Below are 55,966 nucleotides of genomic sequence, written 5' to 3' on the forward strand. Positions count from 1 at the left end.
GCGCCCACAGGAACAGCCACAGCTGCACCCCCAGCAGCGCCGAGGTGAGCAGCAGCCCCAGCAGGCGTTGCGGCCGTTGGCCGATCCCGACCAGCGTGTCGCTCACCCTGCGCCAATCGCCGGACAGCGCCATGAACAGCGTCAGGAACGGCAGCGTCAGCAGCGTGCGCCAGCCGTAGACCTGTTCGCCGTTCAGCGGGGTGAGGGTAGAGGTGAAGTAATACATCGCGCCGAACAAGATGGAGGCGACGACCGAAAGAGTGATGCCCTTAATCACACGCATTCCTGGTGAGTGATTGATTTTATGGCGGCTACTGTAGAGAAATTTGCCGCCAACGACAATGGCGTTGCCGGGCGCTGGACAATCGGCGGCGGCGGGTTACAATGACTACTGTGTATTCATACAGGATATGGCGATGACAATCGATCTTTTTGAAGACGCGCTGCCGCCGCCGTGGCGCGAAGAGATCGCCCCCGGCGCGGTGGTGATGCACGGTTTTGTGCGCGATCACGGGCCGGAGCTGCTGGCGGCGGTGCAGGGCGTGGTGGCCCAGGTGCCGTGGCAGCACTTGACCACGCCCGGCGGGCACGTGATGTCGGTGGCGATGAGCTGGTGCGGCAACGGCTGGACCAGCGACAGCCGCGGCTACCGCTATTCGGAACGCGATGCACGCAGCGGCAAACGCTGGCCGGCCATTCCGCCGATCCTGATGGCGCTGGCGGACGAAGCCGCGCAGCAGGCGGGCTTTGGCCCCTTCGTGCCGGATTCCTGTTTGATGAACCGTTACGATCCGGGCAGCAAGCTGTCGCTGCATCAGGATAAAGACGAACACGACTTCGGCGCGCCGATCGTCTCGGTGTCGCTCGGGCTGCCGGCGGTATTTCAGTTTGGCGGGCTGCAACGCAGCGACCGGGCGCGGCGCATTCCGCTGGCGCACGGCGATGTGGTGGTGTGGGGCGGCCCATCGAGGCTCTGTTTTCACGGCATCCTGCCGGTCAAGGAAGGCTACCACTCGCTGGTGGGGCCGCACCGCATCAACATCACGCTACGCAAGGCGCTTTAACTGCGGCTCCTGCGCCAGGCAGGCGACGAGATAGTCGATAAACACCCGCAGTTTGGGCGGCAGATACTGGTTGGGCGCGTAAAGCAACCACAGGCCGCCGTGATAGCTGCTGAGGAAATCCCATTCCGGCAACACCTGCACGGTCTCGCCGTCGTCGAGCGCCTGGCGGGCGGTAAAGTACGGCAGGCTGCCGATGCCGATATGCCGTTTCACCGCGTCCAGCCGCACGCCGGTGTGGTTGGCGGCGTAGCGGCCGCGCACGTTGACCGTCACCGTTTTGCCGCTGCGGCGGAACTTCCATTGCGCATCGCTCGGCGTCTCTCCCAGATAGATGCAGCTGTGCGCCGCCAGATCGTGCGGGTGCTGCGGCGTGCCGTGCTGCGCCAGGTAGTGCGGCGTGGCGCACAGCAGATGGTCTATTCTCATCAACTGGCGGCCGATCAACCCGGGCGACGGGCGATCGGTAATGCGCAGCGCCAGATCGACCCGATCGTCGATCAAATCCATGTAGCGATCTTCCAGCCGCAGCCTCACGTCCACCTTTGGGTAGCGGCGCAGGAACTCCGGCATGTGCGGATGCAGCACGAAGCGGCCCACCGCTTTGGGTACGCTGACGCTGACCAGCCCTTCGGGCTCCACGGCGCCGCGCCCGCCGATCGCCATGACCGCGTCGGCCGCCGCCAGCAGGGTGCGGCAGTGCGCAAACGCCTCTTCGCCGTTTTCGCTCAGCCGCAGTTTGCGGGTGGTGCGGTGCAGCAGCTGCAGCGCCAGCGCCTGCTCGAGCTTCGCCACGCTGCGGCTGACGGCGGAAGGCGAAGTGCCCAGCTTGCGGGCGGCGGCGGAAAAACTGCCGCTCTCTACCACCTGAACGAAAATGGCCATTTCGGGCAACAGCGCGTAAGAAAGATTTGTGCTCATGACGCAAAGGTCCATTGTGATGGCGGCGGATTATGCTCCGATTATGACATGAATATAATGGCTCTTCGAACCGAGGAGAAAAATGATGACCGAACGACGTTATTACTACAGCGACGATTTACAGGGCCAGGCACGGGTGTTGAGCTGCGCGCCGGCCGAGGCGGGCGCTTACGCCGTGGAGCTGGACGCCACGCTGTTCCACCCGCAGGGCGGCGGCCAGCCGTCCGATGTGGGAGCGTTAGACGGCGTCGCCGTGCTACGGGTGCAGCAGCAGGGGGATTCCGTGGTGCACTTTACCGCCGCGCCGCTGCCGATCGGGCCGGTCACGATGCAAATCGATGAAGCGCAGCGTCGGCTGCACGCCCGTTGGCACTCCGGCGGGCATCTGATCGGCTGGCTGGGCGAAACCCGGGGGTGGCGGCCGGTCAAGGCGCATCATTGGCCGGGGGAAGGGCGCATCACTTTCGCGCCGGGACCGGATGCACAGACGATAGAAGCGGACTTTTTGCAGGCGGAGCTGACGCGCTTGATTGCTGCCGATTTACCGCGCCGCCAGCAGGCGGTGGACGGTTTGCGCCAGATCGGTTTCGGCGAGCTGCCCGCCTACGGCTGTGGCGGCACCCATGTCGCCGCGCTGGGCGAGGTGGGCGCGATCGCGATCACCGGCATAAAGATGAAGAAAGGGCAGTTGAATGTGCAGTATGAGCTGGGTTGAATAAGGGAGAGCGGCTCAACGCCCGGCCTGCCGCAGCTGGGTGCAGAATGCGCATTGACATCCCGCTACCGGCACTGCCGCGCAGCTGCCGATGTTCACCGGCTGGGCGTCCATGGCGTGAAAGCCGTAAAACAGATTTTCGATGTTTTGTTCCGCCGCGCGCGCCTGTTCCGGGCGCGGTTCGGGCACTTTTGACTGAAACGCCGCGGCCTTGCCGGCCAACAGGCTGAGAAACAGCAGCGACAGCTGGATTTTCATCGTCGTCTTCCTTTGGCTGAGATTTTGATACTTTATAACAAAATGCATTCGCCGCCAAGCGACGCGTCTTGTGCGATTTACACCATTGGTTAGCGAAATTAGTTCGTTCAATTCCCCGCCGATTTGGTTTGTTATCTAACCCATAACTTTCAGAAATAATATGGGTGCGGCGCGAATGTTTAAGTTTTCTTTCAAGGTATTAACCGGTGGAATAGCGGTGGCGTTAGGAGGGGCGGCGGCGATGAGCCCGGCGTTGGCGGCGGTGCAGGGCGGCACGCTGATCTACCTTGAACAGCAGGCGCACACCAATCTTTATCCGCCTTCCGGTGGGTTTTACCCCAACGGCGGTATTCTCAATCAGATCACCGATAAGCTGACTTACCAGAACCCCAAGACGCTGGAAATTGAACCCTGGATCGCCGAGTCCTGGAGCAGCAACGCCGACAAAACCGAATATACCTTCAAGCTGCGCCCCGGCGTGACTTTCTCCGACGGCACGCCACTGGACGCCAACGCGGTGGCGAAGAACTTCGACACTTACGGGCTGGGCAACAAGGAGAAACGCCTGCCGGTTTCCGAGGTAATCAATAACTACCAGCGCAGCGAAGTGGTGGATCCGCTGACGGTTAAATTCTACTTCACGCGGTCGTCGCCGGGTTTCCTGCAGGGCACCGCCACTATTGGCTCCGGGCTGGTATCGCTCGGCACGTTGAACCGCAGCTACGACGAACTGGGCGATGCGCGCCATATCATCGGTTCCGGTCCGTTTGTGGTCAGCGGCGAAACGCTGGGGCGTGAGGTCGAGCTCAGCGCCCGCAAGGATTATGACTGGGGGCCGGCCAAATCGCCCCAACAAGGGCGAGCTAATCTGGACGGCATCAAGGTGATCGTCACCGGTGAGGACAGCGTGCGCATCGGTGCGCTGCAGGCCGGGCAGGCGGATTTTATCCGCCAGATCCAGGCCTATGACGAGAAGCAAACGCAGGATCAGGGCTTTATCATTTATGCCGCACCGACGCGCGGCGTCAACGACAGCATCGCTTTCCGGCCGGATAACCCGCTGGTGGCCGATCTGCGCGTGCGTCAGGCGCTGCTGCATGCCACCGACAGCAAACAGATCGTCGATACGCTGTTCTCCGCCAACTACCCGCAGGCCAAATCGGTGATCGCCTCCTCGGCCGCCGGCTTTGTCGATCTGTCCGACAAGCTGAAATTTGACCCGCAGCAGGCTAACCGGCTGTTGGATGAAGCGGGTTGGAAAAAGGGCGGCGACGGGCTGCGGGAAAAGGACGGCAAGAAGCTGGTGCTGACGGTGTATGAATCGTTGCCGCAGCCGCAGAACAAGGCGGTGTTGCAGCTGGTTTCGCAGCAGTGGGGGAAGGTCGGCGCGCGGCTGAACATTCTGGCGGGCGACGCCGGCAGCCGGGTGGCGGATAATCTCGACCCACAGAAAACCCCGGCGACGGTGGTGGAGGTGGGGCGCGCCGATCCGGACGTGATCAAAAGTCAGTTTTATCCAACCAATCGCGATGGGCTGCTGCAGAAGGGCGGTACCAGCAGCAACAGCAATTTTAGCGATGACAAGCTGAACGCCCTGCTGCTCGGCATTGCCTCCGAGGTTGACGCGCAAAAGCGCCTGCAGACAGCCGGTGAGGCGCAAAACTACCTGATTGACCAGGCCTACGTGATCCCGTTTTTTGAGGAGCCGCAGGTGTTCGCCGGCGCGCCTTATTTGAAGGGGGTGAGCTTCGAAGCGGTCGGCCGCCCGAGCTTCTACGGCGCCTGGTTAGAGAAACATTAAGGGGGCGCAATGAAGCGATATCTGGCGGGGCGCATCGGGCAGGCGGCATTGGTGCTGTGGGCGGCCTTTACCCTGTCGTTCCTCCTGCTGCAGGTGCTGCCGGGCGATGCGATCCTGATCAAATTCCAGAACCCGGACATGGGGCTGAGCCCGGCGCAGATCGCCGACATGCGCGCGGCCTATGGCGCGGATGTCCCCTTGTGGCGGCAGTATCTGCATACCCTGGGCAGCGTGCTGCATGGCGATTTGGGCTTCTCAATGCAGGCCGGGGTGCCGGTTACCGCGCTGCTGGCGGCTAATCTGCCCGCCACGCTGCAGTTGGCGGTACTGGGCTTTGCGGTGGCGTTGCTGCTGGCGCTGATTATCGCTTTTGCTTCCAACCTGACCGGCTTCGGCTGGCTGCGTTCGGCGCTGCAGATGCTGCCGTCGCTGTTCGTTTCAGTGCCCACCTTTTGGCTGGGCATTGTGCTGATTCAGCTCTTTTCGTTCCGCCTGAAGCTGATCCCGATCATTAACCCCGGCGAGTGGCAGGGGTTGATTTTGCCGATCGCGACGCTGGCGCTGCCGCTCTCTGCGCCGCTGGCGCAAATTCTGATCCGCAGCATCGATGCGGTGCAAACCCAGCCGTTCGTCGCGGTGGCGAGGGCCAAGGGCGCCAGCCGCAGCGGGGTGCTATGGCGGCATGTGGCGCGCAACGCCATGCTGCCGGCGCTGACCATCGCCGGCATGCTGTTCGGCGAACTGATCGCCGGGGCGCTGATCACCGAAACCGTGTTTGGCCGCAGCGGCCTGGGGCAATTGACCCAGCAAGCGGTGGTCAACCAGGACGTGGCGGTGCTGCAGGCGATAGTGCTGATCTCGGCCACCGCTTTCGTCATCATCAATTTGCTGGTGGATCTGCTGTTCCCACTGCTGGATCCGCGGCTGAAAACCCAGGCAGGAGCATCCCTATGAGCAGTATCTCCTTTGAAAAAGCCACGGTTCCGGAGCGCGATCTGTCCGGCGCTGAAAGTGAAGGCGCGCTGCCCGCCAGTCGTCCGAGCCGCCGCCGTGTCCCCCTGACGCTTTTGCTGGCCTGGGCGGTCATTGCGCTGGTGGTGCTGTGGGCGTTGGCGCCGCAGCTGTTTACCGCCTACAGCGGCACCGAAGGCATTGCCGGCGCGCAGCGGCTGGCGCCCGGCGGTGACCATTGGCTTGGCACCGATCAGCTGGGACGCGACCTGTATGCGCGCATGGTGTACGGCGCGTCGCAAACCCTGGCCGGCGCGGTAGTGGCGGTGGCGCTGGGGTTGGTGTTCGGCACCGCGCTCGGCCTGATCGCCGGTGCGTTGGGCGGCGTGGCGGACGACGCGGTGATGCGCGTCGTCGATGTGCTGTTGTCGATCCCCGGCCTGCTGCTGTCGCTGAGCATTATCATCCTGCTTGGTTTCGGTACGGTCAACGCCGCCATCGCGGTGGGTGTCACTTCAGTTGCCAACTTTGCCCGTCTGGCACGGGCGGAAGTGGTGCGAGTGCGGCACAGCGATTACGTTGAAGCGGCCTACGGCAGCGGCGGTAGCTTTTGGGCGGTGCTGTGGCGGCATATCCTGCCGAACTCGCTGACTTCGGTGATCGCCTTCTCGGCGCTGCAGTTCGGCAGCGCGATCCTGGCGATCGCCACCCTGAGTTTCCTCGGTTACGGCACTCCGCCGCCAACCCCGGAATGGGGGCTACTGATCGCCGAAGGGCGCAACTACATTTCCACCGCCTGGTGGCTGACCACCGTCCCGGGCATTGTGGTAGTGGCGGTAGTGTTGGCGGCTAACCACATCAGCCGTTCGCTGGGAGGAAAAGCGCGATGAGCATGCAAGCGGCATGGCAACGGGCGGCGCGGCCGCCGGTACTGGCGCTGGACAAGGTTTCCATCGCCTATGAGGGCAACGAAGGCAGGCGAAGGGTGGTGCATGAGGTGTCGTTCACGATTGAGCCGGGCGAGGTGGTGGCGCTGGTTGGCGAATCCGGTTCCGGCAAAACCACCACGGCGCAGGCGATCATCGGCTTGCTGGCCGACAACGGCCACCTTGAACAGGGCACCATCCGGCTGCACGGTACCGATATCGCCGGCTGGTCATCGCGGCGGCTGGATGCGGTGAGAGGGGCGCAAATCAGCCTGATCCCGCAAGATCCCGCCAGCTCGCTCAACCCGGTAAAAACCATCGGCGAGCAGGTGGCGGAGATCGTCAATATTCACCGCCGGTTGCCGCGCGCGCAGGTACAACAGCGGGTGACGGAACTGTTGACCCGCGTCGGGCTGACGCACCCGGAACTGCGGGCGCGCCAGTTTCCGCATCAACTTTCCGGCGGCATGAAGCAGCGGGTATTGATCGCCATCGCCATTGCGCTGCAGCCGGCGTTGATCATTGCCGACGAACCGAGCAGCGCGCTGGACGTGACGGTGCAAAAACGCATTCTCGATCTGATCGACGAGCTGCGGCGCGAATTTGGCACTGCAGTGTTGCTGGTGACGCACGATTTGGGCGTGGCGGCGGAACGCGCCGATCGACTGCTGGTGTTCCGCCACGGCCGGGTGCAGGAACAGGGGGCTACCGCCGAGGTGCTGCGCGCGCCTGCCAGCGCATACACCCGCAAACTGTTTGCCGATGTGCCTTCATTGAGCGGCGCCGTTGCGCCGCCGCCGAAACGCAGCGGGCAGCCGCCGGCGATCGTGGTTCAGGCGCTGGTGAAGGATTTTCGGCTGTCCGGCGGCCAGGGGTTCCGCGCGCTGGATAGTGTGTCGTTTAGCGTGCCGCGCGGCACCACCCATGCGTTGGTAGGAGAGTCCGGGTCGGGCAAAAGCACGCTGGCGCGTTGCCTGCTGGGCTTCGAGCGGCCGGATGCCGGGCAGATCCTGATCGACGGCGTCAACGTTATCGGTCTCAGGGGCGAAGCGCTGCGTCAGTTTCGGCAGCGCATTCAGCTGGTTTATCAGAATCCGTTCAGCTCGCTCGATCCCAAACAGACTCTCTATCGGGTGATTGAAGAACCGCTGCTGAATTTCGCGCCGATCGGCAAACCGGAGCGCGATCGGCGGGTGCGTGAGCTGTTCGAACGGGTTGCGCTGCCGCCCGATTTGCTGAACCGCAGGCCGCACGAGTTGTCCGGCGGCCAGCGTCAGCGGGTGGCGATTGCCCGCGCGCTGGTGCTGCAACCGCGAATATTGGTATTGGATGAGGCCACGTCGGCGCTCGACGTCACGGTGCAGGCGCAGATCCTGCATTTGTTGCAAGAGTTGCAGCAGGAGCGGGACCTGACCTACCTGTTTATTTCTCACGATCTGGCGACGGTGCGGCGGATTTCGCACAGCGTTTCGGTATTGCACCGCGGTGAACGGGTGGACGGCGGCGCCACCGCCGAGCTGTTCGCCATGCCGGGGAGCGATTACACCCGTCAATTGATCGCCGCCATTCCCGGCCGCGCATCGCATGCCGGACAGCCAAAATTCGAGGAGGCGATATGAGCGGAAAAAGACTCGGTTTCTTCACCCGATTGCTGGATCAGGGCAGCGCGCAGGAGCGCTACCGGCTGGCGATCGAACAGATCGTGCACGCCGAACGAGCCGGGTTCGACACCGCTTGGGTGGCGCAGCACCACTTTCATGCTGATGAGGGCGGTCTGCCATCACCGCTGGTGTTTTTGGCGCAGGCGGCGGCACGCACCCGCCGTATCCGGCTGGGCACCGGGGTGATCACGTTGCCGATGGAGTCGGCGCTGCGGGTGGCGGAAGACACTGCGGTGCTGGATCTGTTGTCCGACGGCAGACTGGAGGTGGGCGTGGCCGGCGGCGGCACGCCGTCTTCTTTCGCCGCTTTCGGTCTCGACGCCGGTCAGCGCAACACGGCATTCGCCGAGAATTTGCGCACGTTGCTGAGTGCCTGGCGCGCAGAGGCGTTGGGCGGCGAAGACAACCGGCTGTACCCGGCGGCGCCGCAGCTGGCGCAACGTGTCTGGCAGGCCACGTTCTCGGTGGAAGGGGGGGAACGGGCAGGCCGCGCCGGTGACGGCCTGATGCTGTCGCGCACGCAGCCGCGCCCCGCGGACGCGCCTGACCTGCCGCTGGACGAACTGCAGAATCCGATCATTGACGCTTATCTGGCGGCGCTGCCGCCAGGGGTGGCACCGCGCATCATGGGGTCGCGCACCGCGTTTGTCAGCGAGAACGGCCAGCAGGCGCGCGACTTCGCCACGGCCGGGTTGAGCCGTGGGCTGGAGCGTATGCGCGCCAGCGGCCACCGGTTGGCCGATACGTCGCTCGACGGCCTGATCCGCGCTTTCGACGTGCACTTGGGCACGCCAGATCAGGTGATAGCCTCGCTGCAACGGGACAGCGCGCTGGCGCGCGTCACCGATCTGGCGTTTCAGGTGCACTCTATCGATCCACCGCACGCCCATATTCTGCGTTCTATCGATCTTATCGCCCGCCACGTGGCCCCTGAACTGGGCTGGCGGCGCGGCACGCCTGCCGCTGCTTATGAATATCACGTTGAGGAAAAGCTATGACGACATTATCGCACCAGGTCGATCTGCTGGCCGAACTGGCCGAGATTGCACCGGATTCCACGCTGGCGCAGGCCAGAGCCACCCGTCAGGCGGCGACCGATGCCGTTCAGTCCAGCTATCTGGCGCTGTTTGCGCCTGCGGACGCCGGCGATTTTCCGCTGGCGCAGCGGCTGCGCTTGGCTCAGCGCATCAGTGAATGGCACGGCGAGCCGCGCTTGGCCGCGCACTACGCTGCTCTGCTGGAACGTCAGGGCGACGCGCCGGAAGACGAGCGGCTGCCGGTGGCGTTGGCGCATGCAGAACGTTTGGCGTTTCAACCGGCCAACGCCAACGCCCAGCACTTGCAGGCGCTGCGGCAGGCCGGCTGGTCGCTGGACGCCATCGTCACATTGTCGCAGTTAATCGCCTTTGTCAGTTTCCAAAGCCGCTTACTGCGGGGCTACCGGCTGTTGGGCGGCAAGACGGACGACGCTGCGGCGCATCAGCCGGTAACGGCCGGCCGCTGGCGTACGGAGCGCACGACGCGAGGCGGCCGTCACGCGCCGCCGGCGTTTACCCGGCAAGAACTGGGGTGGGAGCCGTGGATCGCCGCCAAACCGTTGGCGGAATTCGATGACGCCGGCCGGGCGTTGCTAGAGCGGTTTGGCCACGCCGATTCCGATTACTTCCGCCTGTTGGCGCGCAACCATCCGGTGCTGGAACAACGCACGCTGGCGGACCGGGCGATTTTTTATACCTCCGGCGGGTTGGCGCGGCAGGATCGCGAGCTGGCGGCAACGGTCGCCAGCAAGGTGAACGGCTGCATCTACTGTGCCTCGGTGCATGCGCGCAAGGCGGCGCAGCTGTCGAAGCGCGAAGCCGAGATAGATCGGTTGCTGGCGGTGGCGCCGGGCGGCGCGTTGAGCCAGGGGCAGGATGACGCCTGGCAAGCGCAGATAACCTTTGCCGCCGCACTATCCGCAACGCCGCCGCAGGCCGACGCCGGGCAGCTGGCGGCGTTGCGCGCTCAGGGCCTGGATGAGCTGGCGCTGTTGGATTTGGTGCAGGCGACGGCGTTTTTTGCCTGGGCCAACCGGTTGATGTTGACGCTGGGCGAACCTTATCTCTGATCCTCTTAACCGTTCAGGCGGCAGCGCCGTTGGCTGCCGCCTGAACGCGCTCGGGTATTGCCATTGACGTTATTGTTACGCGCTGTAACAGTTTCTCACCAGATTAACATTTTGACGCATCTTTTGCCGATACGCAGACAGATAATTCAAATTACAAAAATTGCCCGACTAAACGAATATTTAGATACTCGCTGGGCAGCCTGGCCAGTGCTGACACGTTTTTAAATTCTGAGCATACAGAAAGATGCCTCTGTAGGTATCGTCACGCACTCTGGACAGGACATCGCCACCATGGGCTCTTTTTTTAAGCAGATCTACCGCTATTCCCACGCGCGCCCTTATCGGCATAACGAAAACCTCTGGCCCTACGTGAAGATCGCGCGCGGCGAAGGCGGTGAAATCGCCGCCTTATGGTACAAGCACCGGGCGGTGCCGATCGTCCCGCTGAGCGAACTGCGCAGCAGTTGCCGGGGAGAGGTGCTGCTGACGGCTACCGGCCCGTCGGTGAAGGCGCTGCGCTTCGAAAATATTCCCGCCATGCCCGCCATCGGGGTCAACGGCGCCTATTTTCTGCATCGGCAGGTGGATTTTCGCTTCTACGTCATCGTGGACATGGGGTTTATCGACAGCCGCCCAGAGATCGTGCGCGACGTCATTCAACGGCCTGAGCTGACGCTGTTCACCACCGTGCACGGCGTGGCGCGCATTCTCGATCGCTTTGGCCCGGCGGCGATCGGTTGCCGATTGGCGATCGTCGAAGACGCGGCCTGCAAGATTTACCGCCCTCGGATCGACAGCGGCGCGCTGTGGGATCACTACTGCCGGGAAAACGGCGTGGTCTTTGCCGCCGAGAGCCGCATGCTCGGCTTTAGCCAGGATATCCGCTGCGGCATTTTCGATGCCGGCACCGTGGCCTATTGGGCGCTGCAAATCATCGCCTATCTCGGCTTCAGGCAGCTGTTTATCGCCGGACTGGACATGAACAACTTCCACCAGCCGCGCTTTTACGAAACCGAGCAGGATCGCTTGCCGACGTTCCTGGCGGACAAGGTGGCGTCGCTGGTGATCCCCGCTTTTCGACACGCCGGCGCGATCATGAAAAAGCAGCAGATCGCGATTAAAAACCTCTCCCTGCACAGCGCTATCGGCAGCGATATCTTCGAGAAGGTGGACGGCAATGTTTACTTTCAGCAAGCCTGAGCGGTGTTATCGCTTCGGCAGCGCGCTGTTTTTAGCCTTCGCGTTTTTCAGCGCGATCTTTTGCGGGCAGACCCGCGTCAACAACCTGTTTCATTTGGCGGCGCTGCTGTGGCTGGCCGCCGTGTTCACCTGGCCGCCGCTGCGGCGGCAGCTGTGGGCCAATCGTCAGGCGCGCTGGGGCGGCGGGCTGGCGCTGATGTTTTTGCTTTATTATTCCCTCAGTGCGCTGTGGGGCGAGACGCCGGGCGACATGCCGTCGGCCCTGACCCACAGCGCCTATATTCTGCTCTATCTCGCCTGGCTGGTGACGCTGCTCGACGGTGAGCGGCGTCATCAACTGCTGTGGGCGATGCTGGCCGGCATGACGGCGCTGTGCCTGTATCTGACGCTGGTAGACGCCCCGTCGATTTATCATCTGCGGGAAACCACCGCCCGCAATCCGGGGCCGAGCAACGTGATCGATCTGGCCGGTTACGCCGCCATCGCCATTTTGTTGAGCCTGATGATTTTCCGCGATACCGGGCAAAAAGCGGCGCTGTGCTTTATCCCGCCGCTGCTGGCATTCATGGTGCTGACGCAAAGCCGCGGCCCGCTGATCGCACTGGCGCTCGCGGTGGTAGTGGCGATGCCTTATCGACACCGGCCGGGACGGTGGCTGTGGTTTCTGTTGCCCGGTGTGCTGGCTGTGGTTCTTGTCGTCGTTTACAGCGCGATCGGCGAAATGTTGCTGACGCGTTTTGGCGAGCTGTATCAACAGAGCTTTGTTCGCATCAGCATCTGGCGCCACAGCCTGGCGCTGATCGGACAGGCGCCGTTCTTCGGCTACGGCTTTGATAAGCAGCTTAACTTTCTCAATTACACCGGCGAGCTGAACCACACCACGCACAGCCTGTACCTCGGCGCGTTGCTGAAGGGCGGCTGCGTGGGTTTCCTGCTGCTGCTGGCGCTGCTGGGATATGGCGCGCGGCTCGCCATCGCGCACTGGCGCGCAGGGCGGCGTTGGGAAGCGGCCATGTTTCTGTTTATGCTGGTGTTCTACAGTTCGCAGGGCATGTTTGTGATCGCCAATCCGGCGGAGTTTTGGTACCTGTTTTGGCTGCCGCTGGCGATGCTGCTGTCGCAGCCTAAGCGGTTGCCGATCAGGGGTGTACCGGCGGTAACGCCGCCAGGGTCTTCTCCAGCACCTGTTCCGCCGCGATGAGGCTGAGCGGTTGGCTGCGCTGGGCCGTATCCAGCGCGGCGCTATCAACCGGCACGTGCATCACCTGATGCCGCTCGCTGTCCTGATAGGGGCCGGTATGCCGCGGGTTAGCGGTGACGAACAGGCTGACGGTGGCGGTTTTCAACGCCACGGCGAGGTGAAGCGGGCCGGTATCGCCGGTCACCAGCACCTGCAGATTGGCGATGGTCGCCAGCAGTTGCGGTAACGTGGTCGCGCCGATATGGCTTACCACCCGCTGTTGCTGTTCCTCACTCAAACCCGCCATAAATTCCCGCTCGAGGCTGCGCTCCGCCTTGCTGCCAATCAACTCGATCTGGCAGTCGGGGGAGTGCGCCAGCAGCCGTTGCGCCAGCTGAACAAAGCGTTCGACCGGCCAACGACGCAGCGTTTCGGAGGCGCCCATCTGAAAGCCGATCGGGATCTTGCCCGTCGGTTTCGCCAGTGCGGGTAGGGCGACCGGGATGAACATGTCAGGATTGTCGGTACGGCATCCCAATTGCCCCACCATATCCAGCTTGCGCTGAATCAAATGGCCGCCGGTGCTGCGGCTGACGCCGGTCAGCCAGCGTTCCATGCCGCTCGGTTTGTTGCCATAAATGTCTTTGAACAGGTATTGGCAGCCGGCGGTGATGGCGACCAGCACGTCATAAGGCGCCTTCGAGTGCAGGATGACCGCCAGCTGCGGCCGGTTTTTTCGCAGGCGCCGGATAACGCCCAACATGTCTTTAGCCTTATGATCCCAGTAAATTACGTTATGAAAGCAGGGGCTGCCTTCGACCAGCTGCCGGTTTTTGTGGCTGGAGACCAACGTGATTTGCGCACCGGGATAGCGCTCACACAGTGCGCGGATGGCGGGCGTATTGAACATCAGATCGCCGAGGGCACTGGTGGAGAAAATCACGATGCGTTCAAAGGATTGCTGCGGATCGAAGCTCGCTGCGGGCCGGAAATTGCCCGCGATGCGGGTATAGAGACGCAAACCGGCGTTGGCCGCCGCTATTTTCCACTGTTTAGACATTGCCGTTCGCTTCCGCTTGAGTTCGGTGGCCACCGTCTGGCGCCGCGTCGTATCATACAAGCGCGGCCACGGCAGGCCAATGGCCCGCAACAGATTGCGACAGATGCTAACGTTATGCTTGCAATTGCCTTCGGGCGCCGCCGGTCAGGCGCGAAGAAAATCCTGCCAGCGTCGTACCAGATAGTTATGTTCATCCATCACGGAATTCCAGACGGCAATGTGACTCATGCGCTGCTCATAGCTGCCGCCATCGCGGATTTCCCCCTTAGCGATGAGCGGGTTGCCGTAAGCGTCCGGCAAATCTTCACTGGCGGCTTTGCCTGCATACCAGTAATCCCATTCGGCGGCAGACAGGTAAGGCCGGCTGCGCTGAGGATTGGAAATATAGTATCCCTGCCTGGCCATCACTGCGCCCGGCCATCCGGATTGCCACCAGTTAAGGTAAGCATAGGCGGCGTCGAGTGTTTTACCGGTGGCGCAGCGTGAAAGCGACAGACCGCCATACCAGGCGCGGTAGCCTTCACGCGGCGTCGCCAGCCGGTAATCTTTTTGCCGCGAGTGATGACGAAAATACGTTGGCGCCCACAGGCTTTGGATATTGACGCGCGGATCGTCAATCAATCGGCAGGCTTCGTCCTGGCTGGTCCAGAATGCGGCGAAGTGCCCCTGGCGATGCAGCAGGGACAGCGCGTCGGTCAGGCTGTCTATCTCCTCCAGACTGAGGTTGCCAACGTTGGCGAAACGCGCGAGCCCTGCGCCTTGCGCAGCCAGAGCCGCATCCAGTCCGCCCATCGCCGCATCGTCCTGCAGCGCCGACTGGCCGGAAAATGCCGGATGCAGCAACCATCCCCAGCTTTCTTCTTCTTCGTGCAGCGCGGGCGGCAAGCGAGCTTCATGATAGGCGAAGCTGTCGGCGTTATGCGTCAGCGGCAGCATGCTGATGTGATCGGTGGGCCGGCTGTTCAGACTACGGTCATGTTGCACATACAGGCGGTTTACCGGCACGCTGCCGTCACCCAACCGCCCACCGGGAAACAGGGCGCCGAGTTTAGGTAAATCGTTAATCTCGTCCCAGTAAGCCAACCTCTTAATCTCCAACGGCTGGATGGCTCGCGCCGGCCAGACAAAATCCACGTTGTGAAACCATTGGTCGTAGAGATCGTAACGCTCCGGGTGCATAACGGCGATACGCTGGGCGTCTTGCACATCGTGAATGTGATATTCGATATGCAATCCCAGATCCTGCTCTGCCCGTTGACGCAACAGTTCGAGCAAGGTCACCGAAGTACCCAATACCCGTAACGTGGGGCGACCGCGGGGTGAAGGTGTCGAGGTCATGAGGTGGCAGCTCCGTCAAAGGGGAGCCATCAGAAGGATGGCTGCGTAAAAGGGTGTAGAAAACGTTGAAAAGCGTTCTGCAGCCGCTTGGGGTCAAGGCCGCGCAGAATGAAGACCAACTGCGTGCGTCGCCGGCCGTCCGGCCAGGCGGCAAGATGTTCCGGGGGATGCAGACTGTGCTGCACGCCGTGGATCACCACCGGCGTATCGCTTTCCAGCACGTTCAGCATGCCTTTTATCCGCAGTATAGATTGTCCGTGGCAATGCAGCAGCATCGACAGCCAGACGGTGAAAGCCGACCAGTTTATCTGTTGCTCGAAGGTGATGATACAGGTCTCGGTGGTAGGGTGCGTCTGCTGCCCAGGCTTGCTGTAAGGTGTTGCCCCCTGTTTGGCCGGAACGGCCGGCCAACGCCGAAAACGCGTAGGCACCTGAGGGGAGCATGGGGTATCGAACAGGCTGAGATCGCTATTGGCCAATTGATGACTCATGGCGGTTTGCGCGAGCGGATTCAATTGCTGCAGGTACGCCAGTAACGCAGGCCCTTCGCCGGCCGGCACACGATCGGTCTTACTCAGCACCAGCCAGTCGGCGGCGCTGACCTGGGCCAACCATTCGGGATGATGGTTGGCTTGCTGCCAGGCATGTTCGCTGTCGATCAGCGTGACCATGGTACCGGGGGTGAAATGGTACTGTAACTGCCGGTCTTGCAGCAATGTGGCAAATATCGGTGCCGGATCCGCCAGGCCGGTGGTTTCCAGGATCACTTTGCTGAATGGCGGCACCTCGCCACGTTGACGGCGTTCATACAGCGCCAACAGCGCCTGTTTCAACTCGCCGCGGATCGCGCAGCAGACGCATCCTCCGGGCAACAGCACGGTGTCCGGTGCGATCTCCCCCAGCAGCAAATGGTCGATGCCGACCTCACCGAATTCGTTGACCAGCAGAGCGACATCATCCAGGTTCTGCCCTGCCAGCAAACGTTGAAGCAAGGTGGTTTTGCCGCTGCCCAGGAAACCGCTCAACACGTGTACCGGCAGTTTATCTTCTGGGCTCATGGCGCCTCCGCAGAGATGAGGGCGGTGAGATAGCGTTCATCGAGCGGGTCAATCGGCCGTTTCAGCAGCCGTTCGGCCTCTTGCCAAAGCTGATCCAGGCGGGTAACGATCGCCTGCTGTCCGGTAGCGCCGGCCAGTAGCCAACTGCTGCCGTGGATATCGCTTAGCGTCAGCTTTAAGGGGGCCAGAGCGCGATTCAGTATCGCCAGCTGTTGCAGCCGACGCTGGCGCATGGGCAAGTCAGAATGTCGCAACGGATCGCTCCATTGCGGCGTGTCGTTCAATAGTCCGCAGAGTCCGCACATCGTTCGGGGTTCTCCTATCAAGGCATCACATCGCCGGCGTTGGGCCCCAGCGTTTGGCCGACAAACAGGTTGCCGCCCGGCTCACTGGCCAGCAGCAGCGCCACCGGCGCGATTTCCTCGACCAGGCCGAACCGTCCCAGCGGCAGCTCATTTGCTTTGGCCTCTTTCCAGGCATCGCTGATGCCGGCCACCAACGGGGTCTTGATCGGGCCGGGTGCAATGGCGTTTACCAGCACATTGTTGCAGGCGACTTCAAGCGCCAGCGACTTGGTGAAGCCGATCACCCCGGCCTTGGCGGCGGCATAGTGGCTCAGTTCGGCGCCGCCTTTAATGCCCAATTGCGACGCGATATTGATGATGCGGCCCCAGCGTTGTCGGCGCATATAAGGCAGTGCGTGCTGCGAAGCGAGGAAAACGCTGCGCAGATCGACCGCCATCATCTCGTCCCACATCTCCAGCGTCAGTTCGCTGCAGGGCGCCTGGGTAAGCAGGCCGGCGTTATTAACCAGAATGTCGATACCGCCTAACCGTTGCAGGCAGGCCTCCACGCCCCGTCGGGCGCCGTCCGGTTTGCCGACGTCGGCGACAGTGCCATGGCAGGTTGCGCCCTCAGCCCGACAGCGTTCGACGATAACGTTCAGCCCGGTGCCGTCGCGGTCGCTCAGCATCAGCGCTGCCCCCTCCCTGGCAAACAACAGGGCAATCGCGGCGCCTATGCCGCTGGCGGCGCCGGTGATCGTTGCGCGGCGGTGTTTCAGCATCATATTTTCCTCCCCGCTCACTCTGGCCAGCGAACCGTCAGGCCGCCGTCGATAATCAGGCTTTGTCCGGTGATGTACGAGGCCTCGTCGCTGGTCAAGAAACGTATCAGGGCGGCGACCTCCTGCGGCCGTCCTACGCGTCCCAGCGGAATGCCTCGTGCGGCTTTGGCCAGGCCCGCCGGCCCCAGCGAGTGGGTTTCATCCAGCGACTGCGGCGTTTCAATCAAACCGGGGATCACCGCGTTGCAGCGAATGCCGCGTGGGGCCAATTCCACCGCCAGTGAACGACAGATGCCGGGGATGCCGGCTTTAGCGGCGGCGTAGTGAGCATGATCTTGCCAGCCGTAGACCCCACCGGCGATGGAAGATACCGCCACCAGGCTGCCGCCGCCGCGCATCTGGCCGATCGCCGCGCGAAACAGTCGCATCACGCCGCTGAGATCAACATTGAGCATTTCGTGCCACTGTTGGTCGCTCATCTCTTCCAGCGGTGAGCGGCGCAGCAGGCCGGCGTTGGCCACCGCATAATCGACGCGGCCGAAGTGTTCTGCCGCGCGCAGGGCAAAGGCTTCCACCGAGGCGGTGGAGGCCACGTCCAATTCCAGCCACAAGGCATCACCGCCGGCGTTGGCGACGCGCTCCGCCGCTTGCCGATAGTCGTGCGGATCCTGGGGAAAATAGCCGGCGGCGATCCTGATGCCACGGCGGGCATACTCTTCCGCCAGGGTCAATCCTATGCCACTGGCCGCACCGCTGATCAGCGCCACCGGTTGAGATGAAGATAATTTTTCAGTCATAAACGATTCCTCGAACATGAGGGGGCTCCCCCCCCTCGAGCACTTAGTGCACGCTGTGCGGCGCCACATGGCGGGCGAACAGCATGATGACGCCGGAAGCGAAGCAGGGTACGGCGCCGAACCACAGCGCGGCGGTTTGCCAGTGGCCGCCGTCGCTGAGTACGGTGGTGGTACCGATGCCGGCGATAATGGCGCCGATCGGCCCCATCGCGCCGATCAGCGCGCCGGCCGTGGCGCGGATGGCGGTAGGGAAGCTTTCGCTGATGAAAAACAGCGCCGCCGCATAGGGGCCGATCAGAAAGAACAAACCGATGCTGTACAGCGCGACGATCGTCGGGAGGTTGCTGGGGCAGAAAAGCATCACGGCGAATGACACCCCGCCGATCATCCAGCCGACGGCGATGGTATTGCGGCGACCGAAACGATCGCCCAACCAGCCGTGCGTCAGGTAGCCGCAATAGCCCACCAGGTTGGACAGCACCAGAATCAGCAGCGAGTTGGCGAAGGAGACGCTGTGCACTTTAGTAAGAACCGTAGTGCCGAGCACGCTGAAGATTTGGATAGCGAACCAGTTGATCAGCACGGCACCGCCCAGCACCAATGTGGCGCGCAGCGAAGCTCCGCGGAATGCGGCTGACAGCCCGGCCTGCTGATGAGCGTCATAATCGACCTGGTAATCGCGAGCGACCTGCCGAGCTTGCTCGATATCACCGAGATGGCGCAGTTGATGAATGTGCTGGTGGATTTGAAACTGCGGAGTCTCTTTCAGTTTCAACGCCAGCAACGCGATGATAAACGACGGCAGCGCGGCGAAAATAAAACTGCCTTGCCAGCCTATGATCGGCATCAGCAATGCCGTCAGCGCCGAAGCGACCAGCGCGCCGACCGGCCAGCCGCCCTGGACCAGACTGTAGATGAATCCCTTGCGGCGATTGAGGGCCGGATCGTCGAGAGCGGCGTAGATCTCGGTGAGGTAGGTGGCGTTAACGGTTTGTTCCGCGTAACCGAGCCCGGCTACGGAACGGATGCCGATCAGCGCGCCTTTCCCCCAGGCACCGCCGATCGCAGTCAGCAGCGAGCAAACGGCGGCTCCACCGACGGTAACGACGATGCCCAGCCGCCGGCCGAGTTTGTCGACCAACGGGCCGATAGCCAGCGCGATGATCGCGCCGCCTACCGCCACCCAGGTGGCCAGTTCGGCCTGTTCTACTTCGCTCCAGCCAAAGTGATCGCCGATTTCCGGCAGCAATGTGCCGAAAAGAATGAAATCATAGACGGCGAAGACCCAGGCGAAGAAAGCGATCCATGTTGCGAATTTGGCGTCCCTGATGGTTAATTGCTGGGGTTGCCAGCCGTTGACCGTTGTCTTTTTATAGAGGCTCATGTTTGCTGTCACTCATGCGGTGGAAAGCGGCAGTTTCAGACTTTGCGCGGTATGCGGCGCAGGTAGTCGTCGGCGATTTCATCAAAGGTCACGAAGCGAACCCCTTGATGGCTCTGGATGTGTTTGATCAAGCGTTCCAACATCAACAGCACCTGCGGGCGGCCGGAGACGTCGGGGTGGATGGTCATGGTGAAGACGGCGTAGTCGTGCTCGCGGTAGACCCAGTCGAACTGATCGCGCCACATCTCTTCGAGATGGCGAGGGTTGACGAAGCCGTGGCTGTTGGGGGATTTTTTGATGAACATCATGGGCGGCAAATCGTCCAGATACCAGTTGGCTGGGATCTCCACCAAATCGGTCTCTTCACCGCGCACCAGCGGTTTCATCCAGCTGTCGGGATGCTGGCTGTAGTTGATGCGGGTCCAGCTGTCGCCGACGCGGACATAATAAGGGTGGAAGTCGTTGTGCATCAGGCTGTGGTCATACTTGATGCCTTTCTTCAACAACAGTTCGTTAGTGACGTTGCTGAACTCCCACCAGGGCGCGACATAGCCGGTAGGGCGCTTGCCGGATAATTGTGTCACCAGCTCAATACAGCGATCGAGGATTGCCTCTTCTTGCGCCGGGGTCATGGCGATCGGGTTTTCGTGGCTGTAGCCATGCACGCCGATTTCATGCCCGGCATCTGCGACTGCTTTCATCTGTGCCGGGAAGGTTTCGATGGAGTGGCCGGGAATAAACCAGGTAGTGCGCAGGTTGTGATCGGCGAACAGCTTAAGCAAGCGCGGCGCACCTACCTCACCGGCAAACATACCGCGTGAAATATCGTCGGGTGAATCTTCGCCGCCGTAAGACCCCAGCCAACCGGCAACGGCGTCCACATCGACGCCGAATGCGCAAAGTATTTCTTTAGCCATGTTGTTATCTCCTGAGTGTGCGAACAATCGCGAGAGCCGGCCGCAACAGCAGCGGCCTGCGTGGGTTAATTCTGTTGCGTCAACCGATATTCGATACTGAGAGCCATCCGGAGCAGACGCTCATCGTCGCCGGCAGGCAGCGACAGCAGTACGCTGGTCGCCAGACCATCGCCATCATGGCCGGCAGGCATGGCAATCCCCGGCATGTCCAGCAGGCTGCCGGGCATGGTGAGCCGCAACGTGGCCAGATTGGCTTGGGCAAACAGCGCAGCGTCGTTTTCCAGTGCGGCCAGCGGAGGGGCAACGTGGGCGACGGTCGGCGTTATCAGCAGCGCACCGGCCAATTCATCGTGCATTTGCTGCTGCCAGCCGGCGCGCTGGCGCAAAAACTGCGCCAGCAGATCGGCGGGGAGCGTTTCCGCCGCCAGTAAGCGGCTGCGCACGCGCGGATCCATACTCTCGGCCAAGGGGCTGTGCAGACGTTCCCGATGCTGTTCCAGCGCTTCTGCGGCGCCCGGCCACCCTCGTTCGGCTACCCAGATGAGCGCCTGACGCAGCATGGCGACCGGGCGCTCATCAATATGTGCGCCGGCCGCGCTCAGGCGCGTCAGAGCAGCCTGCAAATTTTGACGGACTGCAGGTTGTACGTGCGGATCGTGCAAGACATCGGGATCGACCCGCAGCGTTATGCCCGTGAGCGGATAGGGCGACAGCGGATGGGACGCGGGTACCAGCACCCGATCGAAAGCGATCGCGTCGCGAACGCTGCGGCAGAGGGGGCCGAGGGTATCCAGGCTGGGGGATAACGGAAAAACGCCGCGTCGACTATAGCGTTGGCTACTGCTGCGGTAGCCAATCAGTCCGTGAAAGGCGGCGGGTATGCGAACGGAACCGGCGGTATCGGTCGCCATGGCTATGGGGACGATACCGCGTGTGACCGCGCTGGCCGAACCGCTGGACGATCCGCCTGGTGCGCGAGCCGTACCGTGGCGATCCAAGAGCGCAGGGGTGCCAAAATGTGGGTTGAGGCCAAGACCGGAATAGGCGAACTCGCTGAGATTGGTTTTGCCGATGCTGACCAGCCCGGCCTTCTGAAGCTGCGCGATCGTCGCCGCATCGTGTGTCGCCGGCGGGGCGGTGGCTAGGGTCGCGGAACCGGCGCTGGTCTGCGTTGCGGCCATATCGAGCAGATCTTTCACGGCCATGGGAATCCCGTCCAGCTCGCTGAGCGGCGCATTGCTGCGCCAACGCCGGGTCGCTTCAGCCGCTTCGCGACGGGCGCGATCCGGGGTCAGGCAGATGAAAACCGTTGGCGCTTCGGCGGCTGATGACAAAGCGTGTTCCACGAGTTCGCTCGGTGTCAGCGTTCCTTCGCGAAACGCGCTCGTCAGCTGGATGGCATCAGGGAAGGCATGCCCAGGGGTGTGATTCATAGGATGACCTTAAAATGTATCTTTTATTAAAATATACATTTTAAGGTAGCAAGCTGAATGCCAGGTTGTCATTACCATTGGTTAAAATTCGTGCTGAGTTGTGATCGAAATGATAAATAACGTGTTATTTAAGCTGAAAATGGTGATGGGGGGCACGTTTTTCGTTGGTCTAGCACGGTATTGAAAATGTATTTTTATTTAAATTAGCCGTTATGGTGCATGCCGGGGGGCAATTGCCCTTAGGAAGGGCAATGACGGGATAAGAACGAGTGAGCGCCAATTTGGTGGGTGGAGTGTGCCATAATGCCAGTCACTCCATGGGGAACGGTGGTTGAGTGACGAGCTAATGGAAAAAACGAGAGTGGAGAAAAGCAGCGGTGAAACACGCGCCGGCGCGCGTTATGAAATGATCCGACAAACCCTGGATGAGGCCATTCGTGCGGGGTCGGTGCCCGCAGGGTTGGTATTGCTTGAAGGGCCGCTGGCGGACATGTTCGGTACCAGCAGGGTGCCGGTTCGCAAAGCGTTGGGGCTGCTCCATCAAGAGGGGCTGATAGCGCGTTTCGAAGGCCGAGGTTTCATCGTGACGCCTGAAGGGGGCGAAGTAGAGCCGCAGCGTTTGCCGCTTAACCGAGCCGTGTTGGGATTGTGCCCGCAGGAAGAATTGGTGGATACCCGTAGCACGAGTGAGAAGGTATTCAGCGATTTGCAGGAGGCGTTGTCTACCTGCATGGTGTTTGGTCACTACCAGGTCAATGAAGCCAGCGCGGCGGAATTTTATAATGTCAGCCGCAGCGCCATTCGCGAAGCGTTGATGAGACTGCGCGATCAAGGGCTGGTAGAGAAAGAGCCCTATGCGCAATGGCTGGCCGGGCCACTCACCGCCCGAGAAATCACCGATCATTATGAAATTCGGGCCTGTCTGGAGCCCGCCGCCTTGCTCAAGGCGGCACCCCATCTCTCGCGCCAGCATGTGTTAGACAGCCTGGAACGCCTGACTCAGCTGGAACAAGGCACATTTTCCCTGGCGAGCCTGGAGCGGGTAGAGGAAGACTTGCATATTCATTGTCTGGCGCCGGCGGGGAATAAAACCCTGCTGGGGGTGTTGCGTCAAAGCCAGTCGCCGCTCATCGTCACGCGTATTTTCTACGATATGCTGGGGATTAAGATTGAGGAAGCGATGTTGAATGAACACCGCCTGGTGTTGCAGATGTTGTTACAGGGCGCTAACGACGCGGCTGCGCTGGGGTTGCAGGAGCATCTGCGCCGCGCACAGATGCGTACCTTGCAACGGCTGAAGGTCATTTCGGTATTGCCGGAACCCGCCTTGCCGCCTTACCTGTTGCGGCTAAGCTAGGTCTACGGTCGCGTTTATTCCGCCCGGGCCTGCGCGGGGCGGCCGATCTCGCCGCGCCGGAGCCTCCGGCGAGAGGGAGTCACATCGGCCAAACCGCCTCGCGCACGGCGATCGCTCTGGGCAGCAGCCCGAGGGCGTAGAAGCGGTCGGCGATGCTTTGCTGCTGGCGGATCACCTGTAAATCCATGGCGCGAACCTCGTGGCTGCGGCGCGACAGCGCGAGTTCCAGTGAGGCGCTCGCCAGCCCCAGTTCGTTGGAAAGGTGACGAGCGGCTTCTCTCGGCTGCGCGGCGATGTAGCGGCCGGTGTGCTGCAGCGCCTGCATCAGCGGCCGCAACAGATCGTCCGAACGCTCGGCGAAGCCGCGGCGCGCCAGGTAGAATTGCTGATTGAGCACCCGCTGGGTGCCGTCGGCGAGCACGCGCAGTTCCCCGTTGCGCTGCGCGTCGCTGAGCAGCGGATCCCACATCATCCAGGCGTCTACCGCCTGCAGGTCGGTCGCCGACAGCGGATACTTCGGCGGCGCGTAGACGATACGCACGTCGTTCAACGTCAATCCCTGTTCGTCCAGCATCTGCAACAATAAATAGTGCACGTTGGAGCCTTTGTTGAGCGCGATGCGTTTGCCGCGCAGATCGGCGGCGCTGCGTATTGGGCTGTCTTGCGGCACCACCATCGCCACGCTCTGCGGCGCAGGCGGCTCAAAACCGACGTACACCAGCGCATTGCCCTGTGCCTGGGCGAAGATCGGCGGCACTTCGCCGGTGGTGCCGAAGTCTATCTCATCGCCGTCGAGCGCGTGCAGCAGCTGCGGCCCGGCGGGAAACTCGCTCCACAACACGCTGATGCGCTGTGTGGCGAAGAGCTGTTCCAGGCTTTGCCGCGCCTTGAGCACCCCGAGGTTGCCGAACTTTTGATAGCCGATGCGCAGTTCGCGTTCGGGCAGAGACGCTGCGGCGATGGCCGGTGAATGTGCGGGTGCGCCGGCGCTGCGACGGCGCGGTTTGATCAGACCAAGATGTGCCAAATGGGTGCGCAGGGTATTGCGGCTGACGCCAAGCAACGCCGCCGCTTGCAGCTGGTTGCCGCCGCTGCTTTCGAAGGCGTTGCGCACCAGCGCATCCAGCACCCGTTGGTAAAGCTGTGCGCTGTCGCCTTGCAACTGCCGCTGCACAAAGCGGTCGATGGCGTCGTCACTGCTGCCGTCGTTATCCGTCAGGCGATGGGTGAGCTGCAGTTGCTGCGGTGCGATCGCCCCCTCCTGGCTCAGCAAGACCGCATTATGCAGCGTGTTCTCCAGCTCGCGCACGTTGCCAGGCCAAGGGTAGTCCAGCAGCGCCTGCTGCGCTTCCGCCGTCAACCGCGGCAGTGGCCGTTCCAGACGGCGGGCGTACAGCGCAAGAAAATGTCTGGCCAGCACCGGAATATCCTCCGGCCGCTGGCGCAAGGGCGGTAAAGTCACCGCCGCCACGTTCAGGCGGTAATAGAGATCTTCACGGAACCGCCGTTGGCGAATCGCGCCGGCCAGATCGACGTGGGTGGCGGCGATGACCCGCACATCGATCTTCAGCGGTTTGCGCGAACCGACGCGGGTGATCTCCCTTTCCTGCAGCACGCGCAGCAGCTTGACCTGCAGCGACAGGTTCAACTCGCCGATCTCGTCCAGCAGCAGGGTGCCGCCTTCCGCCGCTTCGAACCAGCCCTGATGAGTGCCGACGGCGCCGGTGAAGGCGCCTTTCTCATGGCCGAACAGTTCGGCTTCCGCCAGGCTTTCCGTCAGCGCGCCGCAGTTGACCGCCAGGAAAGGTTGATGGCGGCGCGCGCTGTGGTGGTGCAGATAGCGCGCCACCACTTCTTTGCCGGTGCCGGTTTCACCGACGATCAGCACGGTGGCGTCGGTGGGAGCCAGCCGATCGAGCACGCTTTGCAGAGCGAGCGACGCCGGATCGATCAGCACCGGCTTGTCGGCGGCGAACGGTTGGGGATCGTACATGGGCGTCTCCTGTCTACGACGATGGGAAAAAAATCTTATCCCAGCCAATGGGCAGCCGCGAGAGGATAAAAGGCGCACGGTGCTGCATTGGCAACAGCTTTCCGCCGCTGCCTGCTGCCAATGCAGCAGTGTTTTGACGTCGATATTTCATCAATATATTGATATTTATTGGTTTTTTAAAATCTGCAATGTGGCATGCATCCTGCTTTTCTTTTTATAACCAAGCAAAGTTTTTCTATCGATAAATACTGAAAATAGTTATATAGGAAAGGCATAAATGACTGAGTCAGTGAAAGAGCGCATCAACGTTTTCTGGTTTCTGCCGACCCACGGCGACGGCCGCTATCTGGGCACGGCGCAGGGCGGGCGCCCGGTGGACCTGCCTTATTTGCAGCAGGTGGCGCTGGCTGCCGACAACCTCGGCTATTACGGCGTGCTGATCCCAACCGGTAAAAGCTGCGAGGATTCCTGGCTGGTGGCGGCGGCGCTGGCGCCGATCACCCGCCGGTTGCGCTACCTGGTGGCGGTGCGCCCCGGCCTGCAGCCGCCGAGCCTGGCGGCGCGCATGGCGGCGACGCTGGATCGGCTGTCGGACGGACGCCTGCTGATCAACGTGGTGACCGGCGGCGATCCGGTGGAAAACAAAGGGGATGGCATCTTCCTCAGCCATGCCGAACGTTACGAAGTGACACAGGAATTTCTCACGGTGTATCAACGGCTGCTGCAAGGGGAGAAGGTGGATTTCAGCGGTAAGCATATTCGCGTCGAAGGCGCCGAATTGCTGTTCCCGCCGGTGCAGGAAAACGGCCCGCCGCTCTATTTCGGCGGCTCATCGCCGGAAGCGATCGACATCGCCGCTGGGCAGATCGACACCTACCTGACCTGGGGCGAACCGCTGGCTCAGGTGGCGGAAAAGCTGGCGGCGGTGCGCCAGCGCGCCGAGCGGCAGGGGCGTAAACTCAGCTATGGCATTCGCCTACACGTTATCGTGCGCGAAACTGAAGACGAAGCCTGGGCGGCGGCCGAGCGACTGATCGCGCATCTGGATGACGACACCATCGCGGCGGCGCAGCAGATCTTTGCGCGCATGGACTCCACCGGCCAGCGCCGCATGAGCGAGCTGCACGGCGGCTCGCGCGAGAGTCTGCGCATCGGCCCCAACCTGTGGGCCGGCGTCGGCCTGGTGCGCGGTGGCGCCGGCACCGCATTGGTGGGCAATCCGCAGCAGGTGGCGGCGCGCATACGCGAGTATCAGGCGCTGGGCATCGACAATTTCATCCTTTCCGGCTATCCGCATCTGGAAGAGGCTCACCGCTTCGCCGAGCTGGTGATGCCGCTGCTGCCGCTGGCGCAGTCGGCTCATCAGACGGCTCGCACGATCAATACCGGCCCGTTTGGCGAAACCATCGGTGGCGATCGTCGTCCCGGCCCGGCGCAGCGGGAGGGCTGATGGCGAAGCGTGCCCATATTATCGTTATCGGCGGCGGTTTCACCGGCGCGGCGCTGGCGATCCAGCTGGCGCACGGAGCGGTGGATGTCACGGTGATCGAACCGCGCGCCGCGCCGGGCTATGGCGTGGCGTATTCGACCACCGAGCCGACCCACCGCATCAACGTCCCGGCCGATAGGATGCAGCTGGCGGATGAGCCCGCGGGGGATTTTGACCGCTGGTTCCGTCAGGGCGGCGGGCTGACGGCCGATCCGCAGGCGTTATGGCGCGACGGTAAGGCCTATCCGCAGCGCGGTGCCTTCGGCCGTTATGTCGAGGAGCGTTTTCATCAGGCGGCGCAGTCCGGCCAGGCCCGCTTGCGGCACCTGCGCGATCGGGCGCAGTACCTGCAGCCGCAGGCGCAGGGCGCGTCCGTCATCACCGCCGGCGGCGAACGGCTGTGGGGCGATTATGTGGTGTTGGCGACCAGCCATCCGCCGCCCGCGCTGCCGCGGCAGATCGCCCCGGAACTGGCGCGCGACGCGCGGTTAATCGCCAATCCCTGGGCGGAGGGGGCGCTGGATGAGATTGAACCCGATGAATCATTGGCGATCGTCGGCAGCGGGCTGACGATGGCCGATGCGGTGGCGGCGTTGCACCGCCGCGGGCATCGTGGGCCGATTACCGCGTTCTCTCGTCATGGTTTGTTGCCGCGTGCCAATGCCGAAGAGGAGTACCCGACGTGGTCGTTTACCCCGCCATCCGGACTGCGTGACGGGGTGCGGCAGGTGCGCCTTGAAGTGGCGCGCGCCGCTGGGCAACGGGTGCCGTGGCAGGCGGTGTTGGACGAGGTGCGCGCCCAGGGCCAGCGTCTGTGGCAAGCATTGACGCCGACCGAACAGCAGCGCTTTCTGCGGCATCTGCGCGCCTATTGGGACGTGCACCGCTATCGCATTGCACCGCAGGTGAGCACGTTGCTGGCGGAGCAACAGGCGGCGGGCACGCTGCAGGTATTGGCCGCTCGTTTGCGGCGGGCAGAACCCACGCCGCAGGGCGTGCGTTTGACGATTCTGCCGCGCCAGGGCGCAGAGCGGGCGCTGCAGGCGCAGCGGCTGCTGATCGCTACGGGTCCGGCCCATGCTGGCCTGATCGCCGCCAGCCCGTTGCTCAGCTCGCTGGCGGAGCAGGGGGCGCTGCGCGCCGATCCGCTGGGATTGGGGCTGTGGGTCAATGCCGACAGCCAGGCGATCGGCGGCGACGGCCTTGCCAACCCGCGCCTGCTGGTGGCCGGCCCGGCGGCGCGTGGCCGCTTCGGCGAACTGATGGGGCTGCCGCAGGTGGCGGAACACGCCCAAAGCGTCGCGCAATATCTGCTGGCGCGATGTCCGGCTGCAAACTGATCGTCCATTCCCGTTTTTAACACCCTAAGACCCCCCATCCGGCCCGGCTCCGCCCGTGGCCGGCAGATAATTGTGGAGCTCGCTATGTCATCGCAACGTGAAATTCGTCTTAACGCTTTTGATATGAACTGCGTCGGCCATCAGTCGCCGGGGCTGTGGGCGCACCCGCGCGACCGTTCCTGGCAGTATAAGGATCTCGAATATTGGACCGATCTGGCGCGCCTGCTGGAACGCGGCAAGTTCGATGGATTGTTTATCGCCGACGTGCTGGGGATTTACGACGTGCTTAACGGCAGCGGCGACGCGGCGATCCGCCAGGCGACGCAGGTGCCGGTTAACGATCCGCTGGCGCTGGTGACGCCGATGGCGCTGGTTACCGAACATCTCGGCTTCGGGTTGACCGCCTCGCTGTCATTTGAGCACCCTTATCCTTTCGCCCGCAGATTGTCGACGCTTGATCACCTGACCAAGGGGCGTATCGGTTGGAATATCGTCACTTCTTACCTGGAGAGCGGCGCGCGCAATATTGGCCACCGGGCGCAGACCGATCACGATGCGCGCTACGACTACGCCGATGAATACCTGCAGGTGGTTTACAAGCTGCTGGAGGGCAGTTGGGAAGACGGCGCGATTTTGCGCGATCGTCAGCGGCGCATCTTCAGCGATCCGGCGAAAATTCATCCGATCAACCACAAAGGCGAGTTCTTCCAGGTGCCGGGCATTCACCTGAGCGAGCCTTCGCCGCAGCGCACGCCAGTGTTGTATCAGGCCGGCGCTTCCAGCCGTGGCAAGCAATTTGCCGCGGAGCACGCCGAATGCGTGTTTGTCGCCTCTCCTTCGAAAACCTTGCTGAAAAAAACCGTGGCCGATATCCGCCGCCGCGCTGCCGAGGCCGGGCGCGACCCGCGCAGCATCCTGATCTTCAACCTGCAGACGGTGATCGTCGGTGAAACTGACCGGCAGGCGCAGGAAAAATGGCGGGAATACAAATCCTATACCAGCTACGAAGGCGCGCTGGCGCTGGTGTCCGGCTGGACCGGCATCGATTTCGGTCAGTATCAGCCGGATCAGGTGCTGAAGCATCTGCACACCAATGCTATTCAGTCGGCGGTGGAAACTTTCTCCAGCGCCGATCCCAGCCGTGAATGGACCGTACAGGGCATCGCCGAATGGGTCGGCATCGGCGGTTTCGGCCCGCTGTTGGTGGGCGGCCCGCAAACCGTGGCCGACGAACTGCAGGCGTGGGTGGAGGAAACGGATGTTGACGGTTTCAATTTGGCCTACGCCGTTACCCATGAAACCTTCACCGACGTGGTAGAACTGCTTATCCCCGAGCTGCAAAAACGCGGAGTGTATAAGCGCGACTACACAGCGGGCACTCTGCGAGAAAAATTGTTCAATCAGGGGCCGCGCCTGGCAGAGCCGCACCCGGCGGTGGGCTACCGCTGGCCGGCCGGCGCGCTCTTGGCCGATGCACTGAGCGTCAAGTGAGGATGCGATGATAGAGATTGAAGGATTGCACAAGGCTTACCGCGCGCCGGACGGGCGACGGATTGAGGTGCTGAAGGGCGTTTCGCTGCAGGTGCCGGCCGGATCGATTACCGCCGTGGTCGGCCCCAGCGGGGCGGGCAAATCGACGCTGGCGAAATGCATCAGCCTGCTGGAGCGGCCGAGCAGCGGCAGTATCCGGGTGAACGGCCAGGACTTGTCGCGGCTTGCGGGCGAGGCGCTGCGCAGGGAGCGGCGGGCGATAGGCACGGTGTTCCAGTCTTCCGCGCTGCTGCAGCGTAAAACCGCCTGGCAGAATGTGGCGCTGCCGTTGACCTTTCTGGGCGTGGTGCCGCGCGATATCGACAAGCGGGTAAAGAGCCTGCTGGCAGCGGTAGGGTTGGCGGACAAGGCGGCGTTTTACCCGGCTCAACTGTCCGGCGGCCAGCGCCAAAGGGTCGGCATCGCCCGCGCGCTGGCGCTGAATCCGTCGGTGCTGCTGGCGGATGAGGCCACCTCCGGGCTGGATCCGGACGCCACCGGGGCCATTCTCAGCCTGCTTAAACAGCTGCGCGATCGGTATGGCCTGTCGATCATCCTGATCACCCACGAGATGGATGCGGTGCGCGACGCCGCCGACGCGGTGGCCGAGATCCGCGACGGCGTGATTGTGCAGCAAGGGCCGGTGCGCGAGCTGTTGGCGGCGCCCGATTCCTCGCTGGGCCGCCAGCTGTTCCCGCTGAAGACGCTGGCGTCCGACGCCGCGTTGCGGTTGCAGGTGACCTATTCCGCCCGTCAGCCGGCGGCCACCGACTGGATCAGTCGCATCAGCCGCCAACTCGACCTGCAGATCGATCTGCTGGGCGGCCACGTTGAAGTGGTGGGCGGCAGCCTGGCCGGGCGGTTAGAGATTGCGGTGCGTTTTGGCGGCGGTTCGCGTTCGGTCGCTGAACTGCAGGGCGAGCTGCGGCGGTTGGGCATTCTCGCCGAGGTGCTGGAACAGCCGGCGGCCTTGCAGGAGGCGGTATGAAAAATCTGTCTGACAGCGTGATGAGCCAGGACACACCCTGGCGCGAGATCCATCGGTTGATGCTGCCGGCCTACGGCGAAACCTGGCTGATGGTCGGCATCGTGATGCTGTTTGTGGTGGCGATCGGCGGCGCCGTCGGCGTGGTGTTGTTCAACACCTCATCGCGCGGCTTGTTTCCGCGCCCGGCGCTGAATCGCGCGCTGAGCTGGTTGGTGAACATGGGCCGTTCGCTGCCGTTTCTGGTGCTGATGGCGGCGATTATTCCGTTCACCTTCTGGTTGACCGGCACCACCATCGGCATTCCGGCGGCGGTGATCCCGATGATCGTCGCCGGCATTCCGTTCTTTGGCCGGCTGGTGGAGAACGCGCTGCGCGAACTGCCGCCGGAGGTGACGGCGGTGGGGCTGGTGTCCGGCGGTTCGATCTGGCAGATAGTCACCCGCGCGCAGCTCAGCGAGGCGCTGCCGGCGATCGTCGCCGCCATCACACTGAACGTCATCTCGATGATCGAGTATTCGGCCATCGCCGGCACCATTGGCGCGGGCGGCATCGGCTATCTGGCGGTGGTGTACGGCTACCAGCGTTTCGACAATCACATCATGATCGCCACCATTGTGGTGCTGATCGCCACGATTCAACTGATTCAGTTTATTGGTGACCGCCTGGTCGCCGCGTTGCGTCATCATCAGGAAACCTTTTAATCATGCCTAATCACGATTTTGAGATAGTGAAGAAGAAACGCTGGCCGTGGCCGGTGGGTATCGCGGCGGTGGCAATTATCGCCGCCGCGGTTTGGCACTTCAGCGCCGGCCAGCAGCAGACGGTGCAGTTCGGCAGCACGTTGAAAGTGCACTTTGAGCCGGCGATGGCCGGAGAGCAGCGGGTGATCGAGTACGTCGGCGACCATATCGCGCCGGATTACGGCCTTAGGCTGGAGGCGGTTGGCCTGCAGGATCCGGTGCAGGCCGATCGTGCGGTGGCGCAGGGGCAGTACGCCGCCACGATCTACCAGCACCAATGGTGGCTAAAACAGGTGGTAGATGCCAATGGTTTTAAGCTGACCCCGACGTTGCCGGTGTTTCAGTGGGCGTTTGGCATTTATTCCGACCGCTATAGGTCGATCGCGGAGTTGCCGGACGGCGCGGAGATCGTGGTGCCCAACGACGGCGCCAATCAGGGGCAGGCGTTGTGGCTGCTGCAGCGCATTGGACTGATCGGGCTGGATCCGGCGATTGAGGCGCGCACCGCCAGGCTGAAAGACATTCGCGAGAACAAACGCCATTTTAACTTCAAGGAGCTGGATTTGCTGACCATGCCGCGCGCGCTGAATTCGGTAGATGCGGCCATTGGCTATGTGTCGCAGTTCGACGCCGGCAAGGTGCCGCGTGAGAAGGGCATCTTGTTCCCACCGGCGCCGAAAACCTTCGCCTCGCAGCTGGTGATTGGCACGCCCTATCTGCAGGACGAAAATATTCGCAAGCTGCAGCGGGCGTTTGCCGATCCCAGGTTGCAGGCGTGGCTGAAAAGCACCGACGACCCGCTGGTGAAAGGCGTGCTGGTGCCGGTCTCGGCAGAATAATCCCCGCCCGAAATGACCGTGATAAAGACCGGATTAACGCGCGTTAATCCGGCGTTTTTGTTACGCTGTAACTGTGTTTAATTTATTGATATTAATGATATTTATAGAAGAAATTGTTGTTTGTCGGCGTAATTTTTTCACCCTATAAACGAGGTGTCACCTGCCAATTACAACGAGGAAGCTATGAGTACCTTAAATATCGATACCGCGCCGCCGTTATCTGCGCCCATCGGCTCGGCCAGCGATGTGGCGCGTTTGATTAACCAGCGCAGCGAGAAAAATACCCATGCGCGCATGATCGTGCTGTTGGCGCTGGGCGGTGTTTTTCTCGATGCCTATGACCTGACCACGCTGTCTTACGGCATCGATGACGTGGTGCGTGAATTCAGCCTCAGCCCGCTGCTGACCGGGGTGGTAACTTCTTCGATCATGGTCGGGACCATTCTCGGCAACCTGGTCGGCGGCTGGTTGACCGACAAGTACGGCCGCTATCAGGTGTTTATGGCCGATATGCTGTTTTTTGTGGTTTCCGCCATCGCCGCCGGGCTGGCGCCCAACGTCTGGGTGCTGATAGGCGCGCGCTTTTTGATGGGGATCGGCGTCGGCATCGATTTGCCGGTGGCGATGGCCTATCTGGCCGAATTCTCCAAATTCACCGGCAAGGCCAACAAGGCGTCGCGCCTGGCGGCCTGGTGCCCGATGTGGTACGCCGCTTCGTCGGTGTGTTTTCTGATCATCTTTGCGCTCTATTTTCTATTGCCGGCCGAATATGCGAACTGGTTGTGGCGCGCCTCGTTGATTTTCGGCGCCGTGCCGGCGTTGCTGATCATCATGGTGCGCAGCAAGTTTATGAACGAGTCGCCGCTGTGGGCCGCTAACCAGGGCGATCTGAAAGAGGCGGCGCGCATCCTGCGCGAGTCATACGGCATTGCCGCCCATGAGGCGGAACCTGACGCCGCCCAACCGGCGGCGCCGCCGAAGGTCAGCTTCCGCGTGCTGTTCCGCAAGCCGTACCGCGAGCGCACGCTGGTCGCCAGCGTGATGAACGTTTGCATTTCCTTTGAATACACCGCCATCGCCTTCTTTCTGCCGTCGATTCTGGCGCAGTTTCTCGGCGCCGGGGTGTTTGAAACTATCTCCGCTTCGCTCGGGCTGAACGTGCTGTTCGCCTTTACCGGTGGCCTGCTCGGCATGCGTCTGGCATGGAAGTATCCGTCGCGCCAGGTGGCGATCGCCGGATTTGCGCTGCAGTTTATCGCGCTGATTGCCCTGGCGTTGATCGGACATCCGCAGGCGGCGTTCGGCGTTGGGCTGGCGATCCTGATGTTGGGCCTATGGCTGTTCGCCGAAGGATTCGGCCCCGGCGCGCAGATGATGATTTATCCGGCGCTCTCTTACCCGACGGCGATCCGCGCCACCGGCGTCGGTTTCGGCCGTTCGCTGTCCGGTATCGGCAGCGCGCTGGCGCTGTTTATTCTGCCGATTTTGCAGGCGCGCTTCGGCACCGACATGTTTTGGATTGTTTCACTGGCGGCGGCGATCCCCATCGTCTTCCTGCTGATCATTCGCTTTGAACCGACGGCGCACGATATCGACGATCTGGCCGATCGCGCTTAACCACAGAGGACACTGACATGACGCAACACCTGTTATCCACCGGAGCAGACTACGCACAGCTGGCCGCGCGTTTTCGGCCGATCTTCGCCGAAATCGCCGCCGGGGCGGTGGAGCGAGAGCTGTCGCGCACGCTGCCGCATGAACCGATCCGTTGGCTGAAAGAGGCGGGGTTCGGCAAGGTGCGCCTCCCGCGTGAAAAGGGCGGCGACGGCGCTTCGTTGCCGCAGCTGTTCGAACTGCTGGCCGAACTGGCGGAGGCGGACTCTAACCTGCCGCAGGCGCTGCGGGCGCATTTCGCCTTCGTGGAAGATCGGCTGAACGCGCCGGACGGCCCGGAACGCGATCGCTGGTTCGAACGCTTTCTCGACGGCGAGCTGGTCGGCAGCGGTTGGACCGAGATCGGCGGCGTGAAGCTGGGGCAGGTCAATACCCGGGTAACGCCGCAGGCCGACGGCTGGTCGCTCAACGGCGAGAAATTTTACAGCACCGGCAGTCTGTTTGCCGATTGGATCGACGTGTATGCCGAGCGCAGCGACAGCGGCGGCCCGGTGATCGCTTTGGTGAACGTCGCCCAGCCGGGCGTAGAGCGCGACGACGACTGGGACGGATTTGGCCAACGCACTACCGGCAGCGGCACCACGCGTTTTATTGATGCGCGGGTCGAGCAGGCGCACGTCTATGACTTTGCCGAGCGCTTCCGCTACCAAACTGCGTTCTATCAGCATGTGTTGCTGGCGACGCTGGCGGGGATCGGCCGCGCGGTGCTGCGAGACGTCGGCGAGGGCGTGAGGCAACGTAAAAGGATCTATAGCCACGGCAACGCCGGTTGGGTGAAGGACGACGTGCAGATCCAGCAGGTGGTGGGGCAAATCAGCGCCTGGGCCTATGCGGTTGAGGCGACGGTGCTAAAAGCGACTTCCTCGCTGCAGCAGGCTTATGAGGCGCATCGTTCCGGCGATGAAGCGCTGCTGCAGGCGCTTAACGTGACGGCGGAACTGGACGCCGCCAGGGCGCAGGTCATCGCCGGGGAGTGGGTGCAGCGCGCCGCCGGTGAATTGTTCAATGCGCTCGGCGCTTCAGATACCCGTACCGGCAAGGCGTTGGATCGCCACTGGCGCAATGCGCGCACGCTCTCTTCACATAATCCGGTGATCTACAAGGCGCGCAATATCGGTGACTGGGAAATTAACCGCCATACGCCGACCTTTATCTGGCAAATCGGCAGTGGCGGTTGAGGCCGTGGCTATTCCGTCCAAACCTGCGTGCTACGCGGGCTGTCCATCTGATAATCCGAGTAGGGGCGGGTGAAGAACTCGCGCCCCAACTCGCGGGCGGCCTGCAGCGGGTTGCGCGGATCGCGGGCGATCTCACCGCGCTGGTTGCCGGCGCCGTGCACCAGCCCGACGAAGGCGGAATGGGTGTAACGGCTGAACTCCTGGATCTGATGCACGATGCCCAGCGCCGCGCCAGGATAAGTTTCTTCCGACGCCACCGCCAGCCCGATGCGTTTGCCGCTCATGCGTTGGTGCACCTGTTCCGCCTGAGGGTAGGCGTTGGAATAGAAGCTGAACGAGCGATCGAAAAAGGCCTTGGTTTGCGCCGACATGCCGTACCAGTAAATCGGCGTGCAAAATACCGCGCCGTCGGCCGGCAGGAAGTGCTCCAGGAACAGCTCGGCGTAGCGATCGCCCGGCGGCGGCGTATGGCGTTCATCGCTCAGAAAACCGCTCAGGTAATCATCGAGAAAATGCAGGCTGGCGACGGTGCCGGCTTCGGCGGCGCCCACCAGGATCGCCTGCGCCAGCGTGGCGCTGTTGCCGTCACGGCGCGGGCTGCCGACCAGCACAACCAGACGTTTGGATTGATGAGTTGTATTCATGTCATGTTCCTCGGTATGAAGTGAATTCAACCCTACTTTAGAAACAAGTGACGGCAGGCGACAAATGACGGCTTTTCTGTCAGGATGAATTCAACTCACCTAGAGGGATTTCGCCATGTTCGCCACGCTGCCCGTCAACGCATTACGCACCTTTGAATCCGCCGCTCGCCTGCGCAGCTTCAAGCTGGCGGCGGCCGAGCTGGCGGTGACGCCGACGGCGATCTCGCACCAGATCAAAGCGCTGGAGCAGCAGTTGGGGTTTGCGCTGTTCGAGCGAGTGCCGCGCGGCGTGCGGCTGACGGCGAAGGGAGAAACGCTGTTCGCCGGGGTGCACGGCGCGCTGCTGGACGTCGCCGCCACGCTCGAAGGCCTGCGGCCGCAGCCCAGCAGCGGCTCGCTGTGCGTCTCGGTGACGCACTCGTTCGCGGCGCTGTGGTTGGTGCCGCGCCTGGGGCGTTTCTACCAGGCGTACCCGCACTATCTGGTGCGCCTGGAGGCCTGCGCCGAGGTGATCGATCTGCAGCAGGACGCCAGCGTGGATGTGGCGGTGCGCTACAGCCGCGCACACTATCCCTCGCTGCATCAGACGGCGCGGCTGGAGGAGAGCTTTGGCGTTTACGCCGCGCCGGGGCTGGCTGCCGCCGAACCGGAAAATCCGGTGCTGATCACCGTGAAGTGGGGGGATTCTGCGCTGTACGACAGCGGTTGGCATGACTGGTGCCGGGCCGCCGGCGTGGACTGGTGGCAGCGCCATGCGGCGATGCGCAGCTATCACGAGGAACATTACGCCCTGCAGGCGGCGGTGGCCGGGCAGGGGTTGGTGCTCGCCAGCTCGGTGATGGTGTCCGAGATGGTGGACAACGGTCTGCTGGTGGCGTACCGGCCGGAGGTGCGCGTTCCGGGTGCCGCGTACAGCGTGTTGTGCGCGCCGGGACGCGAGCGGCACCCGCCGGTCAGGGCGTTTCTCGCCTGGCTGCAGCAGGAACTGCCGCAAGGCAATGGCACGAAATAAAAGTTTTACCGTCCTAAGCTGTGGGAATATCAGCGAACTTTTGTTTTTACTTCACTGCGAGAACCTATCATGAGCCAGCCAAGAACCTCCGATTACCCGATTGACGCGCAATTTATCGAGCGCTGGTCGCCGCGCGCGATGACCAACGACGCCATCGACGATCAAACGCTGCTGAGCTTCTTTGAAGCGGCGCGCTGGTCGCCTTCGGCCTACAACATTCAGCCGTGGCGCTTTGCCTACAGCAAGCACGGCTCCGACAGCTGGGAGAACTACCTGGAGTTCCTGATCGACTTCAACCGCGGCTGGGCGCAGCACGCCTCGGCGCTGGTGGTGATCGTCTCCAAAACCACCAGCCTGAACGGCGAGCGGCTGGTGAACAACCCGACCCACGCGTTCGACACCGGCGCCGCCTGGGCCAACCTGGCGCATCAGGCGCACCTGAAAGGCTGGCTGACCCACTGCATGAGCGGCATTCACCACGACAAGATCAAAGCGGCGTTGCAGCTGCCGGACGACTATGCGGTGCACGCCATGGTGGCGATCGGCAAACCGGGCGACAAAGCCCGCCTGCCGGATTTCCTGCAGGAAAAAGAGGCGCCGTCGGGCCGCCTGCCGCTGGGCAATACCGTCAGCGAAGGGCTGAATTTCACGCTGTGATTGCCCGGGTTCTCGCCGAGGCCCGCTTTGCGGGCCTTTTTTATGCGGCGAGTAAAACTTTGGGAGTATGTTCGCGTTCGCTTATTCGCTGTATATTTTGTTATATAGCGATTGCGTAATGAGGAGGAACCCGTGGGAGATCATTTTGGCAAAGGGTTGTTGGCGGGGTTAAAGGCGGAGAACCTGAAGCCGGAGGCGGAGCTGTCGCGCTTTTGCTCCGACTACAAGCGCGGCTTCGTGCTCGGCTATGCGCACCATTTAGCGCAGCGCTGCGGCGACGAGAACCGGGCGGCGTTCGAAGCCGGTCAGCTGAGCCGTGCCTATGGCCTTGGCAGTGAGCCGATGAGCGAGTTCTTTTCCGGCGGCGACAGCCGGCTGGCGGAGAAGTTTTTCCGCGCCGGCTATAACCGACCGGCGCAGGGGTAGCGCAGACGGCCGTCAGGCGGCGCTCAGCACCGCCACCATATACACGCACGGTTGGTCGCTCTGGTTTTCAAAACGGCAGTCCGCCGGTGGGCCGAGCTCCAGACAGTCGCCTTCGGCCATTTCATGGCGCGCCTCACCCTCAAGAAAGACCAGCTCGCCGGATAAAACCCAGATCAGCTGACGTTTGAACGCGTACACCGAAGCCGGCATCGGGATCGCCGCGCCGGCCGGCAGTTCGATGCGCACCAGATCGAGCGGCAGATCGGTGCGCGGCGACACGTGGCGCCGCACGTAGCCGCTCTCCGGATCGACCCAGACCGGTTGATCTTCCCGGCGCAGCAGCCGGCCTTCCTGCGTTTCCGCCCGGGCGATCAGCTTGGACATGCTGAGGCCGAACGCCCCCGCCAGCCTGCCCAACAGCATCGCCGTCGGGCTGCTCTCGCCGCGCTCGATCTTATGAACCATCGCCCGTGAGACGCCCGCCCGTTCGGCCAGATCGGACAGCGACCAGTGGCGCGCCTCGCGCTCAATGCGAATGCGTGCGCCGATCAGCTGATTTAGATTGTCTAATTTAATATTCATATCGTAGTATTATAGTGGACAATTGGCCGGGGTAAACCATGATTATACGAAATGCGACGCTCAACGATAGCGCGGCGATTGCCGCTATCTATAACGACGCGGTGTTGAACAGCACCGCCATCTGGAATGAACAAACCGTGGATGCGGCCAACCGCGCGGCGTGGATCGGCGAGCGGCAGGCGGCAGGTTACCCGGTGCTGGTGGCGGTGAACGGCGCGGACGAGGCGATCGGCTACGCGTCGTTCGGCGATTGGCGAGCCTGGGACGGCTATCGCCATACCGTAGAGCACTCGGTGTATGTCCATCAGGCGCATCGCGGTGCCGGGATTGGCAAGGCGCTGTTGATCGCCTTGATTGCACGGGCGCGGGAGATCGGCAAGCATGTGATGGTGGCCGGCATCGAATCCGGCAATCAGGCGTCGATTAAGCTGCATCTGGCGCTGGGGTTCCGCGACGTGGGGCGCATGGAGCAGGTGGGCGCCAAATTCGGCCAATGGCTGGATCTGACGTTCCTGCAGCTGACGCTCGACGAGCGGGTAGCGCCGCCGACGCGCTGACCCCGGGAGGCAGGGCGATGAATATGCTGTTACTGCTGATCGCGGCGGGGATGGGGCTGGTGGTGCAGAATCTGTTGATGGTGCGTATTACCGAAAGCGTTTCGACCATCCTTATCACGCTGGTGATCAACTCCAGCGTCGGTTTGTTGCTGCTGGTGGGGTTGCTGCTGGCCAAAAACGGCCTCGGCGCGGTGGCGGAAGTGACCGGCGCCGCCAGGTGGTGGATGCTGTTACCGGGGCTGCTGGGATCGCTGTTCGTGTTCGCCGGCATCCTGGGCTACCAAAAACTGGGCGCGGCGGCCACCATCTCGATCCTGGTCGCCAGCCAGCTGTGCATGGGGCTGCTGGTGGACGTCTACCGCGCCGGCCCGGCGGCGCTGCGCGAGAATCTGCCGGCGCTGTTCGGCGCCCTGCTGCTGGTGGCGGGCGCTTATCTGGTGGCGAAACGCAGCTTTTGACGGCGGCTGACATGCAAAAAGCCCGCTCAGGTTTCCCTGAGCGGGCTTCTCTAAATATGGCTCCTCTGACTGGACTCGAACCAGTGACATACGGATTAACAGTCCGCCGTTCTACCGACTGAACTACAGAGGAATCGTTGGAACGGGGCGAATAATAGCGGGGCGGTTGCGGCTTGTAAAGCGCGAAAACGTCCGAGGCGCCCGTTTGCTGCAAGATTGCCCAACCTGCTGCTTTTTCTCGCTTTTATCGCTTATCCCGCGCGCAGCACCGCCGGGTTGCCCGTTGTTTGGCGCATTTGCCTGCCGATGGTGCAACGCCTGCCCTACGTTGTGGCGCGCGCCGTCCGGCGAACGGCCGTTTGCCGCCGTGTATCCCGCCTCCGTGGCCGTTTACCGACTCTGGCCCGGATCTTGCTGCGCTTGAATAACCGGATTTCGGCATTCTCAATTTAGCGGCTCGCTGGAGGCACTATGAATTTCAGACGTCTGAAGTACTTCGTGAAAATCGTCGATATTGGCAGCCTGACCCAGGCGGCGGAAGTGTTGCACATCGCCCAGCCGGCGCTCAGCCAGCAGCTGGCGACGCTGGAAGGGGAACTGAAGCAACAGCTGCTGATCCGCACCAAGCGCGGCGTGCAGCCGACCGAGGCCGGCAACATTTTGTATGCCCATGCGCAGACCATTCTGCGCCAGTGCGAGCAGGCGCAGAGCGCGGTTAACAGCGCCGGACAGGCGATGAGCGGCCAGGTGTCGCTCGGGCTGGCGTCAGGCAGCACCGCGGCGCAGCTGGCGCTGCCGCTGCTGCAGAGCCTGCGCGATCAGCAGCCGGGTATCCTGCTTAGCCTGCATGAGAACAGCGGCGCGGCGCTGGCCGGGCAGGTGGCCAATCAGACGCTGGACATGGCGATGGTCTACGGCGCCAAGATGCCCGCCGGGCTGCACGCCATCGCATTGATGCGCGAAGATCTCTATCTGGTGGCGACGCGCGCGGTGCCGCATCCCGGCAACAGCGTCGAGCTGCTGGACGTGGCGCGGCTGAACCTGTTCCTGCCGCGCGAGGGCGATGCGGTGCGCAACCAGCTGGAGGAGGCGATGGCGCTGCGCAAGCTGGCTGCCAACGTGGTGGGGGAGATCGAATCCTCGGGTGCGTTGAGCGCCGCGATCGCCAGCGGGCTGGGGGCGACCGTGCTGCCGGAATCGGTGGCGCGCGCGATGATCGGCCCGGCCAAGGCCTGGATGGCGCGCATCAATGCGCCGACGATGTCGGTGCCGCTGGCGTTGTGCATGTCGGGTCAACAGGCGCTGTCCGCCCCGGCGCTGCTGGTCAAAGACCTGCTGCTGTCGATCGCCGGCGGCCGCAGCCAGGAAAAACGCGCACTGGCACTGGTGCGTTGAGGAAAAAACGGCCCGCCGCAGCGGGCCTGAGCACCGTTACCGGAACGGCGGTTCGTTGAAGGTGCGCAGCTTGCGCGAGTGCAGACGATCGCCCTCGGCGCGCAGCAGATCGATGGCGCAGATGCCAATCTGCAGGTGCTCGGAGATCGCCCCTTCGTAGAAGCGGTTGGCCTGGCCCGGCAGTTTTATTTCACCGTGCAGCGGTTTGTCGGAGACGCACAGCAGCGTGCCGTACGGCACCCGGAAGCGGTAACCCTGGGCGGCGATGGTGGCGCTCTCCATGTCGACCGCCACCGCGCGGCTGAGGTTGAAGCGCCGCGCCGAAGCGGAGTAGCGCAGCTCCCAGTTGCGATCGTCGGTGGTGACCACGGTGCCGGTGCGCAAACGCTGTTTGACCTCTTCACCGGGCATGCCGCTGACCATCTTGGTGGCGTCGTACAGGGCGCGCTGCACCTCGGCGATGCTGGGGATCGGGATATCCGGCGGCAGCACCGCATCCAGCACGTGATCGTCGCGCAGATAGGCGTGGGCCAGCACGTAATCGCCGATCTTCTGGCTTTCGCGCAGGCCGCCGCAGTGGCCGATCATCAGCCAGGCACTCGGGCGCAGCACCGCCAGGTGATCGCAGATGGTTTTGGCGTTGGACGGCCCGACGCCGATGTTGATCAGCGTGATGCCCTGACCGGTGCGTGAAATCAGGTGATAGGCCGGCATCTGGTGGTTTTTCCACGCCAGATCGGACACCGCCTGCTCGGGCGCACTGGTTTCCGGCGTGATGTAGGTACCGCCGGCGCTGGAGAGCGCGATGTACGGGCTAGCCGGATCGGCGATCTGCGCGCAGGCCCAGCGCACGAACTCATCCACATAGCGGGTGTAGTTGGTGAACAGCACGAACGGCTGGAAATGCTCCACCGGGGTGCCGGTGTAGTGCCGCAGACGCGCCAGCGAGAAATCCGCGCGCAGCGCATCGAAATGCGACAGCGGGAAATGGTTGTCGGTGGTGTGATACAGGCCGTCGGCGGTCTCGTCACCGATCTGCGCCAGCTCGGTGGTGGGGAAATGCTGCGCGATGCCGGCGCTCATTGAGCGATCGAGCGCCAGGCTGGAACCGTCGATCACGTAAGGGAACGGGATCTCCTGCTGCGACGGCGCCACTTCAATATGGGCGGCGTAATCGTGTTCCAGCATCGCCAGCTGTTCGGCCAGATAGTGGCGGAACAGCTGCGGCCGGGTCACGGTGGTGCTGTAGCTGCCGGGATGGGTAAAGCGGCCGAAGGCGCGGGTTTTGTTTGGGCCGGATTGCTGCCCGTCCCAGCTGACGCGCAGCTCGGGATACACGAACAGCCCCGCGGCGCGCGCCTGCGCATCCGGCAGGGTGCCGTGGCTGATAAAATCGCTGACCGCCTGACGCAGCGCGTCTACCGCGGCGTCATACAGGGCTTCCAGTTGATCGAGTGCCTGATCGGCGCTGAGGCCGCTGCGAGGTGGGGCATAGCTCATACTTTCTCCTTCGATGTCCCGGCTCTGGGGCGGGATTGGCGGCATTTCACCGTCACAGGTTAGCCGAAGCAGGGCGTAAAAGCTTGGTCGAAATGACGGGCACGGCAAAGAAATTACCGCGCCCGTGAAGGCGGGGGGATCAGGAGGCGGGCGCGGCCGCTTCGACCTTCAGCGACACCAGCCCGATGCCCAGCTTCTTCGGCGTGAAGCCGCCGCTGGCGCTCTCTTTCGGCTCGGTGGGGGCCGGCGGGGTAATGCTGATCTTCTGCGCGCCGCGCGGGTTGTCGAAGCGCAGGGTGACGGTGCTGTCCTGCTCGCCGAGCGACACGAAGCGCTCTACGTCGCCGACGCGCACCGAAATCGGTTCGCCGACGTTGTTGCCGTAGGCGCGGGCGCGCAGCACCAGATCAAAGGTCTTCGGCAGCGGGTCGACATAATCGATGTCGACCGCCGGCGCCAGGTTGGCGTCGGACCAGCGGCCCCACTCCTCGACGGCGGAAACGCCGGTAATGGCTTTCACCTGTTCCGGCAGGCCGGGCAGCATGAACTCGATGGCGTCCGCCCGGTATTTCACCGCCGCATCGTCCACCTGCAGGCGAGCGACGGCGTTTTGGTACTCGGCGACGCTGTCCGCCGCCGGGCCGGTGAAGTTCACCTTGCCGTTGAAGCGTTCGCCGCTGGCCTGCGCGATCTGCGGCGGCGAGGCCAAGGTGCCGGAGGCCACGCAGATGTCGGTGCTCAGCGCCAGCTGCGGCGCCCAGACCCGGCCGATCTCGTAGCATTTATCGACCCAGACGAATTTCTCCCCCGCGCCCAGCCCGGCCAGCTGTTTGCGCAGCGGGGTGGAGAGGTAGACGTTGAACATCGGTTCGATGCGGTTGTCGCCCACCCGCAGGATGAACGGCACCTTGTAAGTGACGCCGGAGAAGCTGAAGCTGCGCTGGCGCGTGTCCACGCTGTAGTCGCTGATGCGGTTCGGCAGGCCCCACTGGTTGATCACCGCCGGTTTCCAGCCGTTAATTTTCTCTTCGATATTCAGGAACACCGTAGACAGCGACGGCGCCGACAGGCTGCTGCGGCCGAGGCCGATGTAGTTGTCGCCGCCCATCACGTCCAGCACCGTGGCGCCGTTGTCCAGCGTGCTGCGCTTCTCGTTGCGCTGCTCCGCCTGCGGCCGGGTGCCGTCGATGATGAAGAACAGGTTGCGGCGCTTCTGTTTGATCAGGATGTCGTAGGCGGTGTTGTTCATCGCCAGATGATCGGAGGACACCACGATCACGGTGTTGCTGAAATAGGGCGAGCGTTTGATTTTGTCGATCAGCGCGGCGATGTGTTGCTGGCTGCAGGCCACCGCGCTCAGCGAGCGGTTTTCCTTGTTCTGCCAGGCGTAACTCTTCTTGCTGCAGCCGGCGGAGATAAAGCCGTCCGGGTGATGGGTATCGACGGTCAGGGTAAACAGCGAGAACGGCTGGCGCTGTTTGGACAGCTCGACGAACTTGCCGTACACCACGTCCAGCACGCTGTCGTCGTACCAGCCCCAGTCGTTTTTGTAGCTCGGATCGGCGACCTGTTCGCGCAGCTCTTTGAAGCCGTATACATGGTCGAAGCCGTGGGATTTCAGGAAGGTGTCTTTACCGGCGAACGCCAGCTCGGCGCCCTGATAGAAAGAGTTGCTGTAGCCGGCGGCCTTCAGCACGTCGCCCAGGCAGACGTTCTCCGGGTAGAAGGTGGAGACCGCGCTGGAGGCGTTGCCGTCGAAGGGCGCGAACAGCGGAATGCCGCACTGTGAGGCGACCATGCCGGCGATGGTGTAACCGGTGCCCGGCAGCTGTTGGGTGTTGCTGAAATCGATGCTGTCCGCGCGCAGGGCGTTCAGCTCGTCGGCCAGGCCGGGAAACAGCTCGGTATCGAAGTAGGTGCGCTCCAGGCTCTCGGCATAGATGTACACCAGGTTCGGCCGCTTGCCCTGCACGGTCTTTTTCGGCGCCTTGTAGTAGGTGGTGAAATCGGCGGTATCGCCGACGATCTGGCTCTTGACCAGCAGCGAGATGTCCTGAAATGCCGGGGTGGTGCCGACCGAAAACAGCGCCAGCAGCACGGCGACGAGGCTGTAGGCCACGCTGCTGCCTTTGGCTTTGCGGCGCAGCAGGCTGCGGGCCAGCACCGCGAAGATAAGCCCCAACGCCGCCAGCAGGCCGATGAACGGCAGCACGTATTTGCTGATGCCCGCGCCTTTGAGGCTGCTGGTGACGGTGTAAATCACCGCGTCGGTGATGCCGTCGCCGGTAAAGTAGTTGCTGGCGATCAGAATAACGTTCAGCACCAGATAGCTGCCGAGCAGCGTCAGCAAAATGGCGAACCACCAGCGGTTGGCGGCGGCCCGGGTGCGATAAATCAAAATCGACGCCAAGAAGAGAACAAACGAAACGACTGCTAAAACCATCCGCCAAACCCTGTCTGATTGAAAAAACGTTGCTGCCCTGGTCTGCGCCGCCGACCGTGCCGCGGCGCGAAAAGTGAAGGGTATAGCCTATTGCCGGCGGCGGAACAACGCGCGATCTCCCGCTACGGCCGACGAACGGCGGCTATTGTACATTTTTATGACAATAGTGTGACGTTAATCACGCCGACGGCGGCCTCGGCGGCGAAAGCTTGCTGGTCGGAGGTTTCGCTCTACGCTTAATGAGCGCCACGACGGTGCGCCCATCAGCCCTTCACAGGAGGAAGTATGCAGACGATTCCCGCCGCGGTACTCGACGATCTGGCCCCGCAAGGCGTGTTGCGCGCGGCGATCAACTACGGCAATCCGGTGCTGGCGCAGGCCGGGGCCGGCGGTAAACCGCAAGGCGCTTCGGTGGAGCTGGCCGCCGCGCTGGCCCAGGAGCTGGGCGTGGCGCTCGAACTGGTCACCTATGACGCGGCGGGCAAGGTGTTTGCCGACCTGGACAGCGGCGCCTGGAACCTGGCGTTTATGGCTATCGAGCCGGTGCGTGCGGCGCAAATCGCCTTCAGCGAACCCTACGTGATCATCGAGGGGACTTACCTGGTGGCGAACGACGCGCCTTACTTTGAGGTGGCGCAGCTCGACAGGCCGGAGGTGCGCATCGCGGTCGGCCAGGGGGCGGCGTACGATCTGTTTTTATCGCGCACGCTGCAGCAGGCGCAGCTGGTGCGGGCGGCAACGTCCGCCGAGGCGATCGCGCTGTTTTTCGACCGGGGGCTGGAGGCGGCGGCCGGCGTGCGTCAACCGCTGCTGGCCGCCGCGGCCGCCCATCCCGGCTACCGGGTGCTGGACGGGCATTTCACCGCCATCCACCAGGCGATGGCGGTGCCGCGGCAAAAAACGCAGGGCGCCGCCTACGTGAACGCGTTTATCGAACGCTGCAAGGCCAACGGGTTGGTGAAGGCGGCCTTGCAGCGCAGCGGCCAGGGCGAGGTGACGGTGGCGCCGCCGGCCGCCTCGGCGTGATCAGTCGAGCTCCACCGCGTACTGTTCCACCGGGGTGATTTTCTTGATCAGCTTGTTGTCGAACAGGAACTGTTCGTAAGCCTGGTAGCGCGCGCGATCCAACTTGGCCGGATCGCGGGCGAACAGCGGCAGGCTGGCTTGCCACGCCTGTTTGTTCAGCTCGGTATTCAGCTCTGGGTGCGCCTTGGCGAATGCCAGCCAGGTGTCCTGCGGGTGGGCGTGCAGGTAGTCACTGCCTTGCTTCAGCGCGGCGAGAAATTTGCGGATTTTCGGCTCGTTCACCGCATCGCGGTTGGCGACGATGATCAGCTCGTCATAGGCCGGCACGCCGTAGTCTTCGACGTTGAACACCACCGGTTCTTTACCCTGTAGCTTCAGCTCCAGCGCTTCGATGTTGCGGTAGCCGCCGATCACCGCATCGACCTGGCCCGCCAGCAGGGCGCTGGTCAGCTGGAAGTTGACGTTGATAAGCTTGATGTCCTGCGGCTTGAGGTGCTCGTGTTCGACCATGGTGGCCAGCGTCGCCTGTTCGATGCCGCTGACCGAGTAACCCACCGTTTTTCCCTTGAGATCCGCCGGCGACGTGATGTTTTTGTCCAGCGCGATCACCGTATTCAGCGGCGTGTTGATCAGGGTGCCGACGCGCATCAGCGGCAGGCCCTGACCGGCGAAGAAGTGCAGCTGCGGCTGATAGGTAATGGCGAGGTCGGCCTGTTTGGCGGCCACCAGCCGCGGCGGCAGCGCCGGATCGGACGGCGGCACGATCTTGACGTCCAGCCCTGCGGCCTTGAAGGCGCCGATCTGCTCGGCCACCATAATCGGCGCGTGATCGGGGTTGATGTACCAGTCGAGCACCAGCGTCAGCTTTTCGGCCGCACCGGCCTGGCCGGTGATGGCGGCGCCCAGCAGCAGCCCGCAAACGGTTTGTTTGATCATGGTCGTTCCTTTATCCCTGGTTATGGTTGCAATCATCAGTCGTTTTCCGGCGCCCAGGCGATCAGGCGCCGCAGCAGCGCATCCACCGCGGCCCACAGCAGCACGGTCATCAGCACCAAAATAAACAGCGCGGCGAAGCAGACGTCGGTCTGCATGCGCGCGTTGGCGTTCAGCATCACATAGCCCAGCCCTTCGGCCGAGCCGACCCATTCGCCGATAATGGCGCCGATCGGCGCGACGGCGGCGGCCATGCGCAGGCCGGAGCCGAAGGCCGGCAGCGCCGCCATCAGCCGCACGTGCCGCAGCTGCGCCCAACGCGAAGCGCGCATCGTGCGCGCCAGATCGAGATAGTCGTTGTTGACCCGGCGCAGCCCGTCGAAAAAGGCCGACACTACCGGGAAGAAAATCACCAGCACCGCCATCGCCACCTTGGCGCTCATGCCGAAGCCGAACCACAGCACCAGCAGTGGCGCCAGGGCGAACACCGGTATCGCCTGGCTGGTGAGCACCAGTGGCATCAGCCAGCGCTGCAGCCGCGGCGAGAAGATCATGCACAGCGCCAGCGCCGCGCCGAGCAGCACGCCCAGCACCAGCCCGCTGACGATCTCCGAAGCCGTGACCAGCGTGTGCCAGGCGAGATAGCCGCGCCCGTCCCACAGCGCCTGCGCCACCGCGCCCGGCGTGGGCAGCAGAAAGGCCGGAATGCCGCTTTGCGCCGCCAGCCACCACAGCAGCAGCAGGCCGGCAAACACCGTCAGCCCACGCCGCAGGCGGGTGAGGCCATGCTCTTCGGCAATCTTCATTGCGCGGCCCTCACCAGCTGTTGCAGCAGCTCGGCCTGGCTTTTCAGCAGGTCGGCGTCATCCGGCGCGCGCGGCGGTTGCCCGCTGATACGGTGGGTATCGTCGAGGCCCAGCGGCCAGGGCGACAGTACCAGCAGCCGGTGGCTCAGGCGGCAGGCCTCCATCGGATCGTGGGTGATCAGCAGTACGGTATTTTGCGCCAGCAGCTCGGCGGCCAGGCTTTGGATCTCGGCGCGGGTAATGGCGTCCAATGCGGAGAAGGGTTCGTCCATCAGCACGATCGGCTGGCGTTCGTAGAGCGTGCGGGCGATGGCGGCGCGCTGGCGCATGCCGCCGGACAGCGCGGCGGGCAGGCTGCGGCCATGCGCAGCCAGGCCTACGCGTTCGAGCAGATGCGCCACCCACGCCCGATCCGCCACTTCGCCGCGCAGCCGCGAGCCGAGGGCGACGTTCTCTTCGACGGTCAGCCACGGGTAGAGCAGGTCTTTTTGCCCCATGTAGGCGATGCGCCCGGCGATCGGCAAACCGTCGCTGCCGGTCACCGTACCCGAACTGGCCTGCGCCAGGCCGGCGATGATCTTCAGCAGGCTGGTTTTGCCGGCGCCGCTGGCGCCGAGCAGGGCGACGAAGCTGCCGCCGGCGATGTCGAAGCTCAGCCGGTCGAAGACGATTTGCTGACCGAAACGCAGGCTGAGATCCCGCACCTGGATGCCGGGTGGGAGAAGCGGGGAGGTCATGAGGCGTTCAGCCCCATCTGCCAAAATGCCGATTCCAGCTGGGTGGCGGTGGTGAAAATCTGCGCCAGCTCGGTGAGGCGGCCTTGTGCGCCGCGCTGGTGGCCGACGGTTTCCAGCAGTTCGATGGCGGCACGCACGCCGGCCAGATAGCCCTCGTCGCCGTAGTTGCGGATCCAGGAGGCGTAAGGATTGCCCTCCATCTGAGTGGCGGGATCGTGCAGCAGCCGCAGGCCGATTTCGGCATAGCCGGCCACGCAGGGCAGCAGGCCGGTCAGCAGATCGAGGGCGTCGCCGGCATGGCCGATATCCAGCACGTAGCGGGTGTAGTTCATGGTTTCCGCCGCTTCCGGCTGGGCGGCGATCTGCGCTTCGCTCAGCCCCCATTCGGCGCAGTAGGCCACGTGCAACGGCAGTTCGGCGACGATGCCGTTGAGCGAGGCGGTGGCGGCGCGCATCTCCGGCAGGGTGCGCAGCTTGCTGACCAGCAGCGCGTAGGCGCGGGCGAAGTGCAGCAGAAACAGATAGTCCTGGGTCAGGTAGCGGCGAAAAGCGCGTTCAGGCAAGGTGCCGGCGGCCAGCTGCTGCAGAAATGGATGATCGACGTAATCTTGCCAGTGGCTGCCGGCATGGTGGCGCAGCCGGCCGTAAAGACCGCTTTCGAACAGGGTAGTGATGGACATGGGACCTCCTTGAGTCAGTGGAGATCCGGGCACGCTGGGGTATGAACAGGCAACGGGTGAGAGCGTTGTTGCCTAACCGTCCCTTCGCTGGCATGACCCAGATCAGGTTCAAAGGGTTCGGCTTGCGCCATCTCAGCCCGTAACAGGACACCCCTCGGAGCTGCTTGTTATACGACATTTGTTTTTTGATTACAATCGCCGGGCGGTGCGGCGGCAATCGGTTCGTTTAGTGCGATCGAGGGTGATTTTGCTGGCGCAAGGCGCGCGGTTTTTGTCACTGTAGGCTCATGTTTTGCCTCTGAGGATGATGCCCGATGAAAAAGATTGGTTTTCTCTCGTTTGGCCACTGGTCGCCTTCCGCCCAGTCCGGCACCCGTTCCGCGGCGGATGCGCTGCTGCAGTCCATCGATCTGGCGGTCTCCGCCGAAGATCTGGGGGCGGACGGCGCCTATTTTCGCGTGCACCACTTCGCGCGCCAGCTGGGATCGCCGTTCCCGCTGTTGGCCGCCATCGGCGCCAAAACCCAACGCATCGAGATCGGCACCGGCGTGATCGACATGCGCTATGAAAATCCGCTGTACATGGTGGAGGACGCTGGCGCGGCGGATCTGATCGCCGGCGGGCGGCTGCAGCTCGGCATCAGCCGCGGCTCGCCGGAGCAGGTGATCGACGGCTGGCGCTATTTCGGCTATGCCCCGGCCGACGGCGAAACCGATGCGGACATGGCCCGCCGCCATACCGAAGTGTTCCTGGAAGCGCTGCGCGGCGAAGGGTTCGCCGAGCCCAATCCGCAGCCGATGTTCCCGAATCCGCCCGGGCTGCTGCGGCCGGAACCGTTTTCCGCCGGGCTGCGCGACCGCATCTGGTGGGGCGCCGGCTCCAATGCCACCGCCGTCTGGGCGGCGAAGCTCGGCATGCACCTGCAAAGCTCGACGCTCAAGAACGACGAGACCGGCGAACCCTTCCACATCCAGCAGGCCAAGCAGATCCGCGCCTACCGCGCCGCCTGGCAAGAGGCCGGCCACACGCATGAGCCGCGGGTTTCCGTGAGCCGTAGCATCTTCGCGCTGGTGGATCAGCGGGATCGCAACTACTTCGGCGGCAGCGGTAAGGAAGGCGACCAACTGGGGTATATCGATGCGCAAACCCGGGCGATCTTTGGCCGCAGTTACGCCGCAGAACCTGACGCGCTGATCGAACAGCTGGCGCAGGACGAGGCCATCGCCGAAGCGGATACCTTGCTGCTGACCGTGCCTAACCAACTGGGCGTGGATTACAACGCCCACGTTATCGAATCGATTTTAACCCATGTCGCGCCGGCGCTCGGCTGGCGCTAAACGGAGGAGCTGGATGTCACGCATTTTCATTACCGGCTCGGTGGACGGGCTGGGCCGCGCCGCCGCGCAAACGCTGTTGGACGAAGGACATCAGGTGATTCTGCATGCGCGTGAGCCCGGCCGTCTGGACGCGGTGCGCGATCTGCTGGATCGCGGTGCACAGGCGACGATCGGCGATCTGTCCGATGTGCAGCAGATCCGGCAGCTCGCCGAGCAGGTCAATCGCCTCGGCCGTCCGGACGCGGTGATCCACAATGCCGGTATGTTCACCGGGCCGCAGGTGATGCCGGTGAACGTCATAGCGCCCTACCTGCTGACGGCCCTGATCGAACGCCCCGATCGTATCGTCTACCTGAGCAGCAGCATGCACTTTGACGGCGTGGCGGAATTGAACGGCGTGGATTGGCTTGGCGGCGCCGCAGGCTCTTATTCGGACAGCAAACTGTTCGTCACCGTGCTGGCCGCCGCCGTGGCGCGCCTGTGGCCTGACGTGATCAGCAGCGCGGTCGATCCCGGTTGGGTGCCAACCAAAATGGGCGGCGCGGACGCGCCCGACGATCTGGCGCTGGGGCATGTGACGCAGGCGTGGCTGGTGAGCGGCGATGAACCGCAGGCCCTGGCGTCCGGCGGCTATTGGCACCATCAGCAGCGCCTCGAACCCCATGCAGCGGTACACGACGAGGCGTTTCAAACGGCGCTGCTGGCGCAATTGGCGCGCGCCGGCGGGGTGAGCTTGCCGCAGGTTTGAATGGCTATTCCCTCCAGGCCCGTCGAGGTTATCGGCGGGCTTTTTTATGCCCGCAGGGTGAACCCGCGGCGCTTTTCTTATACAGTGGTTGTCTGGCCTGTTTTGTTCTTTCTTGTAATTATCGCCATGCATACATTCCTGATTATCGTCCCTGAAGGGGGCATGCTGTTCGAAGCGGCGGGCATCGCCGATATCCTGATGCAGGCTAATCGCCTGAGTTCCGCCGAGACGCCGCTGTATCAGATCGCGGTCGCCACTACGCAATCTCACCGGGTGGTGCACGGCCTGTCCGGGCTGAGCCTGTTGGCTGACCATCGCCTGGCGGATCTCGATCCGGCCCAGCCGCGCGATACCGTCATTGTTGCCGGCAAGGGGGCAACCGAAGAAGAGGGCGCCCGGGTGGCGGATTGGCTGCGACGCGCGGCGCCGCAGACGCGCCGTATCGCCTCGGTTTGCGGCGGGGCTCTGCTGCTGGCCGAAGCCGGATTGCTGGACGGGCGGCGGGCGACTACCCACTGGCGGCTGGCGGAAACGCTGCAGGCGCGCTTCCCGCGGGTGCAGGTTGAAAACGGCCCGATCTACGTGCAGGACGGGCCGATTTGGACCTCCGGCGGCGTCAGTTCCGGCTTCGATCTGACGCTGGCGCTGGTGGAGGATGATTACGGCTTCGTGCAGGCGCGCGAAGTGGCGCAGGATCTGGTGATGTTTCTGCGCCGCCCCGGCGGGCAGGCGCAGTTCAGCCGCTACCCGCTCAACCAGGCCAAATCGCCGGGCCCGATCCGCGACCTGCAGTCCTGGATCCTGGAAAACCTCGCCGACGATCTCAGCGTCGAACGGTTGGCCGAACGCGTGGCGATGAGCCCGCGCAACTTTACCCGCGTATTCACCCGCGAGACGGGCATTTCTCCCGCCAAATTCGTCGAAGAAGGGCGGTTGCATACCGCCAGGCAGCGCCTGGAGCAGAGTGCGCAAGGCATCGAGCAGATCGCCCTGGCCACCGGCTTTGGCAACGGCCTTAACCTGCGGCGGGTGTTTGAGCGCAAACTGCAGCTGACCCCGAGCGAATACCGCGAACGCTTTCATGCGCGCAATTTGGCGTAAATTGATCGGTAAACGTCATTTACGCCGCCTCGGGGCAGGGCTAGAGTTGAGGCAAAGCCCAAAACGAGGAGTGCATCATGGTGAGAGTAGGCATTAATGGATTTGGCAGGATCGGACGCAACGTGCTGCGCGCGGCGCTGGGGCGCAGCGATTTTGAAGTGGTGGCGATCAACGATCTGACGGACAGCAAAACGCTGGCGCACCTGCTGAAATACGACACGCTTTCCGGCACGCTGGCGGCCAGGGTGGAAGCCGGCGACAACCAGCTGCTGCTGGACGGCCGGCCGATTCAGGTGTTTTCGCAGCGCGATCCCGCCGAGATCCCCTGGAGCAGCGTGGGCGTTGACGTGGTGATCGAAGCGACGGGCTTCTTTACCGACAAGGCCAAGGCGGAAGTGCACATCACGCACGGCGGCGCCAAGCGGGTGATTATCTCGGCGCCGGCCAAGAACGACGACATCACCATCGTCATGGGGGTTAACGACCAGCTTTACGATCCGGCGCTGCATAAAGTGGTCAGCAACGGCAGCTGCACCACTAACGGGCTGGCGCCCGCCGCGCAGGTGCTGCATCAGGCGTTCGGCATCGAATACGGGCTGATGAACACTACTCACGCCTATACCAATAGCCAGGCGCTGCACGATCAGCCGGAAAAAGATCTGCGCGGCGCGCGGGCGGCGGCGGAATCGATCGTGCCTTATTCCAGCGGCGCGGCCAAGGCGCTCGGCAAAGTGATCCCGGATCTCGACGGCAGGTTGACCGGTTACTCGCTGCGGGTGCCGGTGCCGGTCGTCTCGATCGTCGATCTGACGGTGACGCTGAAACGCCCGGCGACGGTGGAAGAGATTAACGCCGCTTTCCGCGCGGCGGCGGCATCCGGCCCGCTGAAAGGGATCCTGGGCTACAGCGATGAACCGCTGGTGTCGAGCGACTACCGGGGTGATGCGCGTTCGTCGATCATCGACGGGCTGTCCACGCTGGTGATCGGCGGCAATCTGGTGAAAGTGCTCGCCTGGTATGACAACGAATGGGGCTTCTCCAATCGGTTGGTCGATCTGGCGCTGCTGATGGAAAAACGCGGGCTGTAAACGCCCCATAGCAAAAAGCCCGCTTAAGTTTCCTTAAGCGGGCTTCTCTAAATATGGCTCCTCTGACTGGACTCGAACCAGTGACATACGGATTAACAGTCCGCCGTTCTACCGACTGAACTACAGAGGAATCGTGTGAACGGGGCGCATGATATCCAGCGGCCCCGGGTGTGTCAACGCTAAATTGCCCCAGGCGGTGCGACTGCTCGGTATCTGAGCAATAAGCCCGTCAATCAGCCCATTGCGCGTCGTTTTCCACCTGGCCGCGCAACAGGCGCGCCAGCGGATCCTGGCGGTAGAAGCGGCAAAAGTGCTGATACAGCGCCGGGAAGCGTTCGGCCAGCAGCTCGGGAGCGCTGAAGAAATACTCCGACAGCACGGCGAAGCACTCGGCCGCATCGGTGGCGGCATAGGCATCCATGCTGGCGGCCTCTTCACCGACCATGTCGATCTCGTCCTGCAGGCTTTCCATCGCGGCGTGCAGATCGTGCTCCCAGGCGGCCACCTCGCGCAGTGGGATCGGCGGTACGCCGGTGGCGACGCCGCCGTTGCGCATATCCAGCTTGTGCACCGCTTCGTGGATCACCAGATTGAAACCAGAGAGATCGAAAGAGTCCTGCACGTCTTGCCAGTTGAGCACGATCGGCCCCTGTTCCCAGCTTTGGCCAGACTGCACCACTGGCCCCGAGTGCACCAGGCCGATCTCGTCCTGCCATTCGTCTTCCACCACGAACGGGGTGGGGTAGAGCAGAATTTCGTTGAAGCCGTCGAGGCACTCCGCGCCGAGTTCCAGCACCGGCAAGGCGAACAGCAGGGCGATGCGCGCCTGCATTTGCGAGGTGAGCTGCAGCCCCTGCAGCGGCACGATGCGCTTTTGCTGCAAGATCTGCCCGGCAACGGCCACCAGCCGCTGCTGCTCCTGCTCATTCAGCGGCGAGAGCAGCGGGATCGCCAGCGCGTCCTGCCACTGGGCCTGAGTGTCTGCCTGGGGTTGAGAGGGTTGAGTCGCTTTCCACGGCCATTTAATCATCAGGTTGCTCGTAAAGTCGTCACTTGAACGTTCAGCGGTGTGCTAATGCTGTAAAAATGCCGTAAAAGCGGGCATGATAGCAAGCGTTGTTAGGAGAGATGCCGGAGCGGCTGAACGGACCAGTCTCGAAAACTGGAGTAGGGGCAACTCTACCGGGGGTTCAAATCCCCCTCTCTCCGCCACTTTACCCCTCGTTGTTCCCTATCGAATCAAAATCCTTTTCTTTCGCTAATGCTTGTAAACCGTTCGATCTGAAACCGGTTTGCGTTGGCCGAGATCCTTTTCCGCATTATAACCCGTGCAATATCAACGAATAGCATTTTGCGATTATGTTCTTCATTTTGTGAGCCATGTTGCGCTTAAACCCGGTGCGGCGCTTGTGGTAAGCCCAGTGCCAGGCGCAGGCCAATCATGCTGAAGGTGTGAAACCGCCACGGTGATAATGCCTGCCGGCAGGGGCGTGCATGGCCTGACTCCGCTATCCCTTGAAGAGTTTGCCAGACTGACAACATGCCCAACATCTCCAGGGTAGCGTGTATTTACACGCGATTTTTCGTGCACTAATATGTGTGCACATGCACATAAAAACGGTCTCCTCTCCGCCGCGATGGGAATAGAAGGGACTGAACGCCCGGAAACTGGAGGATTTGCCATGAGTTTGCTCGATTGCGCACTGGATTTTCGTCACTTCATTGAGGAGTTGCGTCGCAGAAACGATTTGGTCGACGTGCATCAGCAAGTTTCCGCCGACCTGGAGATAGCGGCTGTCTGCCGCCGGGTCTATGAGCAACGGCTTTCGGCTCCGCTATTTCATCATGTGGCGGGCGCGATGCCGGGGGCTCGCATTCTTGGCGCGCCGGCCGGCATGCTCGCTTCTGCGGAACATGCCTATTCTCGCCTCGCCCTCCATTTTGGGCTGTCGCCAGAGAGCTCCCCGCGAGATATCGTGGCGGCGATTCGCCGGGCGGTGAAGGCGGAACCGCTTGCCCCCGATTATTGTTCGACCGGCCCGGTGAAAGAGAATATTTGGCGAGGTGACGAGGTTGATCTGGCACGCTTCCCTGTGCCTCTGCTGCATGAACGGGATGGCGGGCGCTATTTTGGCACCTACGGGTTCCATGTCGTGCAATCCCCGGACGGGAAGTGGCACAGCTGGGGCATCGGCAGGCTCATGATGCTCGATCGCAATCGTCTCACCGGCCCGGCAATTCCCACCCAGCACATCGGCATGATCCGTGAAATGTGGCGTCGGGAAGGGAAACCTACGCCGTGGGCGATGGTGCTCGGGGCGCCGCCTGCCGCGGTGGCGGTCGCGGGGATGCCGTTGCCGGCCGGCGTCAGTGAGCCTGACTATGTCGGCGCGTTGCTCGGTAAAAGTGTCACGCTCACCCAAGCGGAAACCAACGATCTCTGGGTGCCGGCCAATGCGGAAATTGTGCTGGAAGGTGAAATCAGCCTGACGGAGACGGCGCTGGAAGGGCCGATGGGGGAGTATCACGGCTATCAACACCAGCAGGGCCATGAACAGCCGGTGTTCCATGTGCGTGCGGTGACGTTTCGCGATGACCCCATTTTGCCGATTTGCGTCGCCGGCACGCCGCCGGAAGAAAATCATACGATCTGGGGCACCATGATATCGGCCCAACTGCTGGAAACCCTGCAGAGCGCGGCATTGCCCGTCGACTTTGTCTGGTGTTCCTATGAGGCGGCAACCTGTTGGGCGGTGGTGTCCGTCGATATTGAAAAACTGGCCGACATGAGGACCAACGCGGCGGATTTTGCCGGTAAGGTGGCGGAAGTAGTCTTCGGTTCGCATGCGGGCTACCTGATCCCCAAACTGATTC

At 62.8% G+C, this 55,966-nt stretch carries 53 protein-coding genes, 3 tRNA genes and 1 riboswitch (2 of these 57 running past the window's edge); of the genes, 32 read left to right on the plus strand and 24 right to left on the minus strand.

Going from position 1 to position 55,966, the window contains the following annotated elements; translation table 11 throughout:
- Positions 1–277, minus strand: the beginning of a protein-coding gene (gene rarD / locus WA302_RS11520) for an EamA family transporter RarD (RefSeq protein ID WP_261456494.1). Its footprint begins 602 nt before the window's first position; only the first 277 of its 879 coding nucleotides appear in the window; the start codon lies at positions 275–277; its stop codon lies off the left edge, out of view.
- Between the two features lie 139 nt (positions 278–416).
- Here rarD and alkB point away from each other — a divergent pair, with 139 nt between their 5' ends.
- Positions 417–1,064 (plus strand): DNA oxidative demethylase AlkB, encoded by a 648-nt coding sequence (gene alkB, locus WA302_RS11525; protein ID WP_049295948.1) that lies wholly within the window; start codon positions 417–419, stop codon positions 1,062–1,064.
- On the opposite strand, the gene WA302_RS11530 is transcribed toward alkB, so the two are convergent.
- On the minus strand, positions 1,047–1,982 hold the full coding sequence (locus WA302_RS11530) for a LysR family transcriptional regulator (protein ID WP_325977274.1): 936 nt from the start codon (positions 1,980–1,982) through the stop codon (positions 1,047–1,049). The genes alkB and WA302_RS11530 overlap by 18 nt on opposite strands.
- An 85-nt stretch (positions 1,983–2,067) precedes the next feature.
- Between WA302_RS11530 and WA302_RS11535 the strand changes: the two genes are divergently transcribed.
- Positions 2,068–2,697: a serine-tRNA(Ala) deacylase AlaX gene (locus tag WA302_RS11535; RefSeq protein WP_025303448.1), complete on the plus strand. Its 630-nt coding sequence runs from the start codon at positions 2,068–2,070 to the stop codon at positions 2,695–2,697.
- A gap of 15 nt (positions 2,698–2,712) precedes the next feature.
- Here the strand turns inward: WA302_RS11535 and WA302_RS11540 are convergent, their stop codons facing one another.
- On the minus strand, positions 2,713–2,955 hold the full coding sequence (locus WA302_RS11540) for a hypothetical protein (protein WP_025303447.1): 243 nt from the start codon (positions 2,953–2,955) through the stop codon (positions 2,713–2,715).
- Between the two features lie 241 nt (positions 2,956–3,196).
- Here WA302_RS11540 and WA302_RS11545 point away from each other — a divergent pair, with 241 nt between their 5' ends.
- The 8 genes from WA302_RS11545 to WA302_RS11580 all read left to right on the plus strand — a co-directional run bounded on the left by WA302_RS11545 (position 3,197) and on the right by WA302_RS11580 (position 12,802).
- On the plus strand, positions 3,197–4,756 hold the full coding sequence (locus tag WA302_RS11545) for a TIGR04028 family ABC transporter substrate-binding protein (RefSeq protein ID WP_226905719.1): 1,560 nt from the start codon (positions 3,197–3,199) through the stop codon (positions 4,754–4,756).
- 9 nt (positions 4,757–4,765) lie between these two features.
- The gene (locus WA302_RS11550; protein ID WP_261456492.1) at positions 4,766–5,710 is read left to right on the plus strand and encodes an ABC transporter permease; all 945 of its coding nucleotides are present in this window, start codon (positions 4,766–4,768) and stop codon (positions 5,708–5,710) included.
- Positions 5,707–6,597 carry an ABC transporter permease gene (locus WA302_RS11555; protein WP_261456491.1) on the plus strand — a complete coding sequence of 297 codons (891 nt, stop codon included), beginning with the start codon at positions 5,707–5,709 and terminating at the stop codon, positions 6,595–6,597. Before WA302_RS11550 ends, WA302_RS11555 begins: the two co-directional genes overlap by 4 nt.
- Positions 6,594–8,252, plus strand: a complete 1,659-nt coding sequence (locus WA302_RS11560) for a dipeptide ABC transporter ATP-binding protein (RefSeq protein ID WP_049295943.1) — start codon at positions 6,594–6,596, stop codon at positions 8,250–8,252. Before WA302_RS11555 ends, WA302_RS11560 begins: the two co-directional genes overlap by 4 nt.
- On the plus strand, positions 8,249–9,292 hold the full coding sequence (locus WA302_RS11565) for a putative FMN-dependent luciferase-like monooxygenase (protein WP_043143170.1): 1,044 nt from the start codon (positions 8,249–8,251) through the stop codon (positions 9,290–9,292). The genes WA302_RS11560 and WA302_RS11565 overlap by 4 nt, the downstream gene beginning before the upstream one ends.
- A complete protein-coding gene (locus WA302_RS11570; RefSeq protein WP_151429209.1) occupies positions 9,289–10,401 on the plus strand; it encodes an alkylhydroperoxidase domain protein in 1,113 nt (370 codons plus the stop codon). Before WA302_RS11565 ends, WA302_RS11570 begins: the two co-directional genes overlap by 4 nt.
- Before the next feature lie 291 nt (positions 10,402–10,692).
- On the plus strand, positions 10,693–11,601 hold the full coding sequence (locus tag WA302_RS11575; protein WP_025303440.1) for a sugar glycosyltransferase: 909 nt from the start codon (positions 10,693–10,695) through the stop codon (positions 11,599–11,601).
- Positions 11,579–12,802, plus strand: a complete 1,224-nt coding sequence (locus tag WA302_RS11580) for an O-antigen ligase family protein (RefSeq protein WP_060447885.1) — start codon at positions 11,579–11,581, stop codon at positions 12,800–12,802. The genes WA302_RS11575 and WA302_RS11580 overlap by 23 nt, the downstream gene beginning before the upstream one ends.
- Here WA302_RS11580 and WA302_RS11585 read toward each other — a convergent pair.
- The 9 genes from WA302_RS11585 to WA302_RS11625 form a co-directional block, all read right to left on the minus strand.
- Positions 12,741–13,841, minus strand: a complete 1,101-nt coding sequence (locus WA302_RS11585) for a glycosyltransferase family 9 protein (protein WP_261456489.1) — start codon at positions 13,839–13,841, stop codon at positions 12,741–12,743. The two genes, WA302_RS11580 and WA302_RS11585, sit on opposite strands and share 62 nt — an antisense overlap.
- Positions 13,842–13,985: 144 nt before the next feature.
- The gene (locus WA302_RS11590; protein ID WP_025303437.1) at positions 13,986–15,179 is read right to left on the minus strand and encodes an ABC transporter substrate-binding protein; all 1,194 of its coding nucleotides are present in this window, start codon (positions 15,177–15,179) and stop codon (positions 13,986–13,988) included.
- Between the two features lie 29 nt (positions 15,180–15,208).
- A complete protein-coding gene (locus WA302_RS11595) occupies positions 15,209–16,237 on the minus strand; it encodes a CobW family GTP-binding protein (protein WP_261456488.1) in 1,029 nt (342 codons plus the stop codon).
- Positions 16,234–16,491, minus strand: a complete 258-nt coding sequence (locus WA302_RS11600; RefSeq protein ID WP_225735623.1) for a hypothetical protein — start codon at positions 16,489–16,491, stop codon at positions 16,234–16,236. Before WA302_RS11600 ends, WA302_RS11595 begins: the two co-directional genes overlap by 4 nt.
- Positions 16,492–16,559: 68 nt before the next feature.
- Entirely contained in the window at positions 16,560–17,306 is a 747-nt protein-coding gene (locus WA302_RS11605) for an SDR family NAD(P)-dependent oxidoreductase (protein WP_261456487.1), read from the minus strand.
- A gap of 14 nt (positions 17,307–17,320) precedes the next feature.
- Positions 17,321–18,100 (minus strand): SDR family NAD(P)-dependent oxidoreductase, encoded by a 780-nt coding sequence (locus WA302_RS11610; RefSeq protein ID WP_025303433.1) that lies wholly within the window; start codon positions 18,098–18,100, stop codon positions 17,321–17,323.
- A gap of 43 nt (positions 18,101–18,143) precedes the next feature.
- The gene (locus WA302_RS11615) at positions 18,144–19,484 is read right to left on the minus strand and encodes an MFS transporter (RefSeq protein WP_060447883.1); all 1,341 of its coding nucleotides are present in this window, start codon (positions 19,482–19,484) and stop codon (positions 18,144–18,146) included.
- Between the two features lie 35 nt (positions 19,485–19,519).
- Positions 19,520–20,401: a polysaccharide deacetylase family protein gene (locus tag WA302_RS11620; protein ID WP_127146057.1), complete on the minus strand. Its 882-nt coding sequence runs from the start codon at positions 20,399–20,401 to the stop codon at positions 19,520–19,522.
- Between the two features lie 65 nt (positions 20,402–20,466).
- Complete coding sequence (locus WA302_RS11625) at positions 20,467–21,834, minus strand: amidase (protein WP_261456485.1); 1,368 nt, start codon at positions 21,832–21,834, stop codon at positions 20,467–20,469.
- A 346-nt stretch (positions 21,835–22,180) separates the two neighbouring features.
- Between WA302_RS11625 and WA302_RS11630 the strand changes: the two genes are divergently transcribed.
- Entirely contained in the window at positions 22,181–23,191 is a 1,011-nt protein-coding gene (locus tag WA302_RS11630) for a GntR family transcriptional regulator (protein ID WP_025303427.1), read from the plus strand.
- Between the two features lie 79 nt (positions 23,192–23,270).
- Here the strand turns inward: WA302_RS11630 and WA302_RS11635 are convergent, their stop codons facing one another.
- Entirely contained in the window at positions 23,271–25,184 is a 1,914-nt protein-coding gene (locus WA302_RS11635; RefSeq protein ID WP_060433514.1) for an aliphatic sulfonate ABC transporter substrate-binding protein, read from the minus strand.
- A 277-nt stretch (positions 25,185–25,461) separates the two neighbouring features.
- On the opposite strand from WA302_RS11635, the gene ssuD reads away from it, so the two are divergent.
- The 8 genes from ssuD (at position 25,462) to WA302_RS11675 (ending at position 34,962) form a co-directional block, all read left to right on the plus strand.
- The gene (gene ssuD, locus WA302_RS11640; RefSeq protein ID WP_043143175.1) at positions 25,462–26,634 is read left to right on the plus strand and encodes an FMNH2-dependent alkanesulfonate monooxygenase; all 1,173 of its coding nucleotides are present in this window, start codon (positions 25,462–25,464) and stop codon (positions 26,632–26,634) included.
- Positions 26,634–28,013 carry an FAD/NAD(P)-binding protein gene (locus tag WA302_RS11645; RefSeq protein WP_261456484.1) on the plus strand — a complete coding sequence of 460 codons (1,380 nt, stop codon included), beginning with the start codon at positions 26,634–26,636 and terminating at the stop codon, positions 28,011–28,013. Before ssuD ends, WA302_RS11645 begins: the two co-directional genes overlap by 1 nt.
- Before the next feature lie 84 nt (positions 28,014–28,097).
- Positions 28,098–29,504 (plus strand): LLM class flavin-dependent oxidoreductase, encoded by a 1,407-nt coding sequence (locus tag WA302_RS11650; RefSeq protein WP_025303423.1) that lies wholly within the window; start codon positions 28,098–28,100, stop codon positions 29,502–29,504.
- A 7-nt stretch (positions 29,505–29,511) separates the two neighbouring features.
- The gene (locus WA302_RS11655) at positions 29,512–30,531 is read left to right on the plus strand and encodes a methionine ABC transporter ATP-binding protein (protein WP_261456483.1); all 1,020 of its coding nucleotides are present in this window, start codon (positions 29,512–29,514) and stop codon (positions 30,529–30,531) included.
- Complete coding sequence (locus WA302_RS11660) at positions 30,528–31,232, plus strand: methionine ABC transporter permease (RefSeq protein ID WP_016927110.1); 705 nt, start codon at positions 30,528–30,530, stop codon at positions 31,230–31,232. Before WA302_RS11655 ends, WA302_RS11660 begins: the two co-directional genes overlap by 4 nt.
- 2 nt (positions 31,233–31,234) lie before the next feature.
- Complete coding sequence (locus WA302_RS11665) at positions 31,235–32,110, plus strand: MetQ/NlpA family ABC transporter substrate-binding protein (protein ID WP_049203558.1); 876 nt, start codon at positions 31,235–31,237, stop codon at positions 32,108–32,110.
- Between the two features lie 183 nt (positions 32,111–32,293).
- On the plus strand, positions 32,294–33,727 hold the full coding sequence (locus WA302_RS11670) for an MFS transporter (RefSeq protein WP_043143179.1): 1,434 nt from the start codon (positions 32,294–32,296) through the stop codon (positions 33,725–33,727).
- 17 nt (positions 33,728–33,744) lie between these two features.
- A complete protein-coding gene (locus tag WA302_RS11675) occupies positions 33,745–34,962 on the plus strand; it encodes an acyl-CoA dehydrogenase family protein (RefSeq protein WP_197765287.1) in 1,218 nt (405 codons plus the stop codon).
- 8 nt (positions 34,963–34,970) lie between these two features.
- Here WA302_RS11675 and WA302_RS11680 read toward each other — a convergent pair whose 3' ends face one another.
- Complete coding sequence (locus WA302_RS11680) at positions 34,971–35,606, minus strand: flavodoxin family protein (RefSeq protein ID WP_049203554.1); 636 nt, start codon at positions 35,604–35,606, stop codon at positions 34,971–34,973.
- 115 nt (positions 35,607–35,721) lie between these two features.
- Here WA302_RS11680 and WA302_RS11685 point away from each other — a divergent pair, with 115 nt between their 5' ends.
- The 3 genes from WA302_RS11685 to WA302_RS11695 all read left to right on the plus strand — a co-directional run bounded on the left by WA302_RS11685 (position 35,722) and on the right by WA302_RS11695 (position 37,701).
- Entirely contained in the window at positions 35,722–36,618 is an 897-nt protein-coding gene (locus WA302_RS11685) for a LysR substrate-binding domain-containing protein (protein ID WP_049203552.1), read from the plus strand.
- Between the two features lie 69 nt (positions 36,619–36,687).
- Positions 36,688–37,275 carry a nitroreductase family protein gene (locus WA302_RS11690; RefSeq protein ID WP_261456482.1) on the plus strand — a complete coding sequence of 196 codons (588 nt, stop codon included), beginning with the start codon at positions 36,688–36,690 and terminating at the stop codon, positions 37,273–37,275.
- 132 nt (positions 37,276–37,407) lie between these two features.
- A complete protein-coding gene (locus WA302_RS11695; RefSeq protein WP_025303414.1) occupies positions 37,408–37,701 on the plus strand; it encodes a DUF2623 family protein in 294 nt (97 codons plus the stop codon).
- A 12-nt stretch (positions 37,702–37,713) separates the two neighbouring features.
- Here the strand turns inward: WA302_RS11695 and WA302_RS11700 are convergent, their stop codons facing one another.
- The gene (locus WA302_RS11700; RefSeq protein ID WP_025303413.1) at positions 37,714–38,283 is read right to left on the minus strand and encodes a helix-turn-helix domain-containing protein; all 570 of its coding nucleotides are present in this window, start codon (positions 38,281–38,283) and stop codon (positions 37,714–37,716) included.
- A 38-nt stretch (positions 38,284–38,321) separates the two neighbouring features.
- Here WA302_RS11700 and WA302_RS11705 point away from each other — a divergent pair, with 38 nt between their 5' ends.
- Together WA302_RS11705 and WA302_RS11710 are read left to right on the plus strand one after the other, a co-directional pair.
- Positions 38,322–38,840, plus strand: coding sequence for a GNAT family N-acetyltransferase (locus WA302_RS11705; RefSeq protein WP_043143185.1), 519 nt, complete (start codon positions 38,322–38,324; stop codon positions 38,838–38,840).
- 17 nt (positions 38,841–38,857) lie between these two features.
- The gene (locus WA302_RS11710; protein WP_043143187.1) at positions 38,858–39,298 is read left to right on the plus strand and encodes a DMT family transporter; all 441 of its coding nucleotides are present in this window, start codon (positions 38,858–38,860) and stop codon (positions 39,296–39,298) included.
- Between the two features lie 57 nt (positions 39,299–39,355).
- Here the strand turns inward: WA302_RS11710 and WA302_RS11715 are convergent.
- A tRNA-Asn gene (locus WA302_RS11715) sits at positions 39,356–39,431 on the minus strand.
- A gap of 338 nt (positions 39,432–39,769) precedes the next feature.
- On the opposite strand from WA302_RS11715, the gene nac reads away from it, so the two are divergent.
- Entirely contained in the window at positions 39,770–40,693 is a 924-nt protein-coding gene (gene nac / locus WA302_RS11720) for a nitrogen assimilation transcriptional regulator NAC (protein WP_149570741.1), read from the plus strand.
- 36 nt (positions 40,694–40,729) lie between these two features.
- On the opposite strand, the gene WA302_RS11725 is transcribed toward nac, so the two are convergent.
- On the minus strand, positions 40,730–42,193 hold the full coding sequence (locus tag WA302_RS11725; protein WP_025303406.1) for an AMP nucleosidase: 1,464 nt from the start codon (positions 42,191–42,193) through the stop codon (positions 40,730–40,732).
- A gap of 139 nt (positions 42,194–42,332) precedes the next feature.
- Positions 42,333–44,636 (minus strand): phosphatidylglycerol--membrane-oligosaccharide glycerophosphotransferase, encoded by a 2,304-nt coding sequence (opgB, locus tag WA302_RS11730; RefSeq protein ID WP_336063948.1) that lies wholly within the window; start codon positions 44,634–44,636, stop codon positions 42,333–42,335.
- Positions 44,637–44,921: 285 nt separating this feature from the next.
- Between opgB and WA302_RS11735 the strand changes: the two genes are divergently transcribed.
- Positions 44,922–45,662: a transporter substrate-binding domain-containing protein gene (locus tag WA302_RS11735; protein WP_049209464.1), complete on the plus strand. Its 741-nt coding sequence runs from the start codon at positions 44,922–44,924 to the stop codon at positions 45,660–45,662.
- Here WA302_RS11735 and WA302_RS11740 read toward each other — a convergent pair whose 3' ends face one another.
- The 4 genes from WA302_RS11740 to WA302_RS11755 are packed head-to-tail and all read right to left on the minus strand — an operon-like array spanning position 45,663 to position 48,818.
- On the minus strand, positions 45,663–46,598 hold the full coding sequence (locus WA302_RS11740) for an ABC transporter substrate-binding protein (RefSeq protein WP_261456479.1): 936 nt from the start codon (positions 46,596–46,598) through the stop codon (positions 45,663–45,665).
- 35 nt (positions 46,599–46,633) lie between these two features.
- Positions 46,634–47,401 carry an ABC transporter permease gene (locus tag WA302_RS11745; RefSeq protein ID WP_049209462.1) on the minus strand — a complete coding sequence of 256 codons (768 nt, stop codon included), beginning with the start codon at positions 47,399–47,401 and terminating at the stop codon, positions 46,634–46,636.
- Positions 47,398–48,138, minus strand: a complete 741-nt coding sequence (locus WA302_RS11750) for an ABC transporter ATP-binding protein (RefSeq protein WP_025303401.1) — start codon at positions 48,136–48,138, stop codon at positions 47,398–47,400. The genes WA302_RS11745 and WA302_RS11750 overlap by 4 nt, the downstream gene beginning before the upstream one ends.
- On the minus strand, positions 48,135–48,818 hold the full coding sequence (locus tag WA302_RS11755; protein WP_261456478.1) for a TenA family protein: 684 nt from the start codon (positions 48,816–48,818) through the stop codon (positions 48,135–48,137). The genes WA302_RS11750 and WA302_RS11755 overlap by 4 nt, the downstream gene beginning before the upstream one ends.
- Positions 48,819–48,880: 62 nt before the next feature.
- Positions 48,881–48,983, minus strand: a riboswitch (TPP riboswitch).
- Positions 48,984–49,132: 149 nt separating this feature from the next.
- Here WA302_RS11755 and WA302_RS11760 point away from each other — a divergent pair.
- From WA302_RS11760 to gap, 4 genes are all read left to right on the plus strand, one after another.
- Positions 49,133–50,155: an LLM class flavin-dependent oxidoreductase gene (locus WA302_RS11760; protein WP_261456477.1), complete on the plus strand. Its 1,023-nt coding sequence runs from the start codon at positions 49,133–49,135 to the stop codon at positions 50,153–50,155.
- A 13-nt stretch (positions 50,156–50,168) separates the two neighbouring features.
- On the plus strand, positions 50,169–50,903 hold the full coding sequence (locus tag WA302_RS11765; RefSeq protein WP_261456476.1) for an SDR family NAD(P)-dependent oxidoreductase: 735 nt from the start codon (positions 50,169–50,171) through the stop codon (positions 50,901–50,903).
- Between the two features lie 126 nt (positions 50,904–51,029).
- The gene (locus WA302_RS11770; protein ID WP_261456475.1) at positions 51,030–52,004 is read left to right on the plus strand and encodes a GlxA family transcriptional regulator; all 975 of its coding nucleotides are present in this window, start codon (positions 51,030–51,032) and stop codon (positions 52,002–52,004) included.
- A gap of 77 nt (positions 52,005–52,081) precedes the next feature.
- On the plus strand, positions 52,082–53,092 hold the full coding sequence (gap, locus tag WA302_RS11775; protein ID WP_025303396.1) for a type I glyceraldehyde-3-phosphate dehydrogenase: 1,011 nt from the start codon (positions 52,082–52,084) through the stop codon (positions 53,090–53,092).
- Between the two features lie 54 nt (positions 53,093–53,146).
- Here gap and WA302_RS11780 read toward each other — a convergent pair.
- Together WA302_RS11780 and mtfA are read right to left on the minus strand one after the other, a co-directional pair.
- Positions 53,147–53,222, minus strand: a tRNA-Asn gene (locus WA302_RS11780).
- Between the two features lie 99 nt (positions 53,223–53,321).
- Positions 53,322–54,122, minus strand: a complete 801-nt coding sequence (gene mtfA, locus WA302_RS11785) for a DgsA anti-repressor MtfA (RefSeq protein WP_025303395.1) — start codon at positions 54,120–54,122, stop codon at positions 53,322–53,324.
- A 92-nt stretch (positions 54,123–54,214) separates the two neighbouring features.
- Here mtfA and WA302_RS11790 point away from each other — a divergent pair.
- Positions 54,215–54,304 (plus strand) — tRNA-Ser (locus WA302_RS11790).
- 470 nt (positions 54,305–54,774) lie between these two features.
- Positions 54,775–55,966: the 5' portion of a UbiD family decarboxylase gene (locus tag WA302_RS11795; RefSeq protein WP_315903101.1), read on the plus strand. 296 nt of this gene lie beyond the right edge of the window; the window shows 1,192 of its 1,488 coding nt (coding positions 1–1,192); the start codon lies at positions 54,775–54,777; its stop codon lies beyond the right edge, outside the window.

It is taken from the genome of Serratia sp. 201, assembly GCF_037027545.1.
Lineage (GTDB): Bacteria > Pseudomonadota > Gammaproteobacteria > Enterobacterales > Enterobacteriaceae > Serratia > Serratia bockelmannii.

Excerpts from the sequence above, each read along its gene's own strand:
- alkB (WP_049295948.1), top strand. The coding sequence starts at position 417 with ATGACAATCGATCTTTTTGAAGACGCGCTGCCGCCGCCGTGGCGCGAA.
- WA302_RS11530 (WP_325977274.1), bottom strand. The coding sequence starts at position 1,982 with ATGAGCACAAATCTTTCTTACGCGCTGTTGCCCGAAATGGCCATTTTC.
- WA302_RS11535 (WP_025303448.1), top strand. The coding sequence starts at position 2,068 with ATGACCGAACGACGTTATTACTACAGCGACGATTTACAGGGCCAGGCA.
- WA302_RS11540 (WP_025303447.1), bottom strand. The coding sequence starts at position 2,955 with ATGAAAATCCAGCTGTCGCTGCTGTTTCTCAGCCTGTTGGCCGGCAAG.
- WA302_RS11545 (WP_226905719.1), top strand. The coding sequence starts at position 3,197 with ATGAGCCCGGCGTTGGCGGCGGTGCAGGGCGGCACGCTGATCTACCTT.
- WA302_RS11550 (WP_261456492.1), top strand. The coding sequence starts at position 4,766 with ATGAAGCGATATCTGGCGGGGCGCATCGGGCAGGCGGCATTGGTGCTG.
- WA302_RS11555 (WP_261456491.1), top strand. The coding sequence starts at position 5,707 with ATGAGCAGTATCTCCTTTGAAAAAGCCACGGTTCCGGAGCGCGATCTG.
- WA302_RS11560 (WP_049295943.1), top strand. The coding sequence starts at position 6,594 with ATGAGCATGCAAGCGGCATGGCAACGGGCGGCGCGGCCGCCGGTACTG.
- WA302_RS11565 (WP_043143170.1), top strand. The coding sequence starts at position 8,249 with ATGAGCGGAAAAAGACTCGGTTTCTTCACCCGATTGCTGGATCAGGGC.
- WA302_RS11570 (WP_151429209.1), top strand. The coding sequence starts at position 9,289 with ATGACGACATTATCGCACCAGGTCGATCTGCTGGCCGAACTGGCCGAG.
- WA302_RS11575 (WP_025303440.1), top strand. The coding sequence starts at position 10,693 with ATGGGCTCTTTTTTTAAGCAGATCTACCGCTATTCCCACGCGCGCCCT.
- WA302_RS11580 (WP_060447885.1), top strand. The coding sequence starts at position 11,579 with ATGTTTACTTTCAGCAAGCCTGAGCGGTGTTATCGCTTCGGCAGCGCG.
- WA302_RS11585 (WP_261456489.1), bottom strand. The coding sequence starts at position 13,841 with ATGTCTAAACAGTGGAAAATAGCGGCGGCCAACGCCGGTTTGCGTCTC.
- WA302_RS11590 (WP_025303437.1), bottom strand. The coding sequence starts at position 15,179 with ATGACCTCGACACCTTCACCCCGCGGTCGCCCCACGTTACGGGTATTG.
- WA302_RS11595 (WP_261456488.1), bottom strand. The coding sequence starts at position 16,237 with ATGAGCCCAGAAGATAAACTGCCGGTACACGTGTTGAGCGGTTTCCTG.
- WA302_RS11605 (WP_261456487.1), bottom strand. The coding sequence starts at position 17,306 with ATGATGCTGAAACACCGCCGCGCAACGATCACCGGCGCCGCCAGCGGC.
- WA302_RS11610 (WP_025303433.1), bottom strand. The coding sequence starts at position 18,100 with ATGACTGAAAAATTATCTTCATCTCAACCGGTGGCGCTGATCAGCGGT.
- WA302_RS11615 (WP_060447883.1), bottom strand. The coding sequence starts at position 19,484 with ATGAGCCTCTATAAAAAGACAACGGTCAACGGCTGGCAACCCCAGCAA.
- WA302_RS11620 (WP_127146057.1), bottom strand. The coding sequence starts at position 20,401 with ATGGCTAAAGAAATACTTTGCGCATTCGGCGTCGATGTGGACGCCGTT.
- WA302_RS11625 (WP_261456485.1), bottom strand. The coding sequence starts at position 21,834 with ATGAATCACACCCCTGGGCATGCCTTCCCTGATGCCATCCAGCTGACG.
- WA302_RS11630 (WP_025303427.1), top strand. The coding sequence starts at position 22,181 with ATGGAAAAAACGAGAGTGGAGAAAAGCAGCGGTGAAACACGCGCCGGC.
- WA302_RS11635 (WP_060433514.1), bottom strand. The coding sequence starts at position 25,184 with ATGTACGATCCCCAACCGTTCGCCGCCGACAAGCCGGTGCTGATCGAT.
- ssuD (WP_043143175.1), top strand. The coding sequence starts at position 25,462 with ATGACTGAGTCAGTGAAAGAGCGCATCAACGTTTTCTGGTTTCTGCCG.
- WA302_RS11645 (WP_261456484.1), top strand. The coding sequence starts at position 26,634 with ATGGCGAAGCGTGCCCATATTATCGTTATCGGCGGCGGTTTCACCGGC.
- WA302_RS11650 (WP_025303423.1), top strand. The coding sequence starts at position 28,098 with ATGTCATCGCAACGTGAAATTCGTCTTAACGCTTTTGATATGAACTGC.
- WA302_RS11655 (WP_261456483.1), top strand. The coding sequence starts at position 29,512 with ATGATAGAGATTGAAGGATTGCACAAGGCTTACCGCGCGCCGGACGGG.
- WA302_RS11660 (WP_016927110.1), top strand. The coding sequence starts at position 30,528 with ATGAAAAATCTGTCTGACAGCGTGATGAGCCAGGACACACCCTGGCGC.
- WA302_RS11665 (WP_049203558.1), top strand. The coding sequence starts at position 31,235 with ATGCCTAATCACGATTTTGAGATAGTGAAGAAGAAACGCTGGCCGTGG.
- WA302_RS11670 (WP_043143179.1), top strand. The coding sequence starts at position 32,294 with ATGAGTACCTTAAATATCGATACCGCGCCGCCGTTATCTGCGCCCATC.
- WA302_RS11675 (WP_197765287.1), top strand. The coding sequence starts at position 33,745 with ATGACGCAACACCTGTTATCCACCGGAGCAGACTACGCACAGCTGGCC.
- WA302_RS11680 (WP_049203554.1), bottom strand. The coding sequence starts at position 35,606 with ATGAATACAACTCATCAATCCAAACGTCTGGTTGTGCTGGTCGGCAGC.
- WA302_RS11685 (WP_049203552.1), top strand. The coding sequence starts at position 35,722 with ATGTTCGCCACGCTGCCCGTCAACGCATTACGCACCTTTGAATCCGCC.
- WA302_RS11690 (WP_261456482.1), top strand. The coding sequence starts at position 36,688 with ATGAGCCAGCCAAGAACCTCCGATTACCCGATTGACGCGCAATTTATC.
- WA302_RS11700 (WP_025303413.1), bottom strand. The coding sequence starts at position 38,283 with ATGAATATTAAATTAGACAATCTAAATCAGCTGATCGGCGCACGCATT.
- WA302_RS11705 (WP_043143185.1), top strand. The coding sequence starts at position 38,322 with ATGATTATACGAAATGCGACGCTCAACGATAGCGCGGCGATTGCCGCT.
- WA302_RS11710 (WP_043143187.1), top strand. The coding sequence starts at position 38,858 with ATGAATATGCTGTTACTGCTGATCGCGGCGGGGATGGGGCTGGTGGTG.
- nac (WP_149570741.1), top strand. The coding sequence starts at position 39,770 with ATGAATTTCAGACGTCTGAAGTACTTCGTGAAAATCGTCGATATTGGC.
- WA302_RS11725 (WP_025303406.1), bottom strand. The coding sequence starts at position 42,193 with ATGAGCTATGCCCCACCTCGCAGCGGCCTCAGCGCCGATCAGGCACTC.
- opgB (WP_336063948.1), bottom strand. The coding sequence starts at position 44,636 with ATGGTTTTAGCAGTCGTTTCGTTTGTTCTCTTCTTGGCGTCGATTTTG.
- WA302_RS11735 (WP_049209464.1), top strand. The coding sequence starts at position 44,922 with ATGCAGACGATTCCCGCCGCGGTACTCGACGATCTGGCCCCGCAAGGC.
- WA302_RS11740 (WP_261456479.1), bottom strand. The coding sequence starts at position 46,598 with ATGATCAAACAAACCGTTTGCGGGCTGCTGCTGGGCGCCGCCATCACC.
- WA302_RS11745 (WP_049209462.1), bottom strand. The coding sequence starts at position 47,401 with ATGAAGATTGCCGAAGAGCATGGCCTCACCCGCCTGCGGCGTGGGCTG.
- WA302_RS11750 (WP_025303401.1), bottom strand. The coding sequence starts at position 48,138 with ATGACCTCCCCGCTTCTCCCACCCGGCATCCAGGTGCGGGATCTCAGC.
- WA302_RS11755 (WP_261456478.1), bottom strand. The coding sequence starts at position 48,818 with ATGTCCATCACTACCCTGTTCGAAAGCGGTCTTTACGGCCGGCTGCGC.
- WA302_RS11760 (WP_261456477.1), top strand. The coding sequence starts at position 49,133 with ATGAAAAAGATTGGTTTTCTCTCGTTTGGCCACTGGTCGCCTTCCGCC.
- WA302_RS11765 (WP_261456476.1), top strand. The coding sequence starts at position 50,169 with ATGTCACGCATTTTCATTACCGGCTCGGTGGACGGGCTGGGCCGCGCC.
- WA302_RS11770 (WP_261456475.1), top strand. The coding sequence starts at position 51,030 with ATGCATACATTCCTGATTATCGTCCCTGAAGGGGGCATGCTGTTCGAA.
- gap (WP_025303396.1), top strand. The coding sequence starts at position 52,082 with ATGGTGAGAGTAGGCATTAATGGATTTGGCAGGATCGGACGCAACGTG.
- mtfA (WP_025303395.1), bottom strand. The coding sequence starts at position 54,122 with ATGATTAAATGGCCGTGGAAAGCGACTCAACCCTCTCAACCCCAGGCA.